Below are 41,972 nucleotides of genomic sequence, written 5' to 3' on the forward strand. Positions count from 1 at the left end.
CCGGCCCGACCGGCCGTGGCCCGGGGGGTGGCGGCGGCGCGGGGCGTACGGGCGACGCACGCCCCGAGAACCACTCGCGCTCGGCGAGCTGACCGTACGGTCTCCGCCCTTCGACCGTCCGGCGGCCCCGGAGGCTTTCCGAACGTCAACGCGGTTCCGCCCCGCCCCACCCGTCAGAGGGTCTCGCTGAGCGAGTCCGCCAGACGGCGCCGGGTGATCCGCACCGCCGGCAGCAGCGAGGCCGCCAGCGCGCCCGACACCGCCGCGCCACCCAACGCGACCAGCGCCCAGCCGGAGGGGAGTTGCGCGATGCCGGCACCGATCCCGCTCACCGCGCCCTGGGTGTCGATCAGCCAGCTACTCAGCAGCAGTCCACCCCCGATTCCCGTGAGTACCGCCGCGAGCGTGATGAAGCCGGTGGAGGCCACGATCACGCCGCTGATCTGTCGTGGCGTCAGCCCGATGGCCCGCAGAGCCAGCAGGTCCCGGCCTCGGTCGCGCACGCAGACCCCGATGATGGTGAGCAGTTCCGTGAGGCCGACGAGGGCGAACACCGCCACCAGGCCAACCAGTCCCGGCCTGGCCGGCAGGAGTTCCTCCGCCGGGTTGCGTACCTCCGCGATCTCCAGGTCCTGGTCCACCCGCGCGCCCAGTTCCGCGCTGACCTCCCGCGGGTCGCTGTCCGGTCGCAGCACCAGCAGCGAGTAGCCCGCCCGCAGGTCGGGATCGCGTTCCCGCAGGGTGTCCAGCGAGGTGGAGATGACCCGACCGCTCTCGGTCGGTTCGAGACTCCGGCCCACGATGTGCAACACCTGTGGTCGGCCACCGACGGTCATGCGCACCCAGTCGCCCACCTCGGCCCGCAACAACCGCAGCAGTCCCGCTCCGGCCACCGCCTCGTCCGGCCCGCGTGGGGCACGTCCCTCCGCCATCGCGAAGGGGTACGGCTGCCGCTCGGTGCCCAGCCCGCGAAGCGTGATGGTGCCGGTCTGGCCCGGCACCAGCGCGTCCGTCTCGGCCGCCGGAAGCACGGCGCGTACGTCCGGATGCCCGGCCAGCAACCGCCGGGTCCGGTCCCCGTCCGCTTCGCCGTACGGTGTCCCGCGCGCCGTCAGCGCGGCGGGCAACCCGACCTCCTCGGGCTGTTCACGGAACCGCTCCGTGGTCGACCAGACGCTCAGCACGAGCGTGATCAGCACCAGCGGCACCGCGAGCCGGCCGATCGCCGTCAACGCCCGCGCCCGGTGCGGAAAGGCGCCGCGCCAGCCGAGCAACAGCGGCGAGGAGTACGCCGACCCGAGCACCCCGCGGGTCAGGCGGGTCATGGGACGTGCCACCGGCAGGGCGGCACGCGCCACCGGCACGGCTGGTGCGCGGCCGGCGCGCCAGGCCGCCAGCCCGGTGGCCACGGCGATGACCAGCAGGGCGACCGTCGGCAGTCCCAACAGCAGGGCCGCGTGACCGGGCAGTTCCGGCCACACCGCCACCGCGGCACCGACCCGTCCCGGCAGGTACGGCCCGAACAGCACCGTGCCCGAGGTGCCCATCGCCACCGCGAGCAGCGCCATCGACAGATGCTGGAGTACGAAGGTCGCGATCACCTGGGCGGGGGTGAATCCGATCGCCTTGAGCAGCGAGATGTCCCGGAGTTGGCCTCGGACGCGCGTGCTGATGGCGCCGGAGGCCACGAGTGCCCCGGCCAGCAGTGCCCCCGCCCCGAACACCCCGAAGAGCAGCCCGAGCAGCCGGTAGCCGCCCTCCGCGTCCGCGCGGGCCTCCTCCCACTTGGTCACTCCGGTGACCTGGTCGGCGCCCAGTTCGGTGACCGCCCGCTGCACCAGGAAGTCGGTGTCCGCCGGGTCGGACAGCCGCAGCCCGATGGTCTGGCCCGGTTGCCGCCGCTGCTCCGAGGCGGCGTCCGCGCCCGCCTGGTCCGAGGCGTCGGAGCGGGCGGCCGACGCCCGTTCCGACTCCGACGGCCCTCCCGACGCGTTTGCCGCGCTGCCTCCCGACCCGTCCGCCGGGGCTCGTACGGCGGCCGCCGCGTCGGTGCCGGCCAGCACCCAGCCGACTCCCGGTTGTTCGCCCGGCCGGTAGTGCGGCTCAGCGGTCTCCGCGACGCCGAGCACCACGAGTTCGCGTGCCCCGGGCGTCCCCTCCGGCAGTCGCAGCCGGTCACCCGGCCGTACGTACAGCGCCTCCGCGACCGACTTGTCCAGCACGACGCCAGCCGGCTGGTCCGGGTCAAGCCACCGTCCCCCCGTCAGCCGCGGCCTGCTCACCTCGGGCTTCTCCGAGGCCGCGGCACGTATCTCGACGGCCGCCCGGACACCTCGGGACTCCGCGGTCGTACGGACACTGCGAAACGGCCCGGAGACCTCGGCGACGCCCTCCAACTGGGCGAGTTGGGCCGTGTCAGCGCTCGGGCTGGTACTGAGCCAGACATGCGCGCCCCGGGTCTCGGTGAAGATCCGTTCCCAGGGGTTGGTGGCGGAGCTGAAGAGAGCCGCGGCCAGCAGCAGCGAGGCGATGATCCCCGCCGTGCCGAGCACGCTGAACAACGCCTGTCCCCGGTTCGTACGCAGGTCGGCGTGGGTGTGCCGGAGCAGCGCGCGGACGCTCACGAGCCGAGGTCCAGCACGCCGGAGACCCCGAGGCGGGCCGCGGGGAGGGCGGCGTCCAGCTCGGTGTCGTCGGCCACCCGCCCGTCGAAGAAGCTGATCACCCGGTCCGCCGCGCTGGCCATCCGGGCGTCGTGCGTCACCAGCACGATGGTCTGGCCCTTGCGGTGGAACGCGGACAGCAGCCGCACCACCTCCCGGGTCCCCTTGCTGTCCAGGCTGCCGGCGGGCTCGTCGGCGAGCAACAGCCCGGGGGTGTTCACCAACGCGCGGGCGAGCGCGACACGCTGTTGCTCACCGCCGGACAACTCCCCGGGCGTGGCACGCTCCTTGCCCGTCATGCCCAGCTCGTCCAGCAGGTCGACGCGCGCGGCGCGGGCGGCCCGCGGCGTGCTGCCGGCCAGCAGGGCGGGGAGTTCGATGTTGTCCGCCACGGTCAGGTTCGACACCAGGTTGAAGAACTGGAAGACCACGCCGATCTCGGTGCGCCGCAGCCCCGCCCAGCCGGATTCGCTGACGCCGTCCATGCAGCGGCCGTTGATCCGGATGCTGCCGCCGTCCGGCCGTTGCAGTCCGCCGAGCAGGTGCAGCAGCGTGGACTTCCCCGCGCCGGACGGGCCGGTGACGGCGAGGAACTCGCCGGGTGCCACGCGCAGGTCGACGCCTCGCACGGCGTGCGCCGGTGCGCCCTCGCCGTGGTGGGTCTTGACCAGCCCCTGGGCGCGTACGACCGGCTCGGAGTGCGCGGTGCCGGCGCAGCCGTCCGCGCTGGCGGACTCGTCGGAACCAGCCTCGCTGACCGGTTCAGCCTCCGCCCGGGGCGCTCCGGGCGCCGTCAGGGCGCCTGTCACCGCCCGCGCCGTCGTACGGGCCCGCGCGCGCAGGGTCGTACGGGCCGCCGCCGGGCCCGTGGGGGCGGCTGGTTGCCCGGCGTCCGCGGAGGAACCGGCGTCCGCCGAAGGCACCGAGGGATCAGCATCCGCGCCATCCGCCGGACGCGCGGGCGAAACCGGAGGTTCGTCACGAGTCATCGAGTTCCTCCTGGCATCGTTCCAACCAGTCGAGATCCGCCTGCAGATGCAGGATGGCGCCCTCGACCAGCAGCTGCGCGATCCGGTTATCGCTGTCGGACGTACTGATTCGGGACAGGCCCCGCATGGTGTTGAGGTACTGCCGACGCTGCTTGTTGATCAGTTCCGCTCGGTCGGCCATGTCGGTCCTGGTGGCCAGTGCGAGCTTCATGAAGAACTCGTCCCGGACCCTCGGTTCGACGGTGGTGTCCTCGAACCAACCGAGCACCGCCTCCCGGCCGGCGTCGGTGAGCCGGTAACTGCGCTTGTTGGGCCGACCCTCCTGCTCGACGTCCTCGCCGAGGATCAGGCCCGACTTCTCCAGCCGTCCCAGGGTGATGTAGATCTGGCCGATGTTCGGCTGAGGGTACGCCGCGCCCAGCAGGCTCTCAAGATGCTGCTTCAGCTCGTAGCCATGGGCCGGCCCCTGTGTGAGGAGAGCCAGCAGCGGCAGACGCAAGCGCGCTCTCCTCCTCACGGTTCGCAGCTGCGTCCCCTCACCCTTCGGCTTGGGGAGACCCCAGCGCCGGAACGCCCGCGGGGGTGGGCGGACGGCGCGGGCCCGCCCGGTTGACGGGCGGACGTCACCGACCGCGTCCCTCGCGGGCGGACGACGTCACTTCGGACTCACGCGTCTAGTATCCCGGATACCTAACGGGTATATATGAGTCCCGAACGGCAGGCAAGGAATCCGGTGGTGACGCGCGAGGAGGCGCCAATGCGGTGGATTCGCGCCGCCTGCCGGAGCCTGCTGATCACCACCGTACTGCTGACCGGATACGCCGGCCACGCCCCACAGCCGGGCGCCACCGCGGAGCGTGGGCCGCTGACCCTGGTGACGGCGGGCGACCTGACGAACTACCTGGGCCCCTTGCTGGCGGACTGGAACCGCCAGCACCCCGGCGAACGCGTCACGTTGCTCGAGCTACCGGACTCCGCCGACGAGACCCGGGCGCAGATGATCACCGAACTGCGCGCGGACAGCTCCCGCTTCGACATCCTGAACATCGACGTGGCCTGGACCTCCGAGTTCGCCGCGGCCGGCTGGATATCGCCGCTGGACGCCGACCGCTTCCCGATGGACAGTTTCCTCTCGCCGGTGGTGGACACCGCCACCTTCGACGACCGGCTCTACGCCGTGCCGTACGTCACCAACGCCGGGCTGCTCTACTACCGCGCGGACGTCCTCGCGAAGGAGGGTGAACGCCCGCCGCGCACCTGGGACGAGCTGCGGCGGCAGGCGCGCACCATAGCGCCGAAGTACGACATGGCGGGATACGCCGGCCAGTTCCTCGCCTACGAGGGCCTGACCTCCAATGTCACCGAAGCCGTGTTCTCGGCCGAGGGCACCCTGCTGGCGGACGAGGGCGCGCGGGTGACCGTGGGCCGGCAGACCCGAGCCGGGCTGGCGTTCCTCGCCGAGGGCGTACGGGACGGTTGGATTCCGCGTGCGGCGCTGCGCTACAAGGAGGAGGAGTCCAGGAAGGCGTTCCAGCGCGGCGAGCTGCTGTTCATGCGCAACTGGCCGTACGTGCACTCACTGGCGAGCGCCGAGGGCTCCGAGGTCGCGGGCAAGTTCGGGGCCGTACGGCTGCCCGGCCGCACCGGCCCCGGCACCAGCGTGCTAGGCGGCTCCAACCTGGCGGTCAACAGCCAGTCCCCGCACCGGGAGTCCGCCGCCGACCTCATCGCCTACCTGGCCAGCGAGCGGGTGCAGCGCCGGGTGCTGACCGAGGGCGGCCTGCCCCCGGTGCGCTCGGACCTCTACACCGACCGGGAACTCGTACGGGAGCATCCGTACCTGCCGGTGCTGCACAGCAGCCTGAAGAGCGCGAAGCCGCGCACGAAGAGCCCACGGTACGACCAGGTGACGCTCGCCGTGCAGGCCGTCAGCGCCGATGTCCTGGCGGGGCGACAGAGCGCCGAGGACGGCACCGCGCGACTCAGACGGGAGCTGCGGAGCATCGCTCGGGAAGGCTGACCGCCTCCGCTCGAGCCGGCCGGCCAACGCCCGTACGTCCGCGGCTCCGTGACGCCCCGCGCGGGTCCGTGCGCGGGCCGTAGGCGGCACCAAGTGGGGGCGCGCCCGACGAACTAGGGAATCCCCGGTGCTCATCCGTGCGCCCGCGTTGACACCTGAAGCGCGCACATACATAACATGTATGTAGAAGCTCGCGGCTGCTCCGAAGTCGCCCCCGTACCACTCCAACGAACAGGTCAGCGAACGATGTTGACATCCCCTTCCGCCAACGGCGCGCGAGACGACCACACCGACGGCTGGTGGCGTGACGCGGTGATCTATCAGGTGTACGTCCGCAGCTTCCTGGACAGCACCGGTGACGGAATAGGCGATCTCGCCGGCGTCCGAGCGGGGTTGCCCTATCTGAGGAAGCTCGGTGTGGACGGCGTCTGGCTCAGCCCGTTCTACCCGTCACCCCAGCACGACCACGGGTACGACGTGGCGGACTACCTCAACGTCGACCCGGTCTACGGCGACCTCGCGGAGTTCGACCGGCTGGTCACGGACGCCCGCCGGCTGGGCATGAAACTGCTGTTGGACATCGTGCCGAACCACTGCTCGAGCGAGCACCCGTGGTTCCAGGAGGCGTTGCGCTCGGCGCCCGGCAGCGCGGCCCGCGAGCGCTTCCACTTCGCCACCGGGCGGGGCCCGGACGGCGCCGAGCCGCCGAACAACTGGCGGGCCATGTTCGGCGGTTCCGCCTGGAGCCGGGTCACCGAGCCGGACGGCGCGCCGGGACAGTGGTACCTGCACATGTTCACACCCGAGCAACCGGACCTCAACTGGCGGAATCCGGCGGTCGCGGCGGACTTCGACGAGGTCCTCCGGTTCTGGCTGGACCGGGGCATCGACGGCTTCCGGATCGACGTCGCCGCGGGACTCTTCAAGCACCCCGAACTCCCTGACTCCCCCGACCCGCACGCCGACGAGCGCTCCCGCGACTCCGTCAACCCGCTCGCCTGGAACCAACCCGAGGTGCACGAGGTCTGGCGCCGCTGGCGCGCCGTGTGCGAGGAGTACACCGCGCGGGACGGCCACGACCGGCTGCTGGTCGGCGAGGTCTCGGTGCCCAGCGCCCAGGAGCACGCCCAGTACATCCGGCCGGACGAGCTGCACCAGGCGTTCTTCTTCGACCTGTTGAGCGCGCCCTGGGACGCCGACGCCTTCCGGAAGTCCATCGACGAGGCCATCCGGGACATCGCGGGCACCGGCTCGACCACCACGTGGGTGCTGAACAACCACGACCAGGTCCGCTCGGTCACGCGGTACGCGGGCGAGCCGGGCCTGGAGAGCAGCGGGCTGGGCTCCGACCGGGCGCGGGCGGCGGCGCTCCTGATGCTCGCGCTGCCCGGTGCCGCGTACGTCTACCAGGGCGAGGAGCTGGGGCTGCCCGAGGTGATGGACCTGCCGGACGAGTTGCTGACCGACCCGATCTTCCGGCGTACCGGCAGCCGCAGCCGGGTGCGGGACGGCTGCCGGGTGCCGCTGCCGTGGTCCGGTCACGCCTCGCCGTTCGGCTTCACCTCCGAGGCGGAGGGCGTACGGCCGTGGCTGCCGCAGCCCGAGTGGTTCGCGGAGCACGCGACGGACCGGGCGGTGGCCGACCCCCGCTCCTTCTGGCACCTCTACCGGGAGGCCCTGCAGTTGCGCCGTGCCCTCCCACAGCTCGGCACCGGCACGCTGCGCTGGTTGGAGACCTCCCCGGAGGTGCTCGCGTTCATCCGGGACGACGGCCTCGTGTGCGCGGTGAACTTCGGCACCGCGCCCGTCGAGGCGCCGGTCACCGGCACCCTGCTGCTGGCCAGCGGGCCGTACTCCGAGAGCGGGGCCGAGAGCGGAGCCGGGACGGTGACCGGGCGCACGCTGCCCGGGTCCACCGCGGCCTGGTGGCTCACGGAGCGTGGCGACTGACCGACTCATCCGGGGCGTCTCGCCCCTCCCCGTATCTACCCCGAGAGGACGACAGTTGACTGACATAGCCGGGAGAGACCCGGAAAGACGGGCCCGTGTGGGCCCCGGGAGGCCCAGGCGCCCCCGTCGACACGCCACTCGGGGAGCCACCGCGCTGGTCGCGGTCCTCGCCCTGGCCAGCACGGCCGCCTGTGGCGAGGGCCCGACCGGGGCGCCGGGCACGGCCAGCCAGCAGGAGACCGTGCGACTGCCGGACCTGGACGGGGAGAAGTTGCAGGTCGCGGCCGTCTGGACGGGCGCGGAGCAGGAGAACTTCCGTAAGGTGCTGGACGAGTTCGAGGAACGCACCGGTGCCGAGGTCGAGTTCGTACCCACCGGGGACAACGTCGCCACCTTCATCGGCTCCAAGATCGAGGGGGGCGCGCCGCCGGACGTGGCGATGCTGCCGCAGGTCGGCGTGCTGCACCAGTTCGCCGAGAAGGGATGGCTCAAGCCCCTCGGAGCGAAGGCCAGGAAGCAGCTGGGCGAGAACTTCGCCACCGGCTGGCAGGAGCTGGGCGCGCACGAGGGCACGCAGTACGGCGTCTACTTCAAGGCCGCCAACAAGTCGCTGATGTGGTACAACACCGCGGCGTTCGAGGCGGCCGGCGTCGGTGAGGCCAAGACCTGGGACAGGTTCCTGAAGAACGCGCAGATCATCTCGGACTCCGGGGTCGAGCCCGTCTCCGTCGGTGGCGCGGACGGCTGGACGCTGACGGACTGGTTCGAGAACATCTACCTCTCCCAGGCCGGCCCTCAGATGTACGACAAGCTGGCGGCCCACGAGATCAAGTGGACCCATCCCTCGGTCAAGGAGGCCCTCACCACCCTCGGGGAACTCTTCGGCAACAAGCTGCTGTTGTCCGGCGGCAACCGGGGAGCGCTGGCCACGGCCTTCCCGGAGTCCGTCACCAAGACCTTCGCCGACACCGAGGCGCCGGAGGCCGCCATCGTGTTCGAGGGCGACTTCGTCGGCATCAACATCGGTAACGACACGAACGCGCAGATCGGCGAGGACGCCCAGGTCTTCCCCTTCCCCCGGGTCGGCGAGCGGGCACCGGTGGTCACCGGCGGAGACGCCGCCGTGGCACTGCGGGGCGGCAAGGCGCCGCAGGCACTGCTGACCTTCCTCGCCTCGACCGACGCCGCGGGGATCGCGGCCGAGCAGGGCGGGTTCATCTCCCCCAACAAGAAGATGAACCGCGACTTCTACCCCGGCGACGTGCAGCGCGAGATCGCCACCGCGCTCGTCAAGGCGGGGAACGACTTCCGGTTCGACATGTCCGACCAGGCGCCCGCCGCCTTCGGCGGCACCAAGGGCCAAGGCGAGTGGAAGGCGCTGCAGGACTTCCTGAAGAACCCGGACGATGTCGCTGGAGCCCAGCAGGCCCTCGAGTCGTCCGCCGCCAAGGCGTTCGAGAACTGAGGGCGGGGGCTGAATCGACATGTCATACGGATCAGGCGCTGACAGCCCGGAACTGTCCGCCTCCAAGCTTCCCGGCCCGCGGGGCGCCAAGGGCGGTGCCGCCGGCAAGGGTTCGGACACCCCCGGGCGTACGGGCGACGCCCCGGGACGTACGGGCGGCAGCCCCGGCGGCGGTCGGGCACGGAAGGGCAGCAGCGGCGGCGGGGGCTCGGCCATGAGCGTCCGGCCGTGGATCGCGGCGGGCTTCCTGGTGCCCGCGATCGTGCTGCTGGGGACGCTCGTCGTCTACCCCATCGGCTACTCGCTGTACCGCAGCTTCTTCGACGCCGCCGGCACCGGTTTCGTCGGCCTGGAGAACTACGTCCAGGTCTTCTCCGGGGACGGATTCACCGCGGTGAAGAACACGCTCGTCTGGGTGATCGTGGGGCCCTCGGTGGCCACCGCGTTCGGCCTGCTCTTCGCCGTCCTCACCGAACGGGTGCGCTGGGGCACGGCGTTCAAGATGGTCGTCTTCATGCCCATGGCCATCTCCATGCTGGCCGCGGGCATCATCTTCGGGCTGGTCTACCAGCAGGACGCGGAACGCGGCGTGGCCAACGCCGCCTGGGTGACCGTGCACGACACCTTCGCCGAGTCCTCCCCCTGGCCGGGGGCTCGGCCACGCCCGGACAGCGGGCTGGCGGAGTCCGGCGGCGGCTCGTACACCACCGAGAGCGCCGTGGACCGCGAGGGCGGAGCGACGGACCTGCCGCTGGTCGGCGTGCCGCCGCAGGAGCTCGCGGACGCCGAGCCCGCGAAGAAGCCCACCGCGCGGGACCGGGCCGGCGACGAGGTCGTGGGCACCGTGTGGCTGGACTTCACCCGGGGCGGCGGCGGCGAGTCCGGCGCGATCGACCAGCGCGAGAAGGCGCTGTCCGGGATCACCGTGGAGGCCGTACGCGGCGGGGAGGTGGTGGCGTCCGCCGAGACCGGCGACGACGGTACGTACAGCCTGCCGGCCGAGGCCGAGGGCGCGAAGCTGCGACTGCCCGCCTCGAACTTCGCGGAGCCCTACGGCGGCGTGAACTGGCTGGGCTCCACGCTGGTGACGCCCAGCATCATCGCCAGCTACATCTGGATGTGGGCGGGCTTCGCGATGGTGCTCATCGCGGCGGGCCTGGCCGGCATACCCCGGGAACTGCTGGAGGCCGCGCGGGTCGACGGCGCCTCCGAGTGGCAGGTCTTCCGCAAGGTGACCGTCCCGCTGCTGGCTCCCGTGCTGGGCGTGGTCGTCGTCACGCTGATGATCAACGTCCTGAAGATCTTCGACCTCGTCTACATCATCGCGCCCAGCGCGACCCAGTCGGACGCGAACGTACTCGCCCTGGAGCTGTATCTCTCGTCCTTCGGCGGAGGCGGCAACCAGGGTTACGGCAGCGCCATCGCGGTGGTCCTGCTGCTGCTCGTCGTGCCGATGATGATCGTCAATATCCGCCGTCTGCGGAGGGAGAACCGCCGATGAGCACCTCATCCCCGCCCAGACCCGGAGCACCCCGCCCGTCGCTGGGCAGCCGGATAGCGGCCCTGACCGGCGGCACGGCGACCCGGCTCGTACTCGTACTGATCGCGCTGGTCTGGCTGCTGCCCACCGCCGGCCTGCTCGGCTCCTCGTTCCGTGACTCCGCCGACATCGCGGACAGCGGCTGGTGGAGCGTCCTGGGCGACCCGGGCCAGTTGACGTTCGGGAACTACGAGGCGCTGCTCTACAACGAGACCATCACCGACTCGTTGTTCGTCACCCTCATGATCACCATCCCGTCCACGGTGCTGGTGATCGTGGTGGCCTCGCTGGCGGGATACGCCTTCGCCTGCCTGGAGTTCCGGGGCCGCGACTGGTGGTTCCTGCTGGTCGTCGGGCTGCTCGTGGTGCCGGTGCAGGTGGCGCTGCTACCGGTGTCCAAGCTGTTCGACCTCGTGGGCCTGTTCGAAACCACCCCGGGGGTGGTGCTGTTCCACACCGCCTTCGGGCTGCCGTTCGCGATCTTCCTCCTGCGGAACTTCTTCGCGGAGATCCCCCGGGAGCTTCTGGAGGCCGCGCGGCTGGACGGTGCCGGGGAACTGCGGCTGTTCTTCCGGGTGGTCATGCCACTCGGCGGGCCGGCCATCGCCTCACTCGGCATCTTCCAGTTCCTGTGGGTGTGGAACGACATGCTGGTGTCCCTGATCTTCGCGGACGCCGGTTCGCCCCCGATCACGGTCGCGTTGCAGCAGCAGGTACGGCAGTTCGGCAACAGCATCGACGTCCTCGCCCCCGGCGCGTTCGTATCGATGATCATTCCGCTGGCGGTGTTCTTCCTCTTCCAGCGGCAGTTCGTGTCCGGCGTCATGGCGGGCGCGATCAAGTAGACCGCTGCGGGCGCGGCCCGGCGGACGCGCCCGCAGCTTCCCCCTCGCCGAGCGGTGCCGGCACGGAGAGTAACCTCACCCGGCCCGCGTGAGTTGAACCGGGCATGGACGAACCCGCATGCCCCGCCCCCGCGTCCCGCGTACCGGGCTCGCGGGTGCCCGGTACGCACGCCCGGCGCGCCAGGTCCCCGCGCGCGCCGGTGCCGAGCGCTCCGCACGCCCGCACCCCGCACATCCCGCGCTCGCACCGCACCCCGGGCACCCGTTGGTCCGGATACGGCGGCACGCTCTGCGCGGTGGCCGCCGGCACGGCCCTGGTCGGCGCCCAGGCGTACCAGTTGGGCCCGTGGCTCGCCGGCCGGTCCGCCGTCACCTTCGCGCACGTACGCGCCCTGGACGAGGGTGGTCTGTTCGGCGACGCCGTAACGGCACCGGCCACCGGTGGCACCGACGCCACCGGGACCGTCGGGGGCACAGCGCCCTCCGAGGGCGGCGGTACGGCGACGCTGTGGCTCACGCTGCTGGTCGGCGCCCGTCGGCTGGGCCTGTTCGACCAGGGCGGCACGCTGCTGGGAGTCTCCGACCTCGTCTGGCCGCCGAGGCTGCTGGCCCTGCTGTGCGTCGCCGGCGTGCTGACCGCGCTAGCGGGCACGGCAGGCGCACCGCGACGCCGTGGCGCCGTCTTCGTACCGCTGCTGGCCGCCGGCGCGCTCGCGGTCCAACCAGCCGCGGTGCGCTGGCTCTTCTCCGGTCAGCCCGGACCGTTGTACGCGCTGCTGGTCGCGCTGCTCGTACGGCTGCTGGTGACCGGCATCCGCCGAAACACCCTCCTGACCACCGGCCACGCCGTCGGCGCGGGTCTGCTGGCCGCCGCCGTCTGCGGGGCGCGGCCGGACGCCGTCGGCTTCCTCGCGGCGTATCCCCTGGTGCTGCTGCTCAGGCTGCCGCGCGGCACCCTTCCCGCGCTGAGCCGCGGGCTGGTCCGCTACGCGGTGTCCTGCGCGGTGCCCTGGGCCGCGCTGTTGTGCTGGCGGGGCGCGCTCCTCGGGCACCGACCGGCGCTCGTACCCGCCGGTGATCCCGGCCCCGCGGGCGCCGTCGTGGTGCCCCTGCTCGCCTCCGCGCTGCTGGCCCTGGCTCTGACCCGCGGCGGTCGGCCGCGCAAGCTGTGCGGCGCGTTGGGACGGTGTGCGGACCGGCCGGTCGTCCGCACGCTGGCGACCCTACTGACGCTCCTCGGCGTGGTGTTGGCGCCGCTGGTCGGACCGACGCAGCAGAACCGGCCCGGCCTGTGCTACGTCGCCGAGAGGTACGGCGCGATGTTCGAGGGGTACGCGCGTCACCTCGGCCTGGCACGAGCCGTGGTGGCCGTGGACGCTCCGGTCGGCGCGATGCCCGTCCACGAGGGCGGCGTACGGCTGCTGGACCTGCGATCCCCTGACCCGTGGGCGGCGGGCCCCTGGGTTTCGGACCCGTGGGTGTCGGACCGGGACGGTCGGGCCGGCGCGCCGGAGACGGTGGGGCGGCGAGCGGCGGCACGGGCGTACGTACTGGAGCGGACGCGCCCGGAGTTCGTGCACCTGCACGCGGACGGGACGGACCGGCTCGGGCTCACACCCGAGCGGCTGGCGGCGCACGGCTATCGGCCGCTGCTGCACGCCGAGCACGGCACCGACTACGTCCACCGCAGCGCCGTCACCTCCGTCGACGCGCTCTCCGACGTACGCGACTGGGCGCACGAGGCGGTGCGACGGCTGCGTGTCGGCGAGCACACGGGCGAGGTGTGCGCACACCGCGAGCACGGGTAGCAACAAGGAGTGACATTCCGTGCGGACCAGATCGTCTCGCTCTCGTTCGCCCTGCCCCCGCTCACCCGGATGGGGGTACCTGTGGTGACCAAAGCGGCGTCGCGCGGTTGACCTTGCAGCACCAGCAGCACCAGCAGTCGACGAACGAATGGTCGTGCACCGAATGAGCCCCCGCCTCAGCGTGGTTGTCCCTCTCAACGGTTCGAGCGCCCAACTACAGGAGTGTCTGCGCTCCCTGGCCGAGCAGACGCTGCGGGACCTGGAGGTCGTGCTGGTGGATTCGGGCGGGCCGGAGGGGGCGGAGCGGCGCGCGCTCGCCGAGAGGTTCGCGGCGGTCGACGGCCGGTTCCGGCTGGTACGGCACCCCCCGGGTGAGCCGGGGAACCCGGACAACCGGGCCGAGCCGGGGAGCGCGGGCGGCATGGTCGGCTCGGGTGGCGCGGGCGGCGCCGGGGACGCCCGGGCCGCCGGGCTGCGCGAGGTCGACCCGGGAAGCCGCTTCCTGGCCTTCTGTGACGGCGCCGACCGGCTTCCCCCCACGGCGTACGAACTCCTGACGGACAGTCTGACTGCCAGCGGCTCGGACCTGGCCTGCGGCGACCTGCTCCGGCTACGCCACACCGGGAGCACCAGCAGCACCAGCGGCACCAGCGGCACCGGCCGTCCGGCCTCGGACAGCGAACCGGCCGCCGCCGAACACGACCCGGCGGCCTGGACGTTGAGCGCCCACGGCCCGCTGAGGAAGGCCATGGACCAGCCTCGGCAGCGTACCCACATCACCCGGCACCCGGCCCTGGTCCAGGACCGCACCCTGCGGAACAAGGTCTTCCGGCACGCCTTCTGGACTCACCGGCAACTGCCCTGGCCGGCCCGAACACCCTCCCACGCGGGCCGGTTGGGCCCCGATACCGCGCTCGCGCTGCCGGCGCACTACCTCGCCGAGTCCGTGGACGTGTTGACCGAGCCCGTCTGCCACTGGCGGGAGCAGCCGTCCGCCCGTAGCACCGCCTCCCCCGTACGTACGGACCAGGCGGCGCTGCGGGCGGACGTGGCCGTCCTGGAAGAGGTGAGCCGGCGGCTCGCCGAGCACGCGGCCGAGGACGGCGGAGCGGCCGAGCGACACTACGCGGCCTTGGTGCTGGCCGGCGATCTGCTGGCCTATCTGAAGGCGCTGCCGGCGGCCGACGAGGAGTTCCGCGCCCTGTTCACGCGGCTCGCGGCCGGCTTCCTGACCCGCGTCGATCCCCGGGTGCTGGACGGGCTGCCGGTCGGGCGCAGGATGAAGTGGCAGCTGGTCCGCGAGCATCGCACCACCGACCTGCTGCACGCGCTGGCCTTCGAGCGGGAGAACCCTCGGGTCTTCGAGACCACCGGCCCGCGCGCGCGGCGGGCGGCGTACCTGCGCCCGGACGGCAGCGGGATCACCGTTCCGGACCGGGCCTCCCGTCCGCTGCGGGAGGACCTGCCGCTGCGGACGAAGCTGCACGCGGTGGACTGGCTCCCGGACGGCCGNGGGTTTCGGACCCGTGGGTGTCGGACCGGGACGGTCGGGCCGGCGCGCCGGAGACGGTGGGGCGGCGAGCGGCGGCACGGGCGTACGTACTGGAGCGGACGCGCCCGGAGTTCGTGCACCTGCACGCGGACGGGACGGACCGGCTCGGGCTCACACCCGAGCGGCTGGCGGCGCACGGCTATCGGCCGCTGCTGCACGCCGAGCACGGCACCGACTACGTCCACCGCAGCGCCGTCACCTCCGTCGACGCGCTCTCCGACGTACGCGACTGGGCGCACGAGGCGGTGCGACGGCTGCGTGTCGGCGAGCACACGGGCGAGGTGTGCGCACACCGCGAGCACGGGTAGCAACAAGGAGTGACATTCCGTGCGGACCAGATCGTCTCGCTCTCGTTCGCCCTGCCCCCGCTCACCCGGATGGGGGTACCTGTGGTGACCAAAGCGGCGTCGCGCGGTTGACCTTGCAGCACCAGCAGCACCAGCAGTCGACGAACGAATGGTCGTGCACCGAATGAGCCCCCGCCTCAGCGTGGTTGTCCCTCTCAACGGTTCGAGCGCCCAACTACAGGAGTGTCTGCGCTCCCTGGCCGAGCAGACGCTGCGGGACCTGGAGGTCGTGCTGGTGGATTCGGGCGGGCCGGAGGGGGCGGAGCGGCGCGCGCTCGCCGAGAGGTTCGCGGCGGTCGACGGCCGGTTCCGGCTGGTACGGCACCCCCCGGGTGAGCCGGGGAACCCGGACAACCGGGCCGAGCCGGGGAGCGCGGGCGGCATGGTCGGCTCGGGTGGCGCGGGCGGCGCCGGGGACGCCCGGGCCGCCGGGCTGCGCGAGGTCGACCCGGGAAGCCGCTTCCTGGCCTTCTGTGACGGCGCCGACCGGCTTCCCCCCACGGCGTACGAACTCCTGACGGACAGTCTGACTGCCAGCGGCTCGGACCTGGCCTGCGGCGACCTGCTCCGGCTACGCCACACCGGGAGCACCAGCAGCACCAGCGGCACCAGCGGCACCGGCCGTCCGGCCTCGGACAGCGAACCGGCCGCCGCCGAACACGACCCGGCGGCCTGGACGTTGAGCGCCCACGGCCCGCTGAGGAAGGCCATGGACCAGCCTCGGCAGCGTACCCACATCACCCGGCACCCGGCCCTGGTCCAGGACCGCACCCTGCGGAACAAGGTCTTCCGGCACGCCTTCTGGACTCACCGGCAACTGCCCTGGCCGGCCCGAACACCCTCCCACGCGGGCCGGTTGGGCCCCGATACCGCGCTCGCGCTGCCGGCGCACTACCTCGCCGAGTCCGTGGACGTGTTGACCGAGCCCGTCTGCCACTGGCGGGAGCAGCCGTCCGCCCGTAGCACCGCCTCCCCCGTACGTACGGACCAGGCGGCGCTGCGGGCGGACGTGGCCGTCCTGGAAGAGGTGAGCCGGCGGCTCGCCGAGCACGCGGCCGAGGACGGCGGAGCGGCCGAGCGACACTACGCGGCCTTGGTGCTGGCCGGCGATCTGCTGGCCTATCTGAAGGCGCTGCCGGCGGCCGACGAGGAGTTCCGCGCCCTGTTCACGCGGCTCGCGGCCGGCTTCCTGACCCGCGTCGATCCCCGGGTGCTGGACGGGCTGCCGGTCGGGCGCAGGATGAAGTGGCAGCTGGTCCGCGAGCATCGCACCACCGACCTGCTGCACGCGCTGGCCTTCGAGCGGGAGAACCCTCGGGTCTTCGAGACCACCGGCCCGCGCGCGCGGCGGGCGGCGTACCTGCGCCCGGACGGCAGCGGGATCACCGTTCCGGACCGGGCCTCCCGTCCGCTGCGGGAGGACCTGCCGCTGCGGACGAAGCTGCACGCGGTGGACTGGCTCCCGGACGGCCGGTTGCGGCTGCGCGGCCAGGCGTACGTCCGCTCGCTGGACGCCGGCGCGTACGGTCGCTCGACGAAGCTGGGCTGGCTGCGACGACGCGGCAGTCGGCTGCGGACGCCGGTCCGGGTGCGTACGGTGCCGGCCCCGGAGGCGACCCGGCACTCCAAGCAGTGGCTGCACTCGTACGACGCCGCCGGTTTCGAGATCGTCCTGGACCCGGCCAGGCTGCTCAGTGGACTCGGCCGAAGCCGCCGCACCGGCACCTGGACGCTGGGCCTGGGCGTGCTCACCGGCGGGGTGTTCCGACACGGGGGCGTGGCGGCCGGCACGGACGGTTCCGGCGCGCAGCCGGCCGCGCGGGAGACGGGCGACGGGCGACGTATCGTGCCCACCTTCCGGGACGGACTGTTCCGGATCGTCGTGGAGGAGATCCCGGCCCGGTTGGAGGGCCATCGCCTGGCTGACGGCGACCTGGAGTTGACCGGCAGCGTACGCGCGCGGTACGCGGCCCAGCGGCTACGACTGACGCATCAGCGCTCGGGCAGGGTGCTGGAGTACCCGCTGCGGCTGACGGAAGCGGCCGAGCGAAGCCCTGACGGGCGAGGACGGTTCGCCGCCCGCGTGCCGCTCAAGGATCTCGCGGAGGCGCGCACGGAGGCGAACGCGTCGAGGACGGACGCGTCGGGGGCGGACGCGTACGACGGCCCGGGCAGCAACGGCGACCCGGGTGGGGGCAGTGCCGGTGACCCCCAACGCGCCGAGGGCGAGGGGACACGGGACGAACGCCCGGACGACCCCGAGTCGGCACCCGCCGCCGAGCCACGAGCCCGGACCAGCGACGCGTGGCGAGCGTCCCTGGTGCTGACGGAGGACGCCACCTGCCGGATGCTGGCACCGCCGCACGCCGCTCCCGGGGACTACGCCCTGGGCGTCGACCCGCGCCTGGACGGCGCCTACCGCGAGCTGTGCCTCGTGCCGGACGCCGCCGGCCGACTGCTCCTCGCCGACCGTACGCCGCAGCCCGTGGTGCACTCCTGGCACTGGAGCCCGGACGGAGGGCTGACCCTCTCCGGCAGACGCACCCTGGGCCGACCCGGCGACCCGGAGCCTTCCGGGGAGTGGGAGCTGGTCTGGCGGCACAGTGGACACCAGGCCGAGGTGGTCGTCCCCGTCGAGCGGGACGGGCACCGCTTCACCGCCCGGCTGGCCCCCGAGACGGCCGCGCCCGGCGCGCTGCCGCTGCGCCAGGGACGCTGGGACCCGTACCTCCGTGCCCGCGGCGGGGACCGTACGGGCAACGCGCCGCTGCGCCTGCGGGCGGAGCTGCACGGCGAACTGCCGTCGGCGCACCAGGCGGCGCGCGAGTACGTCCTGGAACGGCGGAACCACGACCGGCTGTTCCTGCGGTCCGGATCGCTGCTGAGCGACTCGGAGCGCGGTGCGTACCGGCAGCACCGGCTGCGCACGGTGCGCTATCCAGCCGCCCGCGAGGCGCCGCCGTGGGACGTGGTGCTCTACAACAGCTTCGACGGGCGGCAGTACTCCGACTCACCGAGGGCGCTGCACGAGGAGTTGCTGCGCAGGGGGGCGGCGGTCCGGCATCTGTGGGCGGTACGGGACGGGCAGGCGCACGTGCCGCCGGAGGCCCGTCCCGTGGTGCTGGGGAGCAGCGAGTGGCACGAGGCGCTGGCCCGCAGCCGCTGGATCGTCGGCAACACCCACCTACCCCGCTGGTTCCGCCGCCGGGAGGACCAGCTCACCGTGCAGACCTGGCACGGCACCCCGCTGAAACGTATCGGGCTCGACCTGGCGGACTCCGCGTACGCCAACCAGGAGTACCTCGCCCAACTGCCCGCGCGCGCCGCGCAGTGGAGTCTGCTGCTCTCGCCGAACAGCTTCAGCACGCCGATCCTCCGCCGGGCCTTCGGCTACGCCGGCGAGATCCTCGAGTCCGGCTATCCGCGCAACGACCTGCTGTACGCCGCCGACCGGCACAAGCGTGCCCGTCAGGTGCGGGAGCGGCTGGACATCCCGACCGGCCACCGCGTCGTGCTGTACGCGCCCACCTGGCGGGACGACAACCGTTACGACCGTGCCAACGGCCGGTTCGACATGCGCCTGGACCCGGACGCCGCACGCGCCGCGCTCGGCACCGACCACGTGCTGCTCGTACGGAAGCACTACCGGGTCGCCGACGCCGTGCCGGGCGCCGGGCACGGCTTCGTACGGGACGTGTCCGCCTGGCCGGACATCGCGGAACTGCTGCTGATCGCGGACGTGTTGGTCACCGACTATTCCTCGCTGATGTTCGACTTCGCGCACACCGGGCGCCCGATGTTCTTCTTCACCTACGACCTCGACCGCTACCGGGACGTCCTCCGCGGCTTCTACTTCGACTTCGCGGAGCGCGCTCCGGGACCGTTGCTGAGCGACTCGGACGCGGTGATCGACGCGCTGCGCGACGTGGACACCGTCGCGGCGGCGTACGAGGGGCGGTACGCGCAGTTCCGGCAGGCGTTCTGCGACCTGGACGACGGGCGGGCGGCGGCGCGCGTGGCGGAACGGATGTTCGCCGAGGCCCCCGGCATCCTGCCGAGCGCCGCCGGCTCGGGCGCGGCTGGTCAGCCCCGCCACGCGGCCCCCGGCTCGGTCGCGGACCCGGCCGTGGCCCCGGCCCGTACGCGTACGGTGCCGGTAGCGGCGAGCGGGCGGGGTGGCGAGGGGATCCAAGCGACCAGCGAGACCCAAGCGGCCAGCGAGACCAACGGAACCGGCAGGACCGGTGAGGCGGACGCGGCGGACGAGACAGCCGAGGCAGCGGGAACCAGCGGGCCACCGCGCCCCGGCGACACCCCGGCTACCGGCCAGACCCGGGACACGGAGGTCTCCCGGCACGGCCCGACCGGCGGCTGACCGCGCGAAACCGCCACTCGGGAGGGGGTTCCCGGCGGAGCCATACGCCGAAGGGGCGGCCGGTGAGACCGGCCGCCCCTTCTCGACAGCGTCCCTCAGCGGTTCGAGCGCAGCAGCGTACGCATCGTGCGCATGGCGACCGAGAGGTTGGCCAGGTCGAAGGTGTCCGACTCCTGGATCTCGTCCAGCGTGGCACGCGCGCGCGCCAGGATCGCGGAGTGCTTCTCCTCCCACGCGGCGTACCGCTGCTCGGCCGTCGTGGCACCGGCCCCCGCCGCCAGCACGTCCGCGGTGAGCAGCTGGTGCACCGCGTACAGGTCCTCCCGGATGGCCGCGCGCGCGGTGGTCTGCCACCGGTCCGTGCGCGGCAACTCGCCGACCCGTTCCTGGAGCTGCGTGATCCCGAGCCGGTCCGCCAGGTCGTAGTAGACCGCGGCGACGTCCAGTAGCTCATGGCCGGTACGGCCGGCCACCGCGACCACGTCCAGGGCGGGGAAGGCGGCCGAGAAGCCCGCGACGCGCCGCGCCAGGCCGTCCGGGACGCCCTCACCCGCCAGCTGGTCCTGGATCTGCTCGTACCACTCCAGGTCGTCGCCCTTGAGCAGCTTGGGCAGCTCGGTCCAGACGGTCGCGACCCCGTCGCTGAACAGCTCGACGGTGTCGGCCAGCAGCAGCGGCTGCGGACGGTTGTTCAGCAGCCAGCGGGCTGCCCGCTCGACGAGACGCCGTGAGTGCAGCCGGATCTGGGTCTGCGTCTCCGCCGGGACCACGCTGTCGAGCGACTCCACCTCGTCCCAGATGGCGCCGAGCGCGAAGATCTCCCGGGCGGCGGTGTGCGCCCGTACGATCTCCTCGGTGGAGGCCCCGGTCTCCTCCTTCAGCCGGTGCAGGAACGTCGTACCGGCGGTGTTGACCGTGTCGTTGACCAGCAGGGTGGTGACGATCTCACGACGCAGCGCGTGCCGGTCGATCTCCTCCGGGAAGCGCTCGCGGAGCTGGCGCGGGAAGTAGGCGTACGCCAGCCGCTGGAGGTAGGGGTCGTCAGGGAGTTCGCCCTCGATCAGCTCCTCGGTCACGGTGATCTTGGTGTAGGCGAGCAGCACCGCCAGCTCCGGCTGGGTCAGGCCCAGGCCGTGCGTGATCCGACTCTGGATCTGCTTGTCGGTGGGCAGGAACTCCAGCGCCCGGTCCAGCTGGCCGTCCTTGCTCAGCCGGCGCATGTGGCGTTGGTTGGCCTGCAGCAGACTGTGCGCCTGCTGCACGGAGTTGCTGAGAGCGGCGTTCTGCGCGTAGTTGGTGCGCAGGACCAGCTCTCCGACCTCCTCGGTCATCTCCGCCAGCAGCGTGTTGCGCTGCTTGACCGTCATGTCGCCGTTGCCCACGACCGCGTTGAGCAGGATCTTGATGTTGACCTCGTGGTCGGAGGTGTCCACACCGGCGCTGTTGTCGATGGCGTCGGTGTTGATCAGTCCGCCCCGCAGGGCGTACTCGATCCGGCCCAGCTGTGTCAGCCCGAGGTTGCCGCCCTCGCCGACCACCCGGGACCGCAGGTCCTGACCGTCCACGCGAATCACGTCGTTGGCCTTGTCGCCCACGTCGGCGTGGGACTCCTCGGAGGACTTGACGTACGTCCCGATGCCGCCGTTCCAGAGCAGGTCCACCGGCGCGGTCAGGACCGCCTTCATCAGCTCCGCGGGGGTCATCTTGGTGACGCTGGCGGGGATGCCCAGCGCCTCCCGCACCTGTGGGGTGATCGGCACGGACTTGGCGCCGCGGGAGTGGACGCCACCGCCGGCGGAGATGAGCGAGGTGTCGTAGTCCGCCCAGGAGGAACGCGGCAGTTCGAACAGGCGGCGCCGCTCGGCGTACGAACTGGCCGCGTCCGGCGTCGGGTCGATGAAGATGTGCCGGTGGTCGAAGGCCGCGACCAGGCGGATGTGCTCCGAGAGCAGCATGCCGTTCCCGAAGACGTCTCCGGACATGTCCCCGACGCCGACGGCGGTGAAGTCCTGGGTCTGGGTGTCGTGTCCCAGCTCCCGGAAGTGCCGCCGGACCGACTCCCAGGCGCCTCGTGCGGTGATGCCCATGCCCTTGTGGTCGTAGCCCGCCGAGCCGCCGGAGGCGAAGGCGTCGCCAAGCCAGTAGCCGTAGGCCACGGCGACCTCGTTGGCGATGTCCGAGAAGGCGGCGGTGCCCTTGTCCGCGGCGACCACCAGGTAGGTGTCGTCGCCGTCGTGCCGCACGACGTGCTCTGGGTGCACGACCTCGCCGCCGACGAGGTTGTCGGTGATGTCGAGCAGGGCCGAGATGAACGTGCGGTAGCAGGCGATGCCCTCGGCCTGCCAGGCGTCCCGGTCGACGGCGGGATCGGGCAGCCGCTTGCCGACGAACCCGCCCTTGGCACCCACCGGCACGATGACGGTGTTCTTCACCTCCTGCGCCTTCACCAGGCCCAGGATCTCCGTACGGAAGTCCTCACGCCGGTCGGACCAGCGCAGGCCGCCGCGCGCGACCTTGCCGAAACGCAGGTGCACGCCTTCCACCCGGGGAGAGTAGACCCAGATCTCGTACGCCGGGCGCGGCGCCGGAAGGTCCGGGATGCGCTGCGGGTCCAGCTTCATGGAGACGTAACTGTGCGGCCGGCCCCTGCTGTCGGACTGGAAGTAGCTGGTACGGAGGGTGGCCTGGATGACGGTGAGGAAGGAGCGCAGGATCCGGTCGTCGTCCAGGCTGGCCACCTGGTCGAGGGCGCCCTGCAGCTCCTCCAGCAGACCGTCGGTCAACTCGTGTCCGGCACCGGCACGCTCCGGCGCCATCCGCGCCTCGAAGAGGCTGACCAGGAGACGGGTGGTGTGAACGTTCCGCCGAAGGGTGTCCTCGACGTAGTCCTGGCTGAACGTCGCGCCGGCCTGGCGCAGGTACTTGGCGTACGCCCGCAGCAGCATCGCCTGGCGCCAGGTCAGTCCGGCGGTGACGACCAGGGTGTTGAAGCCGTCGTTCTCCGCCTGGCCCGTCCACACGGCGGCGAAGGTGTCCTGGAAGCGGTCCCGCGCGTCGTCACCGAAGTCCTGCTGTGCGAGCGGCATGCGGAGGCCGAAGTCGTAGATCCATGCCTTCGTGCGGTCGGCGCAACGCAGTTCGTACGGCCGTTCGTCGACGACCTCGACGCCCAGCGCCTGGAGCACCGGGAGCACCGCGGAGAGCGAGACGGGCGCGCCGGTGCGGTAGATCTTGAACCGCCGCTCGCCGGGAGCGGCGCCCACTGGCTCGTACAGGCTGAGGGCGAAGTCCCCGTCGGTGTCCCCGACGCTGTCTCCGGGGTCGGTGTCCTGGGCGCCGAGCGACTGGAGGTACTGGAGGTCGGCGACGGCGGCGCGAGGCGAGAAGTCCGCCTTGTACCCCTCGGGGAAGGCGTTGGCGTAACGCTGCGCCAGATCGGCGGCCTGTTCCTCGCCACACTCGGCCACCAGGGCCTCGGTGAACCCGTCGGCCCAGGAACGGGCGGCCTCGGCGAGCCGGGACTCGATCCGTTCCTTCTCGCCGTCGGTGAGTTCGGGCAGGGCGCTACCCGGCGTGACCCGGATGACGAAGTGCAGCCGGGACAGGATCGACTCGGTGTTCCAGGCGGTGAAGTCGACGCTGGTACCGCCCAGTTCCTCGGTGAGGATGTCGATCAGGCGCAGCCGCACGGCGGTGGTGTAGCGGTCCCGGGGGAGGTAGACGAGGGCGGAGTAGTACCGGCCGTACTCCTCCTGACGGAGGTAGAGCCGGAGTTTCCGACGCTCCTGGAGGTACAGGACGGAGGTCACGATGTCGCGCAGCTGCTCGACCGACGTCTGGAACAGCTCGTCGCGCGGGTAGGTCTCCAGGATCTGCAGCAGGTCCCGGCCGTCGTGACTGTCCGGGGTGAAGCCGGCGGTGGCGAGCACCTCCGCCACCTTTCGGCGGATGACCGGCACCCGCCGCACCGACTCGGTGTAGGCCGAGGACGAGAAGAGCCCGAGGAACCGGCGCTCGCCGACCACGTTGCCCTTGGCGTCGAACTTCTTCACGCCGATGTAGTCGAGATAGGAGCGACGGTGCACCGTCGAGCGGCTGTTGGCCTTCGTCAGCACCAACTGGTGGTGCTCCCGCGCCTTCGCGCGGGCGTCGGCGGGCAGCCGGTTGAAGGAGGGCGACACCGGGTGGCCCTCACTGTCGCTGTGTCGCGGGTCGGCGCGCAGAACGCCCAGGCCGGTGCCCGGGACTGCGCTGAGCAGGAGTTCCTCCACCCCCTCCGGCGAAGGGTCCACCTCGAGTTCGTACTCGCGGTAGCCCAGGAAGGTGAAGTGGTCGTCAGCGAGCCAGCGCAGCAGCTCCCGGGCCTCCACGACCTCCTGGTCGCTCAGGTCGTCGGCGGTGGGCTCGTCGGCCAGTTCGTCGGCGATACGCAGGGCGGCGCCGCGCATCTTCTGCCAGTCCTCCACCGCCTCGCGTACGTCGGAAAGGACCCGCAACAGGTCGGAGTTGATCCGCTTCAGATCCTCCCGGTCGGTTTCCCGGTCGACCTCGACGTGGATCCAGGACTCGGTCACGGCGTCTTCCGGCCGGTCCTGCGCGGTGTCCGCGCCATGGCCGCGCATCCGGGTGTCCCGGCCGGTGTCCAGCACCTCCAGAAGGGCACCGGTCACGTCCCGACGGACCGTGATCTGCGGGTGGATGACGGCATGGATGCCGCGGTCTTGCCGGGAGAGTTCGTTGGTGACGGAGTCGACCAGGAACGGCATGTCGTCGGTGACGATCTCGATGACCGTGTGGGTGCAGGCCCAGCCGTTCTCGTCGACGGAGGGGGTGTAGACCCGGACGTTGGCGGTGCCCTGTGGTCGCTCCTGGGCCAGGCGATGATGGGCGAGCGCGGCGCCGAGAATGTCGACCGGATCGCGGTCACTCAGGTCCTCGGGGGCAGTGTGCAGGTAGTACCGGTGAAGGTAGGAGGCGAGCGCGTCGTCCTCGAGTCCCTTCGCGGGCTGCCCTCCCAGTGGGTTCTGCTCAGCTACCCGGACCGCTTCCGCGAGCCGCTCGGCTTTTGCTTCGTCCAGCTTGCTCTGCATTTCCTCTGACTCCTGTCGCGCGCCGTTGCGTGACGTCGGTGTGGCGTGGGCACAACATCGGAATGCGGGTTCTCCGCTCTGCCTCGACGTTATGCCAAGAGAGATGACCAGTGTCGGCCCGGGCGCTGTCGCACCGCGGGCGCGGGGCCGAGGCTGCGTCGCCTTCGACGGGTCTGGCACTGGTCACGAGGCTCAGGCTATCCCGCCGCCACGGGCCGCCGTCATGAGCGGGAAACGTACAAGTCCGCAGCGGGGTTTTAGCCGAACCGTCCAGCGGTCGAGCCGCGCAAGCTTGGCGCGTACGCCGGGCGCGTGCCCCGGAGCAGGCGGCAGTGGGCGAGGGCGCGCCCCGGGCACGCGTCACCGTGGCAACGAGGCCGCTATCTGGTCGGCGGCGGCCACCGCCTCGTCGAGGCTGTCCACCACCGGGACCCCGGCCACCGCCAGGCTCGCTCTGCTGTGTGAACCACCGGTGTAGAGGACCGCGCCGGCGCCGACGTGCGCGGCGGCCAGCGCGTCGTCCACCGCGTCCCCCACCACGACCGTACGGGCGACGTCGACGCCGTCGAGAGCCGCGAGATGGCGGGCCATCTGTTCCGCCTTGCCTCCTCGGGCGGCTCCGGCCCCCGCACCGTCCACCCGGAGGAAGTGCCCGTCCAGGCCGTGCGTACGCACCAGTGGAACGAGGCGGTCATGCGGAGCCAGCGAGCACAACGACTGGGTGTGCCCCGCCGCCTGACGCGCGGCGAGCAGCTCCGCCGCCCCCTCCGTCAGCCCGACGCGCTCCGCCTGCCGCCAGTAGTGCCGGTGGAAGATCTCGTCCATCACCTCCCACTCCTCCTCGGTGGGCAGCCGCCCGATCAGCCGTTCGTAGAACCGCGGCACCGGCACGCAGTACAACTCCCGATAACGGTCCAGACTGATCGGCGGCATCCCCAGCTCCGCGAAGGAGGCGTTGGTCGCGGCGATCACAGCATGGATGTCGTGCAGCAGCGTGCCGTTCCAGTCCCACACGATGTGTGTACGACCGACGCCGCGCCGCCCAGGCTCGTCAGCGGCCCCTACGCCGGCTGCCCGCTCGCTTCCGTGTGCCATGTCGACCCTCTCTCCCCTGTCGAGTCCTGGCACGACCGTACGCGTCGGGTCGGACAACACGACAAAGGTCTCCGGCGTTCCGCACTCACTCCAGCAGCCACGGAACCTCCTGCGTGGCATACCACAGCAGTTCGTGCGTCTCCACCCGGTCCAGCGCGTGCCGCGCCTCGGGGTCCCCCTCGGTCCGCAGCGCGGCCGTCGCCGCCGCCACGTCCCGCTCCGCGTGCGCCTCGTCGACATGCACCGCGGCGATCCGGTCCGCCGGCACCGGACCGACGATCCGTACGGCACCCGGCCGGGTCTCCGCCGTGTCCGGCGTGTCCGGGGCGGTTTCCGGGGTGACGGCCGCGTCAGGAGCGCCCGTCAGTGACGTCACCCGCTCGTCCGGGAGTTCCATCGCGAGAACCACCCGTCGCCGCCCGGCGCCCGACTCGGCCGCCAACCGACGCAGGGACGCGTGTGCGGCCGATTCCAGCGCGGCGTACTCGAGTTCCTCGGTGTCCTCCGTCCGGCACCACGCCCGCAATTCCGGGGTCACCGCGTACGCCTCGGTGTGGACCGGGTCGAGCGCACCGGCCTGGTGTGTCCGGGCGAGCGCGGGCATGGTCAGAGGGACATAGACACGCATGGTTGCTGCTTTCGTGTATCGCCGGGCCGAGTGGTCAGCCAGCATACGGGCCGGGCTGACCGAGTCGCCCGCTGCTGGGCCTGGGGAAAGCGCAGCTCACCAGGCTGAGTCGTCAACGTGGCCGAGGGCTCTGACCGCAGGGGTGAACCCGCCGGCACCGTCTACCCGTTGACGTCGCTCGTTGCACATCGGTAGTCGTGCCGCTACAACCGGTCAGGAAAGCTACTGCTCGGTATCCGCGCCTGTCGCATACCGAGCAGGCCAGCCAGACGGCAGGAATCGGGGGCGAGCATGACCAGTGCACAGACACGGCCGTCCGCTGAGTCGGCGGTGCTATCACCCACGGCCGGAGGACGGACCGGACCAGCCTCGGCCCCGGTCACCGGGTCGGTCGCCGAGCCGGTCACCACACCGGAACGTCCACCGGAGGCAGTCGGGGGGAGCGGCACGACAACCGCCCCCGACCCTCCACACCAGACCGGACCACCGGGCACGGCCGCACCACCGGGCACGGCCGGCGCAGCCGCCCGGCAGGCCGGAGAGCGGGGCACGGCGTCGCGGGGGCGCCGGAGCACCGACCAACCGAACGCGACCCGGCGGCTCGCACCACCCCAACGCAAGGGGCCGCCGAACCGACGGGACAGCCGACGTCCGGAGCCACGCCGGGCTCGTACGGCCGGCTCACACGACGTGGGGCGGCTACGGGCGGAGGACCAGCCGCACCACTGGTTCGCCCAGCAACTGCTGCTGGTCCTCAGCGGTCAGCGACCGGCCCACGCGCTGCTGCGGTACGTACGCGGCGCGGCGTACGACGAGCTGTACCAGCTCGCCAGCCGTAAGCCGCTGCGTCCCAGCGGCGCGGACCGCTCGGCGCCGGCGCTGCTCGGAGTGGGCGGTCAGCGGCCGGCCGCCGGGGTGATCGAGGTGTTCGCCAGGGTCGCCGTCGACCGGCGACCGCGGGCCATGGCCTTCCGGCTGGAGCTCTGCGAGGACCTGCGCTGGCGCTGCGCGGCACTCGAGTTGGACGGCCAGCGGTAGGCCGGTGCCAGGAACGGCCGAAGCCCCGGTCCCACGCGGTGCGCGGGATCGGGGCTCCGGCGTACGTGCCTACGGGGCGGGCCCGATCACTTCTTCCGACGCTTGCCCTTCTGCGACTTGCGCCGCTCGGCGCGCGTCAGGCCGTCCGCCTCGGAACGGATCGGGGCCCCCGGGTCCGGGCTGTCACCCGCCGTGTCATCGTCCGGACCGGTGGACGGCATCTCACCCTCCACGACGCCGCCCTCCGCGGTGGGGGCGGAGAAGTGCAGGCGGTCCCGGCGCTGTGGCGCGTCGAGGCCCTTCGCACGGATCGACGGAGCGGCGCCGGCCGGCACGGCCTCCTGCGGCTCCTTGTCCAGTGACGGAGCCTCNGCGCGCGTCAGGCCGTCCGCCTCGGAACGGATCGGGGCCCCCGGGTCCGGGCTGTCACCCGCCGTGTCATCGTCCGGACCGGTGGACGGCATCTCACCCTCCACGACGCCGCCCTCCGCGGTGGGGGCGGAGAAGTGCAGGCGGTCCCGGCGCTGTGGCGCGTCGAGGCCCTTCGCACGGATCGACGGAGCGGCGCCGGCCGGCACGGCCTCCTGCGGCTCCTTGTCCAGTGACGGAGCCTCCGCGTCCTCGCTGGCCTCCACCGGGACTTCCTCGACCTGCTGCTCGACCTGGACCTCCAGGTTGAACAGATAGCCGACGGACTCCTCCTTGATGCCCTCCATCATGGCCTGGAACATGTCGAAGCCCTCCCGCTGGTACTCGACCAGCGGGTCCTTCTGCGCCATGGCGCGCAGGCCGATGCCCTCCTGGAGGTAGTCCATCTCGTAGAGGTGTTCGCGCCACTTCCGGTCGAGCACCGACAGCACCACACGCCGCTCCAGCTCGCGCATGATCTCGGGACCCAGCTCCTCCTCGCGCTTGTCGTACCGCTCGTGGATGTCGTCCTTGATCGACTCGACGATGAAGTCGGAGGTGATGCCCTCCCGCTCGCCCGCGGCCTCCTCCAGCTCCTCCACGGTCACGGACACCGGGTACAGCTGCTTGAACGCGGCCCACAGCCGATCCAGGTCCCACTCCTCGGCGAAGCCCTCGACGGTCTCCGCCTGGACGTACGCCTCGATGGTGTCGTCCATGAAGTGCTGCACCTGCTCGCGGAGGTTCTCGCCGTCAAGAACCCGGCGGCGCTCGCCGTAGATGACCTCGCGCTGACGGTTGAGCACCTCGTCGTACTTGAGGACGTTCTTCCGGATCTCGAAGTTCTGCTGCTCGACCTGCGACTGGGCGGAGGCGATCGCGCGGGTGACCATCTTGGCCTCGATGGGTACGTCGTCCGGCACGTTGGCCATGGACATCACGCGCTCCACCATCTGGGCCTTGAACAGCCGCATCAGGTCGTCACCGAGCGAGAGGTAGAACCGGGACTCGCCAGGGTCCCCCTGCCGGCCGGACCGGCCGCGCAGCTGGTTGTCGATGCGCCGCGACTCGTGCCGCTCCGTGCCCAGGACGTACAGTCCGCCGAGGTCCTTGACCTCGACGAACTCCTCCTCGACGGCCTGCTCCGCACGCTCCAGGGCTGCCGGCAGCTCCGCTGCCCACTCCTCGGAGTTCTCGACCGGGTCCAGGCCCTTCGCCCGCAACTCGTCCTCGGCGATGTCGTCGGGATTGCCGCCGAGCTTGATGTCCGTGCCCCGGCCGGCCATGTTCGTGGCGACGGTGACCGAGCCCTTGCGGCCCGCCTGCGACACGATCACCGCTTCCCGGTCGTGCTGCTTGGCGTTCAGCACCTCGTGGCTCACACCCCGCTTGCTGAGCTGTTTGGAGAGGTACTCCGACTTCTCCACCGAGGTGGTGCCGACGAGGACCGGCTGGCCCTTCTCGTACTTCTCCGCGATGTCGTCGACGACCGCGTCGAACTTCGCCACCTCGGTGCGGTAGATCAGGTCGGCCTGGTCCGCACGGGCCAGCGGGCGGTGCGTCGGGATGGGCACCACACCCAGCTTGTAGATCTGGTGGAACTCGGCGGCCTCGGTCATGGCCGTGCCGGTCATGCCGGAGAGCTTGTCGTAGAGCCGGAAGAAGTTCTGCAGGGTGATCGTGGCGAGCGTCTGGTTCTCGTCCTTGATCTCCACCTGCTCCTTGGCCTCGATGGCCTGGTGCATGCCCTCGTTGTAGCGGCGGCCCGCGAGGATGCGGCCGGTGTGCTCGTCGACGATCATGACTTCGCCGTCCATGACGACGTAGTCCTTGTCCTTCTTGTACAGCTCCTTCGCCTTGATGGCGTTGTTCAGGTAGCCGACCAGCGGGGTGTTGACCGACTCGTAGAGGTTCTCGATCCCCAGCCAGTCCTCGACCTTGGTGACTCCGGACTCGTGGATGGCGACCGTGCGCTTCTTCTCGTCGGTCTCGTAGTCCCCGGTCTCCGGTGTCAGTGTCCGCGGGTCCCCCGCCTCGCCCTTCTCCAGGCGCTTGACCAGCTTGGCGAAGTCGCCGTACCACTTCGTCGCCTGGTCCGCCGGACCCGAGATGATCAGCGGGGTACGGGCCTCGTCCACCAGGATGGAGTCGACCTCGTCGACGATGGCGAAGTTGTGGCCGCGCTGCACCAACTCGTCCTGCGACCACGCCATGTTGTCGCGGAGGTAGTCGAAGCCGAACTCGTTGTTCGTGCCGTAGGTGATGTCCTTGGCGTACTGCTCACGGCGCTGCGCCGGCGGCATATTGGCGATGATGCAGCCGACCGACAGGCCGAGGAACTGGTGCACCCGGCCCATCCACTCCGAGTCGCGCTGGGCGAGGTAGTCGTTGACCGTGATGATGTGCACCCCGTCGCCCGAGATGGCGTTGAGGTACGCGGCGAGGGTACTCACCAGGGTCTTGCCCTCACCGGTCTTCATCTCGGCGACGTATCCGAGGTGGAGCGCCGCGCCACCCTGCACCTGCACGTCGTAGTGTCGCTGGCCCAGCACCCGCTTCGCCGCCTCCCGCACGGTGGCGAAGGCTTCCGGCATCAGCTTGTCGAGCGTCTCACCCGCGGCGTACCGCTCGCGGTACTCGTCCGTCAGATCCCGCAGCTCGGTGTCCGAGAGGTCGAGGAAGTCCTCCTCGATGGAATTCACCTGCCGCGCGACGCGGTCCAGCTTGCGCAGGACTTTGCCTTCACCTGCGCGCATGAGCTTGCCGAATACGGACACGTAGGGTGACTCCTTGCCGGTAGGGCCTGGGCACTGACGGTGCACGGGCACAGCGGAGGGCCCCCGCCGCACCGGCCATCGTAAGACAGCCGCGAAGCCCGCTGTACCCCCAACGTGCGGGGCGTCCCGAAGGTGCCGGCCCAGCAGCATAATGCAGTCATGGAACCGAACACCCTCCGCACCGAACGGTTGCTCCTGCGCCCCTTCGAGCCCAGGGACGTCCCCGCGGTGCACACATCCTGCCAGGACCCGGAGATCCTACGCTGGACAACGCTCCCCGAGCCGTACACCAAGGACCTCGCGGAGGAGTTCGTGGGCGTCACCAGCCCGGCCTCCTGGCGTACGGACACCGCCTACAACTTCGGTGTCTTCACTCGGGAGGGCACCCTCGTCGGGTCCATGGGGCTGGTCAGTCTCGGGTTGCAGGCCCCTCAGCGGCAGGCGGAGATCGGTTTCTGGACGCGTCGGGAACAGCGCGGCAAGGGCTACACGGTGGAGGCGGGTCGCGCGGTGCTCGACTGGGCCTTCGACGAACTGGGGGTCGAGCGCCTGGAATGGGTGGCCGCCGTGGGGAACGAGGCTTCCCGCGCCGTGGCCCTGCGGCTCGGCTTCGTCATGGAGGGCCGGCAGCGTGCCCGAATAACGCATCGGGGCACCAGGCAGGACGCCTGGGTGGCCGCACTGCTCCCCTCCGACTGCGGCAAGCGCAGCGCGACACCGTACGTGCCCGAGCCCTGAGCGGGACGTTCGAGGACCTCGGCCACCCGCTCCCCCGCCAACCGCCTCCCGCATCCGACCGCGCCGACCCGGCGGTGGCCGCCGCGCGGGACTGACTGTCAGTGGCTGGTCCTAGGCTGTGCGCCATGACTGCGCCGTACTCTCTGTCCACCGACGAGGCCCGTCGTATCGCCCTCCGCGCCCAGGGTCTGCTGGGCGCGCCGGATCGCCGCGCGGGGGTGCGCGGGGTGTTGCGGCAGCTGGGCGCGGTTCAGCTGGACACCATCTCGGTTCTCGCCCGCTCACATGAGCTGGTGCCGTACGCACGGCTGGGCGCGGTCGGCCGGGAGGCGGTGGAGGCGGCCTACTGGAGCGACACGCACTCGTTCGAGTACTGGTCGCACGCCGCCTGCATACTGCCGATCGAGGAGTGGCCGCTGTTCGCCTTCCGGCGGCGGGCGATGCGCGCCAAGGGACACCGCTGGCACCGGCTCGCCGACCGGGAGGGCGCGTGTGCCTCGGTCCGAGAGCGGCTCAGGGCGGAGGGTCCGCTGACGACCACGGAGTTGGGCGGCGGGAAGAAGGGCGGTGAGTGGTTCGACTGGTCCGAGACCAAGATCGCGGTCGAGTGGCTGCTCGACATCGGCGAGGTGGTGTGCACCGAGCGGCGCGGTTGGAAGCGGGTGTACGACCTGACTGAGCGTGTCGTCCCGGAAAGCCTGCTGCGGGGCGAGTTGACCGACCAGGAGTGCGTACGCCGGCTGGTCGGTCAGGCGGGAGCGGCGATGGGTGTCGCGACGGCCGCTGACCTCGCCGACTATCACCGACTGACCCGAGACCAGGTGCGCGAGGCGCTTCCGGACACGGAGCTGATCCGGGTGGATGTGGCCGGCTGGCCGCAGCCGGCGTGGGCCGATCCGGGTGCGCTGGCCTCTAGTCCACGTGGCCGCCATCGCACGACGCTGCTCTCCCCGTTCGACTCGCTGATCTGGGACCGTCCGCGCACACTTCGTCTGTTCGACTTCACCCACCGGCTGGAGGCGTACGTACCTAGGCAGCGGCGGGTGCACGGATACTTCGCCATGCCGCTGCTCGCCGGTGGTCGGCTGATGGGGAGGGTCGACCCGGCCCGGGAGGGCGGCACGCTGGTCGCCCGGCAACTCTCCCTGCGCGGCCGTCAGGCGGTCGAACCGATGGCGAAGGCACTCGCCGAGGCGGCGTCCTGGGCCGGTTGCACCGAAGTGCGGCTCGAGCGGATGGAGCCGGCGGAGCTGCGTGCGCCGCTGACGGCGGAGATCACCCATGCGTCGAAGGCCCATGCGGTCTGAAGCCTGGGCGGCCCGGGGCCGGTCGCAGCCGGCGCTGTCTACGTCCCGAGTGCGCCTCAGCACGGTGTGCCGCCGCGTGACGTGTCACCGCGTGACGTGTCGGAGCGTGTTCTCCGCGCAGCTGATGACGTGCTCGACGTCGGCGTACGCGGCCACGGCGCTAGCGGATCTCCAGGATCTTCTCCCGCATCGCGTAGACGACCGCCTCCATCCGCGAGTGCAGTTGCAGCTTCTCGAGGATGTTGCGGACGTGGTTCTTCACGGTGTTCTCACTGATGAACAACTCCTTGGCGATGTCGCGGTTGTTCATGCCGGTGGCGACGAGCTTGAGCACCTCGAGCTCCCGGTCCGTGAGTCTGGGCGCGGGGACGAGCTTGGTCTCGTCGGTGCGCTGGATCATCGACTTGAACTCGGTCAGCAGCTTGGCCGCCATCGAGGGACTGATCTGTGACTGACCATCCGCGACGGCTCGGATGGCGGTGGCGACCTCGTCGGTGGAGATCTCCTTCAGCAGGTATCCGGTCGCTCCCGCTTTGATGGCGTCGTAGAGGTCCGCCTCCTCGTCGCTGATCGTCAGCATGATGATCTTCGCGCTGGGCGCCACCTCCTTGATCGAGGTACACGCCTCGATCCCGCCCCGTCGCGGCATCCGCACGTCCATCAACACGATGTCGGGCAGCAGGTCGGTGGCCTTCTCGACAGCCTCGGCACCGTCGCCGGCCTCCCCGATGACCTCGATGTCCTCCTCCTGGGCCAGCACGATCTCCAAGCCCCGCCGAAACAGGGCGTGATCGTCCACGACGAGGACCCGGATCGGTTCCGGACGACGCGTGCACCCAACGTCCGCCCCATCGCCCGCCTGGTCCGTGTCGAGCGTCGACATCGTCGGCCCGAAGCCGTCGGCCATCATTCCTCCCCCAGCATGGTCGGCCGAATCAAACTCGCTGTACGCACGGCCAGTTCACGATGCGGACATGGTCCCATGACTGCGCCCCCGGCCGGTCTGTTACCCAGCCGGGGGCGCGCGGACGTCGGTCAGCCGCCGAGAGCGCCACCAGCGCCGGGGGGTGCCTCAACGACGAAGGGATCCTGTTCCAGGTGGATCACGCCGTAGTCGTAGCCGTGGCGCCGGTAGACGACGCTCGGCTGCTTGGACTCGGAGTCGACGAACAGATAAAAGTCGTGCCCCACCAGCTCCATCTCGTATAGAGCCTGGTCAAGTGTCATGGGCGCTGCCGCATGTGTCTTCTCCCGTACGACGAGCGGTCCCTCACCCTGCACCTCCAGCGGCCCCACCCGCGTCGTCGCGGGACGGTCTTCTGTCTGGGGAGTGGACGCGGCCACCGCCGCGTCGAGTTCTCCGTTGAGTTCCGCTGCCAGGTGAGCTGTCGCGGCCGCCACACTCATCGGTGCGCGGCTGCCGCCGCGGTGTACCCGGCGCTTGTCCTGCTCCTTGCGCAACCGCGCCTCGAGCTTTCCTGCCGCCAGATCCAGTGCCGCGTAAGGGTCGGAGGCCGCTGCCTCCGCGCGGATGACCGGGCCCCGAGTGCGGAGTGTGATCTCGACCCGGTCCGAGCGCTCCGCTTGCCGCGGGTTCGGCTCCTTGGACACCTCGACGTCCAGGTTGATCACCTTGCCGTCGAGCTTCCGGATCTTCTCCAGCTTCTCGGCCACGTGCTTACGGAACCTGTCCGGCACCTCTGTCTTGCGGCCCTTGACGACGATGTCCACGCAGAACTCCGTTCCCGAACCGTCCCGCACACCCTTGAGCGAGACGCGTCCGTTGTGCACTGACACCGGAGGCTTCCAGGTAACCCGTCACCCTCCGGTATAACGTCGGGTTGCGGCTTTCACCTCCTTCTCCCCAAGAGGGAAGATCGTCATCCCACTCCGAACGTACCTCCAGCGGAGGAGAGACGGCACCCCCTACTGACACGTACCTCCCTTCAGGCGGCATTCACCGCGAACTCCTGGTCATCGGGCGGTGTCTCTGCTATTCGAGGGCCTTTACGGGTGCCCCGTCCCGTGCCGTCTCATGCACCCGTCCTCCGGAACGTCCCGAGCCGCGTCGCCTGGAACGCGCGGCGACCACGGCCGCGGCCGGAGGACCATCGGAGACGGTGGACACGGCCCGAGCCGCTTCCACCAACGACGCACCGGTCGTCATCAGATCATCCACGATCACCACCCGGGCTCCTCTGAACAGCCCGGACGCGCCGGGCACCACCTCCAGAGCACCACGCAGATTCCAGGCCCGCTGCCCAGCGGACAAGCCAGACTGGTCCTCCACCACGCGGCGCTGTCGCAGAACCGGGAAGACTCGCGCCGACACCCCTTCACGGCGCAGCCCGGCCGCGGCGACGCGCGCGATCCGCCGTGTCGCGTCGTGGCCGCGCCGGGCCACCGCCCGCCGTGCTGACGGCAGCGGCACGAGGAGCAGGGGACTACCCCGGTCAGGAATCGCCACCGACCGTCCGGAGGCGCGTATCGCTCTGACCAACAGCCCGCCGAGCGGCACCGCCAGCCGGAGCGCGCCGCGCTCCTTGTGCGCCAGCAGCACTGCCCTGGCCTCGTCCGCGTACGCCACCGCGGCATACACCGTCGGGAGCCCGGCAGGGGAGGGTGAGGGCCACACCCGGCCCGGTTCCTGTCTGGTCAGGAGCCTCTGACAGGCCCCGCACAGCGCCCGGCTGGTGCGCGGGCGACCACAGCCCGCACAGTCGACCGGCAACACCAGATCCGCGAGTTCTCGCCACAGCATCCGCATGCGGACCATGTTCGCGAGACCACGAACAGGCCACCAGCCCCTGTGGATAACTCACCGCGAGCACACGCCCACGTGGTGACGCGGCGTCGCGGCCACGCGGCGACCAGACACCACCTCACCACGCGCCAGAGCGCCCTACCCCGGATACACCGGCGCCGTCCCCGGGTCCGGCAGTGTCCTCCAGTTCGCGTCCGGCGGGAGCCGCACCATGCCGTACTCCGACTCCGCCAACAGCGGCTTGCCCTCGTTCTCCGAGGCCGCGACGTTCGTCACGTCGTTGATACCGGGGAGCGTGGGCTGGTTGGCGGTCGAACCGTCCGTGCCGACGTACTGCAACTGCTGCACGCTCTGCGACTCGCGACCCACCACGACGAGTTGGCTGTCCCCGGCCCAGGACATCGCGACGACGTCCTCGAGCTGCGGGGCGACGGGCCGAAGTGCGGCTACGGTCACCTCCGGATCCTTCTCCGTACCAGCCCGTTCCACCCTGCCCAGCTGCAAGGAGCTACGCCCGTCCGCCTCGCGTATCCGCATCGCGATGCGCACGCCGTCCGAGGAGATGCGCAGCGCCTCGATCCGTTCGTCCTTGCCCAGGCCGGGCACGTCGATCTCCTCGGGCGTCTCCCTGCCGCCACGCAACCGCATCAGCCGAGGGTCCTGTGGGTTCCGGTCCGCCACCCACAGGTCACCGAGCCCGTCCCAGCTCGGGGCGGTCAACCGGTTCTCCTCCCGGCCCGCCGCGCTGAGCAGCACGGGACCGCCCAGGGAGCCGGCGCCGGACAGCGCCGACACGTACAGGCCCCGGCCGTCCCGGGAGACCGCGGCGCCGTAACGCTCGTCCCGACTCACCCCCACCGAACCGAACTCGACCTGTCCGCTACCCAACGGCCCTTGTACGACCTCCGACTCCGCGCTGTCGATGGGCACCGAGGCCACCCGCTGCTGGCTGTCGACGAAGTACTGCTGTGTGGCGCGTCCGCTCAACCGGCCCGGAGCGTACGACTCCGCGTCCTCCCGGGACAGCTCGCACAGCGTGCCGTCCCCGGGACCCGCGAGCTTCACCTGGTTCACCTTGGCGGACGCCTGCGACTGTACGGAGTACAGCAACTGCGCGGCCATACGCACGCACCGGCTCCGCCCCGCCTCCGCGACCACGTCGTTCAGCCGCACCTGGAGCGTGCCCCCGTCGTCCAGCGACACCCTCCGGTCACCGGCGGCCAACCGGGCACCCTCCGGGAAGGCGGAGTTGACGACCGGGTCGAGCCAGGCCGTCGGCCCGCCGAGCAGCGTCCGCACCGTCTCGGTCACCGGGTTGATCCTGCCCCGCAGGTACACCGGATCGGCGACGAGCACGTTGTTCCCGCCGGACACGGAGCCCGAACCAGGCCCCAACTCCGCGTAGTAGTAGACGTCGACCGAGCGGTAGATCCGCTCGAAGTCCGCCTCTCCCAACACCAGCCCGGACGGCAGCCGGTCGATCCGCCAGCCCTCGTTGGCCACCTTGGTGAGATGGAAGTCCTTCGCATACGTGCCGCTGTCCGTGTCGTACGCGTGCCTTCCGTTCACCAGAGCGACCCTGCTGCCCTCCACACGTACGGTGTAGCCTCCCTCGTCCCCCGGGTCCTGCCGAGCCGCTCCGGTGCTGGGGCCGCCGGTCACCACCGCCGTACTCGCGAAAGGGTCCCAGCGCTTCGCCGTGTCCTTCGTGAGGTACTGCCGCGCGGTGGAGAACCGGGGCTCGTCACTCGTCGTCGCCTCCAGGAAACCCCGCACGATCTGCTGGGGCCCCTCGCCCTTCTGCGGGCTCACGCCGAACACGCGCACCCGTGACTCGCCCTCCGCCCGCTGCGGCGAGTCGACCTGGTGCACGTTTCCGCTCCCTGGCATCGAGGCACAGCCGGACAGCAGGAGCGCCCCGATCGCAAGCAACGCCCCGAGCGTACGGCCCCGCGCCGCGCGCCCCCGGCCGCCACCACGCGCCTCAGCCGTCATCCTCACCCCTCGCTCCTACGTCCCGTCCTCGCCGCTGGACCACGCGTGACCCGACCGGGCTGGACCCGACCGGGCTCGGTCCGGCGGCATCCGACACGGCACCGTCCGGCCCCGGGACGTCCGGCCCGCCGCCCGCCACCTCGCCGGCGTCCGAAGTGCCGTCCTGCGCCACCCGTGTCCTGGTCGGCAACGCGCCCTCGGCGTCCCGCCTACGGCGTGAATCGGCTGGTTCCAGTGGTATCGGCGAACCCCGCAGCGGCTCGCCCCCGACGGTGGGCAGGGTCAGTCGGAACTGCGTCCCCCCGCCCGGCTCGCCCCACACCTGGAGCCACCCGCCGTGCAGCCGAGCGTCCTCCGTGGCGATGGACAGCCCCAGACCGCTCCCGCCGGTCGTACGGGCCCGTGCCGGGTCGGCCCGCCAGAAGCGGTTGAACACCCGGTTCGCCTCGGCCGGTTTCAGGCCGACCCCGTAGTCCCGTACGGCCACGGCCACCACGCCGGCACCGGCGGCGAGCCGGATCACGATGTCCTTCCCCTCGCCGTGCTCGATCGCGTTGTCCACCAGGTTCCGCAGCACGCGCTCGATCCGCCGGCTGTCGATCTCGGCCATCAACGGAGTCTCGTCCCCCTTGATGAGCACCCGGCTCCCCGTACGCTCGGTCAGCGGCGCGCAGCCGTCCACCACGCGCCGCACCAGGTCACGTACGTCCGTCGGGGCCGCCTCCAGGGCGGCGGCACCGGCGTCGAACCGGCTGATCTCCAGCAGATCGCCCAACAGGCTCTCGAACCGGTCGAGCTGCCCGATGAGGAGCTCGGCGGACCGTGCGGTCGTACTGTCGAAGTCGTCCTTCCCGGCGTGGATCACGTCGGCGGCCATCCGTACCGTCGTCAGGGGCGTGCGCAGCTCGTGCGAGACGTCCGAGACGAACCTTCGCTGCATCCGGGACAGGCCCTCCAGCTGCTGGATCTTGAGCTGGAGCGTGGCCGCCATCTTGTTGAAGGACTCGCCGAGACGCGCGATGTCGTCCTCGCCGCTGACCTTCATACGTTCCTGCAACCGGCCGGCGGCCAGCCGTTCGGAGATCCCGGCCGCCATCCGTACCGGCGAGACGACCTGCCGCACCACCAGCCAGCCGATGACGCCGAAGAGCACCACCACGAAGATGCCAGCGGTGATCAACGTGCCCTTGAGCAGCGCGAGCGTCTCCATTTCCTGGCCGAAGGGGAAGGCGTAGTAGAGCTGGTACGGATTGCCGTTGGGATCGCTGACCCGCTTGCCGACGATCAGGGCTGACTCGGTGTCTCCGTTCTGCCGGTGCAGGGTGGCGTACCGCTGGTGTGTGCCGCTCTGCTCGTCGAGCTTCTCGCGCAGGTCGTCCGGGATGCTCTCCTCCGGGAGCACGTCCCCGGACACCCGGGCGCCCTTCAGCCGTCCGTCCGAACCGCCCAGGCCTATGGCACCCTCGCTCTCCGAACTGAGCGCCACCACCGAGTACACACCCTGCCCGCCGCTGGCCAGCTGCTCGACGAGGTTGTTCAGCCAGGTGCCGGCCGACTGCGAGCTGCCCTTCCGCAGGCTTCCGTCCGCGTCACCGGAGCTGTGGCCGCGCAGCGTCGAGGTGTCGGCCGCCTGCTGGGCGAAGTCGAAGCCGCCCGCGGCCTGGCTCTGCGCCAGCTGCTGCTTCGTCTCCAGCAGGCCGTTGCGCACCTGACCGGTGACGACCACGCCGAGCAGCACCACGACGACGAGAGAGATGAGCAGCGTGGAGGCGACCACCCGGAGTTTGATGTTCCGGCGCCACAGCCGTATCGCCGGCAGCAGCGGACGCCGCAGCAGCCGTACGAACAGCCGGAACGCGGGATGTGCCCGCGCGCCGGTGGCGCCCTCGGGCAGCAGCCCGTCCGCGAAGAACCCGCCACCGGGACGCAGCCACCCGAGCCGGGAACCCTCCGACGGCTGCTCCCCGCCCGACCCGCTGCCCACCTCCGTCCGCCGCGAAGCGGAGCCGGCCTTCGTCATCTCAGCCGGGTCCTGCCTTGTATCCGACCCCTCGCACGGTGACGACTATCTCGGGGCGCTCCGGGTCCTTCTCCACCTTGGAACGCAGCCGCTGCACGTGGACGTTCACCAGTCGGGTGTCAGCCGCGTGCCGGTAGCCCCACACCTGTTCCAGCAGCACCTCGCGGGTGAAGACCTGCCAGGGCTTCCTGGCGAGCGCGACCAGCAGGTCGAACTCCAGCGGGGTCAGTGCTATGGAGTGCCCCTCCCGCTGCACCGAGTGCCCGGCCACGTCGATGACCAGGTCACCGATCGTGAGCTGCTCCGGGGCCGGCTCCTCCGAGCGCCGCAGCCGTGCCCGGATGCGCGCGACCAGTTCCTTGGGCTTGAACGGCTTGACGATGTAGTCATCGGCGCCGGACTCCAGCCCGACCACGACGTCCACGGTGTCGGTCTTGGCGGTGAGCATCACCACCGGTACCCCTGATTCCGCCCGGATGAGCCGGCAGACCTCTATCCCGTCCCGGCCCGGCAGCATCAGGTCGAGCAGCACCAGATCAGGCTTGGTCTCGCGGAAGGCGGCCAGCGCCTTGTCTCCGTCCGACACGAACGACGGTTCAAAGCCTTCGCCACGCAGCACGATGCCGAGCATCTCTGCCAGTGCGGTGTCGTCGTCGACGACAAGGACGCGTCCTTTCATGCGTTCATCATCCCATTACCCGTTCGGGTGGCTTCTGCCACTGATCTGGAACACAGACTCTCGACTCCGTCCCGCGGGCGGGCAACAGCCCGCCACGCATCCTTAACCAAAGCGGTGGCCGATCCCGGCGGTGGGGCGTCAAGCCCTGGTCGTGGGCTTCGGCGCGATCGGTCGCGACCGGGTGTGACCGGCACACCACCGACCGCGGGAAGGCGCCGGTCGGGGCTCCCCGCTCCCCCGCGGTGCCCGGAGCCCCGACTATAAACGGCACCCGAACCCGTACGGCCAGCACGGCCAGCACGGCCAGCGGACAACGCCCGACCTCGTGCGCCACCGAGCCGTACGCTCCGACGCGCTTCGCACGGATCCACATCGATCAGCAGCGCATCCACCTCCCCGCCATGCGCATCTCCCCAGCGGGATTATCCGTCAGCAGGCCCGTCCGCCGTCCCTTCCCGTCCCGCCTCCGTACGCCGGCAACCGGGCACCGGGCCGTGGGCTGCGTCCGAGACCCGCCGAACCTCCCCGGCCATCGGATTCTCCCTCCGCGCCGGCCACCCGCCCAGTCTGCCTGGCAGCGACGAGTCGTTGCAGCCGGTCCGCCGGCTCACTGGGCCGAAACCCGTGGCACGATGGCCACTCATGGCGAAGGAGATCCCAATGAACGACGCTTCGGGCCTGGCCACACGCGGACCCGAGGGACGCCCGCCGGGTGACCGGCCATCCCGCTTCCATCCCGGTGTCATCCCGCTCCGCCCGCTCAGTGCCACGGAGATCCTCGGCGGCGCGGTCTCCAGCGCCCGTGCTCACTGGCGTACGGTCCTCGGCGTCGTGGTTCCCGTCGCGGTGCTGGTGCAGTGCGCCTCCACCACCGCCGCCGGGATCTGGATGCGCGACAATCCCGGGCTGGAAGCGCTCCAGGGGTCCCGAGCCAGCACCGCGGAAATCCTCGACGCCCTCCGGGCCACTCTCGGCGGGGCTGCGGTCGAGCTGCTGGCCACCCTGATGGGGACGGTAATGGTGACCGCCATGTTGACCGTGGTGGTGAGCAGGGCGGTGCTGGGACGGGCCGCCACGTTCACCGACGTATGGCGGGATGCTCGACCCCGGATCGGGCGCCTTCTCGGGCTGACCCTGCTCGTCCTGAGCCTGGCTTGCGGCGCCGTCATCGCCGGGACGGCACCCGCTCTCGTGGCGGTCCTGGTCGGCGCCACGTCGGGCGGCGGTCTGCTGATCCTGCTGGGCGGTGCGGCCGGCTGCGTGGCCGCCGTCTGGCTGTGGGTTCGCTACTGTCTCGCGGCCCCCGCGCTCATGCTGGAGAAGGGGGACGTACGCACGGCACTGCGCAGGTCGGCAACGCTCGTACGCGGCGACTGGTGGCGGGTCCTGGGGGTCCAACTACTGGCGATGGTCGTGGCCTTCGTCATCAGTTATGTCGTGCAGATCCCGGCGTCGGCCGTGGCGGCGGCCCTAACTGGGGAAAGCGTGACCGGCGCCGCCGATCTGTCAGTGTCCTGGGGCTACTTGGCTGTCATGGGCGTCGGTGCCGCGGTCGCTTCCGTGCTGACTCTCCCCCTGAACGCCGGTGTCACAGCGCTCCTTTACATGGACCAGCGCATCCGGCGGGAAGCCCTGGACCTGAAGTTGGCACAGCACACCGAGCGTTGAGGGAAGAAGCTGGAAGTCGCGCCGCCCGCAGGGAAACCGGACGCTCTGAAAGGGCGGGGCGACCTACGGGAGAATCGGAAAGCCTCTGGACCGGAGGAGGTGAGCACCTTGGACGCACACGATAATGGCCCCGTTGGCTGGGCCAACGGGGCCATTATCAAAGATTGTTCGGCGGTGTCCTACTCTCCCACACACTCCCGCATGCAGTACC

Annotated in this window: 25 protein-coding genes; 12 read left to right on the forward strand and 13 right to left on the reverse strand. The window is 71.2% G+C overall.

The genetic code is table 11. From position 1 onward, the window contains the following. Nucleotides 1-173: 173 nt before the first annotated feature. From AN216_RS13250 to AN216_RS13260, 3 genes are all read right to left on the reverse strand, one after another. Nucleotides 174-2,624 (reverse strand): ABC transporter permease, encoded by a 2,451-nt coding sequence (locus AN216_RS13250; protein ID WP_070196879.1) that lies wholly within the window; start codon nt 2,622-2,624, stop codon nt 174-176. After that, nucleotides 2,621-3,334, reverse strand: a complete 714-nt coding sequence (locus AN216_RS13255) for an ABC transporter ATP-binding protein (RefSeq protein WP_070196897.1) — start codon at nt 3,332-3,334, stop codon at nt 2,621-2,623. The genes AN216_RS13250 and AN216_RS13255 overlap by 4 nt, the downstream gene beginning before the upstream one ends. Nucleotides 3,335-3,641: 307 nt before the next feature. Further along, nucleotides 3,642-4,151: a PadR family transcriptional regulator gene (locus tag AN216_RS13260; protein WP_070196880.1), complete on the reverse strand. Its 510-nt coding sequence runs from the start codon at nt 4,149-4,151 to the stop codon at nt 3,642-3,644. A 258-nt stretch (nt 4,152-4,409) separates the two neighbouring features. On the opposite strand from AN216_RS13260, the gene AN216_RS13265 reads away from it, so the two are divergent. From AN216_RS13265 to AN216_RS28205, 8 genes are all read left to right on the forward strand, one after another. After that, nucleotides 4,410-5,672 (forward strand): ABC transporter substrate-binding protein, encoded by a 1,263-nt coding sequence (locus AN216_RS13265; protein ID WP_070196881.1) that lies wholly within the window; start codon nt 4,410-4,412, stop codon nt 5,670-5,672. Between the two features lie 246 nt (nt 5,673-5,918). After that, nucleotides 5,919-7,622, forward strand: coding sequence for a glycoside hydrolase family 13 protein (locus tag AN216_RS13270; RefSeq protein ID WP_070196882.1), 1,704 nt, complete (start codon nt 5,919-5,921; stop codon nt 7,620-7,622). A 64-nt stretch (nt 7,623-7,686) separates the two neighbouring features. Continuing rightward, nucleotides 7,687-9,087 (forward strand): ABC transporter substrate-binding protein, encoded by a 1,401-nt coding sequence (locus AN216_RS13275; protein ID WP_107401981.1) that lies wholly within the window; start codon nt 7,687-7,689, stop codon nt 9,085-9,087. A gap of 214 nt (nt 9,088-9,301) precedes the next feature. Further along, nucleotides 9,302-10,588, forward strand: coding sequence for an ABC transporter permease subunit (locus tag AN216_RS13280; RefSeq protein ID WP_070196898.1), 1,287 nt, complete (start codon nt 9,302-9,304; stop codon nt 10,586-10,588). After that, the gene (locus AN216_RS13285) at nt 10,585-11,472 is read left to right on the forward strand and encodes a carbohydrate ABC transporter permease (protein ID WP_070196884.1); all 888 of its coding nucleotides are present in this window, start codon (nt 10,585-10,587) and stop codon (nt 11,470-11,472) included. The genes AN216_RS13280 and AN216_RS13285 overlap by 4 nt, the downstream gene beginning before the upstream one ends. 104 nt (nt 11,473-11,576) lie before the next feature. Then, entirely contained in the window at nt 11,577-13,280 is a 1,704-nt protein-coding gene (locus AN216_RS13290) for a hypothetical protein (RefSeq protein WP_139140916.1), read from the forward strand. A gap of 163 nt (nt 13,281-13,443) precedes the next feature. Continuing rightward, nucleotides 13,444-15,153: a glycosyltransferase family 2 protein gene (locus AN216_RS13295; RefSeq protein ID WP_070196886.1), complete on the forward strand. Its 1,710-nt coding sequence runs from the start codon at nt 13,444-13,446 to the stop codon at nt 15,151-15,153. Nucleotides 15,154-15,321: 168 nt separating this feature from the next. Beyond that, nucleotides 15,322-19,554 (forward strand): bifunctional glycosyltransferase/CDP-glycerol:glycerophosphate glycerophosphotransferase, encoded by a 4,233-nt coding sequence (locus tag AN216_RS28205; protein WP_170843116.1) that lies wholly within the window; start codon nt 15,322-15,324, stop codon nt 19,552-19,554. A gap of 95 nt (nt 19,555-19,649) precedes the next feature. Here the strand turns inward: AN216_RS28205 and AN216_RS13305 are convergent, their stop codons facing one another. From AN216_RS13305 to AN216_RS13315, 3 genes are all read right to left on the reverse strand, one after another. Beyond that, on the reverse strand, nt 19,650-24,644 hold the full coding sequence (locus AN216_RS13305) for an NAD-glutamate dehydrogenase (protein WP_070196888.1): 4,995 nt from the start codon (nt 24,642-24,644) through the stop codon (nt 19,650-19,652). 360 nt (nt 24,645-25,004) lie between these two features. Beyond that, nucleotides 25,005-25,739 carry an HAD family hydrolase gene (locus AN216_RS13310; RefSeq protein WP_079166556.1) on the reverse strand — a complete coding sequence of 245 codons (735 nt, stop codon included), beginning with the start codon at nt 25,737-25,739 and terminating at the stop codon, nt 25,005-25,007. 85 nt (nt 25,740-25,824) lie between these two features. Further along, a complete protein-coding gene (locus tag AN216_RS13315; RefSeq protein WP_070196890.1) occupies nt 25,825-26,367 on the reverse strand; it encodes a DUF6912 family protein in 543 nt (180 codons plus the stop codon). Between the two features lie 690 nt (nt 26,368-27,057). Here AN216_RS13315 and AN216_RS29230 point away from each other — a divergent pair. Beyond that, complete coding sequence (locus AN216_RS29230; RefSeq protein ID WP_070196891.1) at nt 27,058-27,405, forward strand: Rv3235 family protein; 348 nt, start codon at nt 27,058-27,060, stop codon at nt 27,403-27,405. Between the two features lie 86 nt (nt 27,406-27,491). Here AN216_RS29230 and secA read toward each other — a convergent pair whose 3' ends face one another. Then, on the reverse strand, nt 27,492-30,590 hold the full coding sequence (secA, locus tag AN216_RS13325) for a preprotein translocase subunit SecA (protein WP_244502451.1): 3,099 nt from the start codon (nt 30,588-30,590) through the stop codon (nt 27,492-27,494). A 159-nt stretch (nt 30,591-30,749) separates the two neighbouring features. Here secA and AN216_RS13330 point away from each other — a divergent pair, with 159 nt between their 5' ends. After that, nucleotides 30,750-31,328 (forward strand): GNAT family N-acetyltransferase, encoded by a 579-nt coding sequence (locus AN216_RS13330; RefSeq protein ID WP_070196892.1) that lies wholly within the window; start codon nt 30,750-30,752, stop codon nt 31,326-31,328. A 125-nt stretch (nt 31,329-31,453) separates the two neighbouring features. Next, complete coding sequence (locus tag AN216_RS13335; RefSeq protein WP_070196893.1) at nt 31,454-32,635, forward strand: winged helix-turn-helix domain-containing protein; 1,182 nt, start codon at nt 31,454-31,456, stop codon at nt 32,633-32,635. Nucleotides 32,636-32,795: 160 nt separating this feature from the next. Here the strand turns inward: AN216_RS13335 and AN216_RS13340 are convergent, their stop codons facing one another. The 6 genes from AN216_RS13340 to mtrA form a co-directional block, all read right to left on the reverse strand. Beyond that, entirely contained in the window at nt 32,796-33,542 is a 747-nt protein-coding gene (locus AN216_RS13340; RefSeq protein ID WP_070196894.1) for a response regulator, read from the reverse strand. Nucleotides 33,543-33,670: 128 nt separating this feature from the next. Continuing rightward, nucleotides 33,671-34,366, reverse strand: a complete 696-nt coding sequence (gene hpf, locus AN216_RS13345) for a ribosome hibernation-promoting factor, HPF/YfiA family (RefSeq protein WP_070196899.1) — start codon at nt 34,364-34,366, stop codon at nt 33,671-33,673. 262 nt (nt 34,367-34,628) lie between these two features. Continuing rightward, complete coding sequence (locus AN216_RS13350; protein WP_079166558.1) at nt 34,629-35,402, reverse strand: ComF family protein; 774 nt, start codon at nt 35,400-35,402, stop codon at nt 34,629-34,631. Between the two features lie 135 nt (nt 35,403-35,537). Continuing rightward, nucleotides 35,538-37,394, reverse strand: coding sequence for an LpqB family beta-propeller domain-containing protein (locus AN216_RS13355; RefSeq protein WP_070196895.1), 1,857 nt, complete (start codon nt 37,392-37,394; stop codon nt 35,538-35,540). Beyond that, entirely contained in the window at nt 37,384-39,414 is a 2,031-nt protein-coding gene (gene mtrB, locus AN216_RS13360; RefSeq protein ID WP_079166559.1) for an MtrAB system histidine kinase MtrB, read from the reverse strand. Before mtrB ends, AN216_RS13355 begins: the two co-directional genes overlap by 11 nt. Nucleotide 39,415: 1 nt before the next feature. Continuing rightward, nucleotides 39,416-40,093: a two-component system response regulator MtrA gene (gene mtrA / locus AN216_RS13365; RefSeq protein WP_070196896.1), complete on the reverse strand. Its 678-nt coding sequence runs from the start codon at nt 40,091-40,093 to the stop codon at nt 39,416-39,418. Between the two features lie 660 nt (nt 40,094-40,753). On the opposite strand from mtrA, the gene AN216_RS13370 reads away from it, so the two are divergent. Further along, the gene (locus AN216_RS13370) at nt 40,754-41,761 is read left to right on the forward strand and encodes a glycerophosphoryl diester phosphodiesterase membrane domain-containing protein (RefSeq protein ID WP_170843117.1); all 1,008 of its coding nucleotides are present in this window, start codon (nt 40,754-40,756) and stop codon (nt 41,759-41,761) included. The last annotated feature ends 211 nt before the right edge of the window (nt 41,762-41,972 follow it).

Source organism: Streptomyces oceani (assembly GCF_001751245.1).
GTDB classification, from domain to species: Bacteria; Actinomycetota; Actinomycetes; order Streptomycetales; family Streptomycetaceae; genus Streptomyces; species Streptomyces oceani.

Coding starts and splice junctions, on each gene's coding strand:
- AN216_RS13355 (WP_070196895.1), bottom strand. CDS start 37,394: ATGACGGCTGAGGCGCGTGGTGGCGGCCGGGGGCGCGCGGCGCGGGGC.
- AN216_RS13270 (WP_070196882.1), top strand. CDS start 5,919: ATGTTGACATCCCCTTCCGCCAACGGCGCGCGAGACGACCACACCGAC.
- AN216_RS13340 (WP_070196894.1), bottom strand. CDS start 33,542: ATGGCCGACGGCTTCGGGCCGACGATGTCGACGCTCGACACGGACCAG.
- AN216_RS13305 (WP_070196888.1), bottom strand. CDS start 24,644: ATGCAGAGCAAGCTGGACGAAGCAAAAGCCGAGCGGCTCGCGGAAGCG.
- AN216_RS13370 (WP_170843117.1), top strand. CDS start 40,754: ATGAACGACGCTTCGGGCCTGGCCACACGCGGACCCGAGGGACGCCCG.
- AN216_RS13265 (WP_070196881.1), top strand. CDS start 4,410: ATGCGGTGGATTCGCGCCGCCTGCCGGAGCCTGCTGATCACCACCGTA.
- mtrA (WP_070196896.1), bottom strand. CDS start 40,093: ATGAAAGGACGCGTCCTTGTCGTCGACGACGACACCGCACTGGCAGAG.
- AN216_RS13310 (WP_079166556.1), bottom strand. CDS start 25,739: ATGGCACACGGAAGCGAGCGGGCAGCCGGCGTAGGGGCCGCTGACGAG.
- AN216_RS13290 (WP_139140916.1), top strand. CDS start 11,577: ATGGACGAACCCGCATGCCCCGCCCCCGCGTCCCGCGTACCGGGCTCG.
- AN216_RS13335 (WP_070196893.1), top strand. CDS start 31,454: ATGACTGCGCCGTACTCTCTGTCCACCGACGAGGCCCGTCGTATCGCC.
- AN216_RS13350 (WP_079166558.1), bottom strand. CDS start 35,402: ATGCGGATGCTGTGGCGAGAACTCGCGGATCTGGTGTTGCCGGTCGAC.
- AN216_RS13330 (WP_070196892.1), top strand. CDS start 30,750: ATGGAACCGAACACCCTCCGCACCGAACGGTTGCTCCTGCGCCCCTTC.
- AN216_RS13285 (WP_070196884.1), top strand. CDS start 10,585: ATGAGCACCTCATCCCCGCCCAGACCCGGAGCACCCCGCCCGTCGCTG.
- AN216_RS13280 (WP_070196898.1), top strand. CDS start 9,302: ATGAGCGTCCGGCCGTGGATCGCGGCGGGCTTCCTGGTGCCCGCGATC.
- mtrB (WP_079166559.1), bottom strand. CDS start 39,414: ATGACGAAGGCCGGCTCCGCTTCGCGGCGGACGGAGGTGGGCAGCGGG.
- AN216_RS13315 (WP_070196890.1), bottom strand. CDS start 26,367: ATGCGTGTCTATGTCCCTCTGACCATGCCCGCGCTCGCCCGGACACAC.